The 57,306-nt window shown below is 72.4% G+C and carries 46 protein-coding genes and 9 tRNA genes (1 of these 55 cut by a window edge); 31 read left to right on the forward strand and 24 right to left on the reverse strand.

Annotated elements, in window-relative coordinates; all coding sequences use genetic code 11:
- The first annotated feature begins 351 nt into the window (after positions 1-351).
- The 3 genes from ACZ4VT_RS25705 (at position 352) to ACZ4VT_RS25715 (ending at position 4,905) form a co-directional block, all read left to right on the forward strand.
- Positions 352-2,118 (forward strand): M48 family metalloprotease, encoded by a 1,767-nt coding sequence (locus ACZ4VT_RS25705; RefSeq protein ID WP_467953108.1) that lies wholly within the window; start codon positions 352-354, stop codon positions 2,116-2,118.
- Positions 2,119-2,413: 295 nt separating this feature from the next.
- Positions 2,414-3,901: a N,N-dimethylformamidase beta subunit family domain-containing protein gene (locus tag ACZ4VT_RS25710; RefSeq protein WP_467953030.1), complete on the forward strand. Its 1,488-nt coding sequence runs from the start codon at positions 2,414-2,416 to the stop codon at positions 3,899-3,901.
- 98 nt (positions 3,902-3,999) lie between these two features.
- Positions 4,000-4,905 carry a phosphoribosylaminoimidazolesuccinocarboxamide synthase gene (locus ACZ4VT_RS25715; protein ID WP_467953031.1) on the forward strand — a complete coding sequence of 302 codons (906 nt, stop codon included), beginning with the start codon at positions 4,000-4,002 and terminating at the stop codon, positions 4,903-4,905.
- Between the two features lie 50 nt (positions 4,906-4,955).
- Here ACZ4VT_RS25715 and ACZ4VT_RS25720 read toward each other — a convergent pair.
- The 8 genes from ACZ4VT_RS25720 to ACZ4VT_RS25755 form a co-directional block, all read right to left on the reverse strand.
- Positions 4,956-5,028, reverse strand: a tRNA-Gly gene (locus ACZ4VT_RS25720).
- Positions 5,029-5,052: 24 nt separating this feature from the next.
- Entirely contained in the window at positions 5,053-5,664 is a 612-nt protein-coding gene (locus tag ACZ4VT_RS25725; protein WP_467953033.1) for a response regulator, read from the reverse strand.
- A complete protein-coding gene (locus ACZ4VT_RS25730) occupies positions 5,661-6,899 on the reverse strand; it encodes a sensor histidine kinase (RefSeq protein WP_467953034.1) in 1,239 nt (412 codons plus the stop codon). Before ACZ4VT_RS25730 ends, ACZ4VT_RS25725 begins: the two co-directional genes overlap by 4 nt.
- Positions 6,900-6,928: 29 nt before the next feature.
- Positions 6,929-7,693, reverse strand: a complete 765-nt coding sequence (locus ACZ4VT_RS25735) for an ABC transporter permease (protein ID WP_467953035.1) — start codon at positions 7,691-7,693, stop codon at positions 6,929-6,931.
- Positions 7,690-8,634 (reverse strand): ABC transporter ATP-binding protein, encoded by a 945-nt coding sequence (locus tag ACZ4VT_RS25740; RefSeq protein WP_467953036.1) that lies wholly within the window; start codon positions 8,632-8,634, stop codon positions 7,690-7,692. The genes ACZ4VT_RS25735 and ACZ4VT_RS25740 overlap by 4 nt, the downstream gene beginning before the upstream one ends.
- Before the next feature lie 186 nt (positions 8,635-8,820).
- Positions 8,821-8,893: transfer RNA gene (locus ACZ4VT_RS25745), tRNA-Gly, on the reverse strand.
- 72 nt (positions 8,894-8,965) lie between these two features.
- Positions 8,966-9,037: transfer RNA gene (locus tag ACZ4VT_RS25750), tRNA-Gly, on the reverse strand.
- Between the two features lie 88 nt (positions 9,038-9,125).
- A complete protein-coding gene (locus ACZ4VT_RS25755; protein ID WP_362802554.1) occupies positions 9,126-9,443 on the reverse strand; it encodes a histone-like nucleoid-structuring protein Lsr2 in 318 nt (105 codons plus the stop codon).
- 350 nt (positions 9,444-9,793) lie between these two features.
- On the opposite strand from ACZ4VT_RS25755, the gene purS reads away from it, so the two are divergent.
- The 5 genes from purS to ACZ4VT_RS25780 all read left to right on the forward strand — a co-directional run bounded on the left by purS (position 9,794) and on the right by ACZ4VT_RS25780 (position 14,772).
- On the forward strand, positions 9,794-10,054 hold the full coding sequence (purS, locus tag ACZ4VT_RS25760) for a phosphoribosylformylglycinamidine synthase subunit PurS (RefSeq protein ID WP_214942389.1): 261 nt from the start codon (positions 9,794-9,796) through the stop codon (positions 10,052-10,054).
- A 2-nt stretch (positions 10,055-10,056) separates the two neighbouring features.
- Positions 10,057-10,737, forward strand: coding sequence for a phosphoribosylformylglycinamidine synthase subunit PurQ (gene purQ / locus ACZ4VT_RS25765; RefSeq protein ID WP_467953038.1), 681 nt, complete (start codon positions 10,057-10,059; stop codon positions 10,735-10,737).
- Positions 10,734-13,007, forward strand: a complete 2,274-nt coding sequence (gene purL, locus ACZ4VT_RS25770; protein WP_467953039.1) for a phosphoribosylformylglycinamidine synthase subunit PurL — start codon at positions 10,734-10,736, stop codon at positions 13,005-13,007. Before purQ ends, purL begins: the two co-directional genes overlap by 4 nt.
- 113 nt (positions 13,008-13,120) lie before the next feature.
- Complete coding sequence (locus ACZ4VT_RS25775; protein ID WP_467953041.1) at positions 13,121-13,912, forward strand: maleylpyruvate isomerase family mycothiol-dependent enzyme; 792 nt, start codon at positions 13,121-13,123, stop codon at positions 13,910-13,912.
- Positions 13,913-13,920: 8 nt separating this feature from the next.
- On the forward strand, positions 13,921-14,772 hold the full coding sequence (locus ACZ4VT_RS25780) for an META domain-containing protein (RefSeq protein WP_467953042.1): 852 nt from the start codon (positions 13,921-13,923) through the stop codon (positions 14,770-14,772).
- Between the two features lie 157 nt (positions 14,773-14,929).
- Here ACZ4VT_RS25780 and ACZ4VT_RS25785 read toward each other — a convergent pair whose 3' ends face one another.
- Positions 14,930-15,058: a putative leader peptide gene (locus ACZ4VT_RS25785; protein ID WP_467953044.1), complete on the reverse strand. Its 129-nt coding sequence runs from the start codon at positions 15,056-15,058 to the stop codon at positions 14,930-14,932.
- A gap of 114 nt (positions 15,059-15,172) precedes the next feature.
- Between ACZ4VT_RS25785 and purF the strand changes: the two genes are divergently transcribed.
- Together purF and purM are read left to right on the forward strand one after the other, a co-directional pair.
- Positions 15,173-16,690, forward strand: a complete 1,518-nt coding sequence (gene purF, locus ACZ4VT_RS25790) for an amidophosphoribosyltransferase (RefSeq protein WP_467953046.1) — start codon at positions 15,173-15,175, stop codon at positions 16,688-16,690.
- 104 nt (positions 16,691-16,794) lie between these two features.
- Entirely contained in the window at positions 16,795-17,865 is a 1,071-nt protein-coding gene (gene purM, locus ACZ4VT_RS25795) for a phosphoribosylformylglycinamidine cyclo-ligase (RefSeq protein WP_467953047.1), read from the forward strand.
- Positions 17,866-17,956: 91 nt separating this feature from the next.
- Here the strand turns inward: purM and ACZ4VT_RS25800 are convergent, their stop codons facing one another.
- Together ACZ4VT_RS25800 and ACZ4VT_RS25805 are read right to left on the reverse strand one after the other, a co-directional pair.
- Positions 17,957-18,220 (reverse strand): DUF3073 domain-containing protein, encoded by a 264-nt coding sequence (locus ACZ4VT_RS25800; RefSeq protein WP_319723731.1) that lies wholly within the window; start codon positions 18,218-18,220, stop codon positions 17,957-17,959.
- Positions 18,221-18,510: 290 nt separating this feature from the next.
- Entirely contained in the window at positions 18,511-19,605 is a 1,095-nt protein-coding gene (locus ACZ4VT_RS25805; protein WP_467953049.1) for a Leu/Phe/Val dehydrogenase, read from the reverse strand.
- 209 nt (positions 19,606-19,814) lie between these two features.
- Between ACZ4VT_RS25805 and ACZ4VT_RS25810 the strand changes: the two genes are divergently transcribed.
- Positions 19,815-20,669 (forward strand): DUF8083 family protein, encoded by an 855-nt coding sequence (locus tag ACZ4VT_RS25810; protein ID WP_467953051.1) that lies wholly within the window; start codon positions 19,815-19,817, stop codon positions 20,667-20,669.
- A gap of 567 nt (positions 20,670-21,236) precedes the next feature.
- Positions 21,237-21,443 (forward strand): developmental transcriptional regulator BldC, encoded by a 207-nt coding sequence (bldC, locus tag ACZ4VT_RS25815; RefSeq protein ID WP_003949541.1) that lies wholly within the window; start codon positions 21,237-21,239, stop codon positions 21,441-21,443.
- Positions 21,444-22,055: 612 nt separating this feature from the next.
- Here the strand turns inward: bldC and ACZ4VT_RS25820 are convergent.
- Positions 22,056-22,129, reverse strand: a tRNA-Asp gene (locus ACZ4VT_RS25820).
- An 81-nt stretch (positions 22,130-22,210) separates the two neighbouring features.
- Entirely contained in the window at positions 22,211-26,161 is a 3,951-nt protein-coding gene (gene hrpA / locus ACZ4VT_RS25825) for an ATP-dependent RNA helicase HrpA (RefSeq protein WP_467953052.1), read from the reverse strand.
- A gap of 150 nt (positions 26,162-26,311) precedes the next feature.
- Between hrpA and ACZ4VT_RS25830 the strand changes: the two genes are divergently transcribed.
- Genes ACZ4VT_RS25830 through ACZ4VT_RS25840 form a run of 3 tightly spaced genes read left to right on the forward strand, consistent with a single transcriptional unit; the run spans position 26,312 to position 28,278 of the window.
- Positions 26,312-26,656: a hypothetical protein gene (locus tag ACZ4VT_RS25830; protein WP_467953053.1), complete on the forward strand. Its 345-nt coding sequence runs from the start codon at positions 26,312-26,314 to the stop codon at positions 26,654-26,656.
- 54 nt (positions 26,657-26,710) lie between these two features.
- Complete coding sequence (locus ACZ4VT_RS25835) at positions 26,711-27,439, forward strand: DsbA family protein (protein WP_467953054.1); 729 nt, start codon at positions 26,711-26,713, stop codon at positions 27,437-27,439.
- Positions 27,436-28,278: a cytochrome c biogenesis CcdA family protein gene (locus ACZ4VT_RS25840; protein WP_467953056.1), complete on the forward strand. Its 843-nt coding sequence runs from the start codon at positions 27,436-27,438 to the stop codon at positions 28,276-28,278. The genes ACZ4VT_RS25835 and ACZ4VT_RS25840 overlap by 4 nt, the downstream gene beginning before the upstream one ends.
- A gap of 38 nt (positions 28,279-28,316) precedes the next feature.
- Here the strand turns inward: ACZ4VT_RS25840 and ACZ4VT_RS25845 are convergent.
- The 3 genes from ACZ4VT_RS25845 to ACZ4VT_RS25855 all read right to left on the reverse strand — a co-directional run bounded on the left by ACZ4VT_RS25845 (position 28,317) and on the right by ACZ4VT_RS25855 (position 28,601).
- Positions 28,317-28,393, reverse strand: a tRNA-Phe gene (locus ACZ4VT_RS25845).
- Between the two features lie 22 nt (positions 28,394-28,415).
- Positions 28,416-28,489: transfer RNA gene (locus ACZ4VT_RS25850), tRNA-Asp, on the reverse strand.
- 39 nt (positions 28,490-28,528) lie between these two features.
- A tRNA-Glu gene (locus ACZ4VT_RS25855) sits at positions 28,529-28,601 on the reverse strand.
- A gap of 128 nt (positions 28,602-28,729) precedes the next feature.
- Between ACZ4VT_RS25855 and ACZ4VT_RS25860 the strand changes: the two genes are divergently transcribed.
- The 8 genes from ACZ4VT_RS25860 to ACZ4VT_RS25895 all read left to right on the forward strand — a co-directional run bounded on the left by ACZ4VT_RS25860 (position 28,730) and on the right by ACZ4VT_RS25895 (position 36,492).
- Positions 28,730-29,080: a metallopeptidase family protein gene (locus tag ACZ4VT_RS25860; protein ID WP_030012899.1), complete on the forward strand. Its 351-nt coding sequence runs from the start codon at positions 28,730-28,732 to the stop codon at positions 29,078-29,080.
- Positions 29,077-29,592, forward strand: a complete 516-nt coding sequence (locus ACZ4VT_RS25865; RefSeq protein WP_467953057.1) for a FluC/FEX family fluoride channel — start codon at positions 29,077-29,079, stop codon at positions 29,590-29,592. The genes ACZ4VT_RS25860 and ACZ4VT_RS25865 overlap by 4 nt, the downstream gene beginning before the upstream one ends.
- Complete coding sequence (crcB, locus tag ACZ4VT_RS25870; RefSeq protein WP_467953059.1) at positions 29,589-29,963, forward strand: fluoride efflux transporter CrcB; 375 nt, start codon at positions 29,589-29,591, stop codon at positions 29,961-29,963. The genes ACZ4VT_RS25865 and crcB overlap by 4 nt, the downstream gene beginning before the upstream one ends.
- A gap of 94 nt (positions 29,964-30,057) precedes the next feature.
- Positions 30,058-30,633, forward strand: coding sequence for a hypothetical protein (locus ACZ4VT_RS25875; RefSeq protein WP_467953061.1), 576 nt, complete (start codon positions 30,058-30,060; stop codon positions 30,631-30,633).
- 297 nt (positions 30,634-30,930) lie between these two features.
- A complete protein-coding gene (locus tag ACZ4VT_RS25880) occupies positions 30,931-33,156 on the forward strand; it encodes a DEAD/DEAH box helicase (protein ID WP_467953063.1) in 2,226 nt (741 codons plus the stop codon).
- Between the two features lie 153 nt (positions 33,157-33,309).
- Entirely contained in the window at positions 33,310-35,643 is a 2,334-nt protein-coding gene (locus tag ACZ4VT_RS25885; RefSeq protein WP_467953065.1) for a hypothetical protein, read from the forward strand.
- A gap of 81 nt (positions 35,644-35,724) precedes the next feature.
- Positions 35,725-35,797: transfer RNA gene (locus ACZ4VT_RS25890), tRNA-Lys, on the forward strand.
- Between the two features lie 179 nt (positions 35,798-35,976).
- Complete coding sequence (locus ACZ4VT_RS25895; protein WP_467953066.1) at positions 35,977-36,492, forward strand: GNAT family N-acetyltransferase; 516 nt, start codon at positions 35,977-35,979, stop codon at positions 36,490-36,492.
- A 71-nt stretch (positions 36,493-36,563) separates the two neighbouring features.
- On the opposite strand, the gene ACZ4VT_RS25900 is transcribed toward ACZ4VT_RS25895, so the two are convergent.
- The gene (locus ACZ4VT_RS25900) at positions 36,564-37,880 is read right to left on the reverse strand and encodes a hypothetical protein (protein ID WP_467953068.1); all 1,317 of its coding nucleotides are present in this window, start codon (positions 37,878-37,880) and stop codon (positions 36,564-36,566) included.
- Between the two features lie 301 nt (positions 37,881-38,181).
- On the opposite strand from ACZ4VT_RS25900, the gene ACZ4VT_RS25905 reads away from it, so the two are divergent.
- The 3 genes from ACZ4VT_RS25905 to ACZ4VT_RS25915 all read left to right on the forward strand — a co-directional run bounded on the left by ACZ4VT_RS25905 (position 38,182) and on the right by ACZ4VT_RS25915 (position 40,972).
- Positions 38,182-38,255: transfer RNA gene (locus ACZ4VT_RS25905), tRNA-Met, on the forward strand.
- A gap of 202 nt (positions 38,256-38,457) precedes the next feature.
- Entirely contained in the window at positions 38,458-39,645 is a 1,188-nt protein-coding gene (locus ACZ4VT_RS25910; RefSeq protein WP_467953070.1) for a PP2C family protein-serine/threonine phosphatase, read from the forward strand.
- 292 nt (positions 39,646-39,937) lie between these two features.
- Entirely contained in the window at positions 39,938-40,972 is a 1,035-nt protein-coding gene (locus ACZ4VT_RS25915; RefSeq protein WP_467953072.1) for a M23 family metallopeptidase, read from the forward strand.
- On the opposite strand, the gene ACZ4VT_RS25920 is transcribed toward ACZ4VT_RS25915, so the two are convergent.
- From ACZ4VT_RS25920 to ACZ4VT_RS25935, 4 genes are all read right to left on the reverse strand, one after another.
- Positions 40,881-42,248, reverse strand: coding sequence for a PrsW family intramembrane metalloprotease (locus tag ACZ4VT_RS25920; protein ID WP_467953074.1), 1,368 nt, complete (start codon positions 42,246-42,248; stop codon positions 40,881-40,883). The genes ACZ4VT_RS25915 and ACZ4VT_RS25920 overlap by 92 nt on opposite strands.
- A 43-nt stretch (positions 42,249-42,291) precedes the next feature.
- Positions 42,292-43,104 carry a tRNA (guanosine(46)-N7)-methyltransferase TrmB gene (gene trmB, locus ACZ4VT_RS25925; RefSeq protein ID WP_467953076.1) on the reverse strand — a complete coding sequence of 271 codons (813 nt, stop codon included), beginning with the start codon at positions 43,102-43,104 and terminating at the stop codon, positions 42,292-42,294.
- A gap of 117 nt (positions 43,105-43,221) precedes the next feature.
- Positions 43,222-44,460: an L-2-hydroxyglutarate oxidase gene (gene lhgO / locus ACZ4VT_RS25930; RefSeq protein ID WP_467953078.1), complete on the reverse strand. Its 1,239-nt coding sequence runs from the start codon at positions 44,458-44,460 to the stop codon at positions 43,222-43,224.
- A 55-nt stretch (positions 44,461-44,515) separates the two neighbouring features.
- Positions 44,516-46,177, reverse strand: a complete 1,662-nt coding sequence (locus ACZ4VT_RS25935; protein ID WP_467953080.1) for a sporulation protein — start codon at positions 46,175-46,177, stop codon at positions 44,516-44,518.
- A 630-nt stretch (positions 46,178-46,807) separates the two neighbouring features.
- Between ACZ4VT_RS25935 and ACZ4VT_RS25940 the strand changes: the two genes are divergently transcribed.
- Positions 46,808-49,072: an asparagine synthase-related protein gene (locus tag ACZ4VT_RS25940; protein ID WP_467953082.1), complete on the forward strand. Its 2,265-nt coding sequence runs from the start codon at positions 46,808-46,810 to the stop codon at positions 49,070-49,072.
- A gap of 51 nt (positions 49,073-49,123) precedes the next feature.
- Here the strand turns inward: ACZ4VT_RS25940 and ACZ4VT_RS25945 are convergent, their stop codons facing one another.
- On the reverse strand, positions 49,124-50,377 hold the full coding sequence (locus ACZ4VT_RS25945; RefSeq protein ID WP_467953084.1) for an MFS transporter: 1,254 nt from the start codon (positions 50,375-50,377) through the stop codon (positions 49,124-49,126).
- Positions 50,378-50,512: 135 nt separating this feature from the next.
- On the opposite strand from ACZ4VT_RS25945, the gene ACZ4VT_RS25950 reads away from it, so the two are divergent.
- Positions 50,513-51,019, forward strand: a complete 507-nt coding sequence (locus ACZ4VT_RS25950; RefSeq protein ID WP_467953086.1) for a MarR family winged helix-turn-helix transcriptional regulator — start codon at positions 50,513-50,515, stop codon at positions 51,017-51,019.
- A gap of 277 nt (positions 51,020-51,296) precedes the next feature.
- Complete coding sequence (locus ACZ4VT_RS25955; RefSeq protein WP_467953088.1) at positions 51,297-51,533, forward strand: hypothetical protein; 237 nt, start codon at positions 51,297-51,299, stop codon at positions 51,531-51,533.
- Here ACZ4VT_RS25955 and ACZ4VT_RS25960 read toward each other — a convergent pair.
- The gene (locus ACZ4VT_RS25960; RefSeq protein ID WP_467953090.1) at positions 51,520-53,517 is read right to left on the reverse strand and encodes a sigma-70 family RNA polymerase sigma factor; all 1,998 of its coding nucleotides are present in this window, start codon (positions 53,515-53,517) and stop codon (positions 51,520-51,522) included. The genes ACZ4VT_RS25955 and ACZ4VT_RS25960 overlap by 14 nt on opposite strands.
- Before the next feature lie 245 nt (positions 53,518-53,762).
- A complete protein-coding gene (locus tag ACZ4VT_RS25965) occupies positions 53,763-54,536 on the reverse strand; it encodes a TetR/AcrR family transcriptional regulator (RefSeq protein ID WP_467953092.1) in 774 nt (257 codons plus the stop codon).
- A 341-nt stretch (positions 54,537-54,877) separates the two neighbouring features.
- Here ACZ4VT_RS25965 and ACZ4VT_RS25970 point away from each other — a divergent pair, with 341 nt between their 5' ends.
- Both ACZ4VT_RS25970 and ACZ4VT_RS25975 read left to right on the forward strand, forming a co-directional pair.
- Entirely contained in the window at positions 54,878-56,296 is a 1,419-nt protein-coding gene (locus tag ACZ4VT_RS25970) for an NAD(P)/FAD-dependent oxidoreductase (RefSeq protein ID WP_467953094.1), read from the forward strand.
- 135 nt (positions 56,297-56,431) lie between these two features.
- A protein-coding gene (locus tag ACZ4VT_RS25975; protein ID WP_467953109.1) for an ATP-binding SpoIIE family protein phosphatase crosses the window boundary here: on the forward strand, positions 56,432-57,306 show its beginning. 985 nt of this gene lie beyond the right edge of the window; the window shows 875 of its 1,860 coding nt (coding positions 1-875); its start codon is at positions 56,432-56,434; its stop codon lies beyond the right edge, outside the window.

A 57,306-nucleotide genomic window follows, 5' to 3' on the forward strand; every position in this document is an offset into this window, starting at 1 on the left:
AACCACGAAGCGAGGAAAAAAAAAGCCCCAGGGCCCTGCCCCCCCACCCCCCCCAACACCCCCCCCCCCCCCCCCAAACCCCCCCCCCCCCCCCCCGCGGGCGTGTTCGCGTGCGAGTGCATCCGGCCGCGTTCGAACGCACCCACCTTTACCCAAAGCCATTCCATCGGGTGATCGTCACCCCGTCTGCCTGACGGCCGGGCGTGCCCCAACTAGGGTGCGGCGCAAGCATTCCGGCACTTGGCCCACCGGCATTGCGATGTCAGTGGCGGGTGTCACAGTGGGGGAATGAGCAACGTCGCCGCAGGGCAGAGGGGGTGAGGTCCGGCCGTGTCCGGAACCGGTTCGATCATGGAAGCGGGCGTGCCGTCCGCACGTTCCCGCGCTCTCGCCGTGCTGAGCGTTCGCAGCAGGGCCCTGGCCGTCGGGCTGCTGCCCGGCGCCCTCGCGGTGGTGCTGGTGGCCGCCCGGATGACGGGCCGGCTGGCCGGTGACCCCTGGCCCGTGGTGACCCTCGTCGTGTGCCTGGTGGCGGCGGTGGTGCTGCTCGTCGGCGGCGTCTTCGCGGCCGTGGTCCTGCGGGCGAGCCCGGCCGTCACGCCGACGGTGCCGCTGTCGGAGGCCGCCGCGCCCGATCTCTACCGGCTGGTGCGGGACCTGGCCGACCGCATGGACGTGCCGCGGCCCTCCGCGATAGCCCTGACGCCGGACTGCGACAGCTGGCTGGAGGACCGCACCCACGCGGCCCACCGCCGGAGCGCCATATCCGCCGGCGCGGAGTCGGAGCAGGGCGCCGCCCCCGTGCTGGTGATCGGTTCGCCGTTCCTGTGGTGGATGCGGGTCGCGGAGCTACGGGCCGTCCTCGCGCCTGTCGTCGCCGGTACGGGTCCTTCCGCGCACCCGGACATAGCCGACGCGCGCGGCTTCGTACGGGGCCTGGACGCGGCCGTGGACGTGGGCAACCGGCGCGGGCTCGGCTGGATCGGCGCCCCGGCCCGGCTGCTGCTGCGGCTGTGCCGGACGGACGCCACCGAGATGGAGCGCGGGGTGGCCGCGGCCGCCTCGGAGCGTGCACAGGGTGTGGACTACGGGCTGCGCATCGTCGCCCAGGAGCAGGTCGGCCTCGCCTACGCGGGCTGGGACCGGCTGCTGACCCGGGTCGCACTGCCCGCCTGGCGGATGGGCCGCTGGCCCGCCCACCTCGACGCCGGAGTGGTCTCCGCGCTGACCGAGCTCTCGCGGCGGGACCGGCTGGCCGAGGGGTTCACCTCGCGGCTCGGCGAGCGCCCCGCCTGTGACCTGCTGGAACAGCCCGGGGTGGTCGACGAGGCGACGTCGCTGCTGGCCGCGCGCCTCTTCCACGGCGGGCCGGCCGAGCCCGGGCCGGACTGGTCCCCGGTGGACTGGACGGCGTATCCGGAGGAGGTCGTGGACCGCAAATGGCGTGCGGAGGCGGCCCGGCTGCACGCGGCGCTGGACGCCCTGGCCGTCCCGGCGGGACGCCCCGCCGGCTCCGCCGGACCGGCCGCCGCTTCCACCGGGCCCGCCGGGTCCGCCGGACCCGGAGTCCTGCCCGGCACGTCGGCCTCATCGGCCTCATCGGCCTCACCGTCTCCGTCCGCGGCGGCGGGACCGGCCACGATCGAGGCCGCCGGCTCCGCCCGATCCGCCGTGGACGGCTTCGCGGGGCCCACGCTGGAGCGGGTGCTGGGCTACCTCACGGACCCCGCCGGCGCGGGCGCGGCCTCGGAGGCCCTGGCCGGCCGACTCAGCGGGGACCTGGCCCGCGAGGAGCGGGCCGCCGGTCCGGCCGCCGGCGCGGGGAAGGCGCGCGGCGCGGACGCCGTGCCGCTGTTCCCGCTCCAGCCGCCGCGCAGCGGCCGGGACCTGCTGGCCGACCACGTGACGGCGATGGTGTGCTGCGCGGCCGTGGACTCGGCCGGGGCGGCCCCCGGCCTGGACTGGCTCGACGGGCCGGTCCTGCTGGTCGGCGGCGCCCGCCGCCCCGACCTGGCCGCGCGGGTGCTGTGCCTGGTCGAGGACGGGAACCCGCAGCCGCTGCGGGACTGGCTCGCCGACCTCGGCGTCCGCCCGGAGAAGCCGGTCCGCCTGGTCTGAGCCGGGGTCCGGCATCGTCCGGCCTCGTCCGCGCCGGGCCCGGACCGGTCCGCGGCGGGCCCCGGACCGCGTCCCCGGAGGGGCTACGACTCGCACGAACAATCGGATGCGAATGTTCCGATCCCGTCAATTCGCGACGAACGGTGACGGACTGAGTGCGTTATGTGATGTGCTGGGACCGGTCGCGGCCCGATGTCCTGAACCGGGGTGTCCGAGAACTGCCGTCTCGGCAGGGAATCTGCCGCGCACCGACACGATGTAGGCCGGTTCGGGGGAGCGAGGGAGGGGAGCGGTCATGGGTGCGGACCAGATCCGGCGTTGGGAGTCAGGTGCGCTCGCGCACGCGGTGACCGACCCCTTCGGACAGGGCCCCCTGCCCTGGTTCCGGGGGAGCGAGCTCTACTTCGACGACACCGGCCACGTCGTCCCCTGGTACGTGGACCCGGCCGCCGCGGCCGCCGGCACCGGCCAGATTCCCCGCGCCCGCGGCAACGGCGGTCCCCGCACCGCCGACGACGTGCACCGCCAGGTCAAGGGCTTCGCCTCCACCGGCGCCGTCACCCCCGGCGAGGCCATCGACTTCCACATCACCGTCGATCCGCCCCAGCAGTTCTCCGTCGACGTCTACCGGATCGGCCACTACGGCGGCGACGGGGCCTCCAAGATCACCACGAGCCCGCGGCTGTCCGGCATCGTCCAGCCGGCTCCCCTGGCGGCCGACCGCACGGTCTCCTGCCACCACTGGTGGCTGTCCTGGCGCCTGCAGGTCCCCTCCTACTGGAGCGTCGGCGCGTACGTCGCCGTCCTGACCACCGTCGACGGCTACCGCTCCCACATCCCCTTCACGGTCCGCGACGACCACCCCGCCGACCTCCTGCTCCTGCTCCCGGACATCACCTGGCAGGCCTACAACCTCTATCCGGAGGACGGCCGCACCGGCGCCAGCCTCTACCACGCCTGGGACGAGGACGGCCGGCTGCTCGGCGAGCAGGACGCGGCCCACACCGTCTCCTTCGACCGCCCCTACGCGGGCGCCGGCCTGCCCCTGCACGTCGGTCACGCCTACGACTTCATCCGCTGGGCCGAGCGCTACGGCTACGACATCGCCTACGCCGACACCCGCGACCTGCACGCGGGCCGCGTCGACCCCACCCGCTACCGCGGCCTGGTCTTCCCCGGCCACGACGAGTACTGGTCGGCCCCCATGCGCCGCACCGTCGAGCGCGCCCGTCTGCACGGCACCTCGCTCGTCTTCCTCTCCGCCAACACCATGTACTGGCAGGTCGAGCTCTCCGCCTCCCCGTCCGGGGTCGAGAACCGACTCCTCACCTGCCGAAAACGGCGCGGTCCGGGCCGCCCCAGCCTGTGGCGCGAGGTCGACCGCCCGGAGCAGCAGCTGCTCGGCATCCAGTACGCCGGCCGCGTCCCCGAGCCCGCGCCGCTGATCGTGCGCAACGCCACGCACTGGCTCTGGGACTCCACCGGCGCCGGCGAGAACGACGAGCTGCCCGGCCTGGTCGCGGGTGAGGCCGACCGCTACTTCCCGCGCACCCAGCTCCCCGAGCACCAGGACCGGATCCTGCTGGCGCACTCCCCGTACCTCGACAGCGAGGGCCACCGGCGCCACCAGGAGACCTCCCTCTACCGGGCGTCCAGCGGGGCCCTGGTCTTCGCCTCCGGCACCTTCGCCTGGTCCCCGGCCCTCGACAGGCCGGGCCACGTCGACGAGCGCGTGCAGCGGGCCACCGCCAACCTCCTCGACCGGATCTGCAAGCGCGACTGACCGCGGAACCGACCCGCGGCGCGGACCCCTGTCCGCGGCGGGGGACGCGGGTGCGCGAGAATCGGGGTGCGCTTCATACAGAACCACAGGGAGACCCCGTGTCCGGATTCGTCGAAAAGCCCGAGCCGGTTCAGGTTCCGGGCCTCGTCCACCTCCACACCGGCAAGGTGCGCGACCTCTACCGCGACGAGGACGACCGCCTCGTCATGGTCGCCAGCGACCGCTTGTCCGCCTTCGACTGGGTCCTGCCCACCGAGATCCCGGACAAGGGCCGCGTCCTGACCCAGCTCTCCCTGTGGTGGTTCGACCAGCTCGCCGACCTCGTCCCGAACCACGTCATCTCCACCGACCTGCCCGCGGGCGCCCCCGCCGACTGGGCCGGCCGCACGCTGATCTGCCGCAACCTGGAGATGGTCCCGGTCGAGTGCGTGGCCCGCGGCTACCTCGCCGGGTCCGGCCTCGCCGAGTACAAGCAGACCCGTACGGTGTGCGGGCTCGGCCTCCCCGAGGGGCTCGTGGACGGGTCCGAGCTGCCTGGCCCGATCTTCACCCCGGCCGCCAAGGCCGAGGTCGGCGAGCACGACGAGAACGTCTCCTACGAGGAGGTGGCGCGCACCACCGGCGCCGAGACGGCGGCGCTGCTGCGCCAGACCACCCTGGCCGTGTACGGCCGCGCCCGGGACATCGCGCGCGAGCGCGGCATCATCCTGGCCGACACCAAGTTCGAGTTCGGTTTCGACCCGAAGGACGGCACCCTCGTCGCCGCCGACGAGGTGCTGACCCCCGACTCCTCCCGCTTCTGGCCGGCCGACCAGTGGGAGCCGGGCCGCTCGCAGCCCTCCTTCGACAAGCAGTACGTCCGCGACTGGCTGTCCTCCCCGGCCTCCGGCTGGGACCCCAAGAGCGAGCTCCCGCCGCCGGCCCTGCCCACGCAGGTCATCGCGCAGACCCGCGCCAAGTACATCGAGGCGTACGAGCGGCTCACCGGCCAGACCTGGTCCTGAGACACGAAGAAGCCCCCTGGTCCGAGGACCGGGGGGCTTCTTCACTACAGAGCGGACAACGCGACTCGAACGCGCGACATCCACCTTGGCAAGGTGGTGCTCTACCAACTGAGCTATGTCCGCAGGTGCGCCGTAGCGCGAGAACCACTATACCCAACCTCGCTCGCGTGCGAGACGCACTGCCGTGTGACGGTTCTCGGCGCCCAGTTTCGTCGCCGCCGAGGACAGGTAGTTCCGTACGGTCCCCTGCGACAGGGCCGCCCGCTCGGCGATCTCCGCGACCGGTGCCCCGTCCGCCGCCAGTTCGAGCACCTCGGCCTCCCGTGCGGTCAGCGGCGAGTCCCCCGCGCTGATGGCGTCGGCCGCCAATTCCGGGTCCACGTAACGCCCGCCCGTGTGCACGGTCCGGATCAGTTCGGCCAGCCGCTGCGCCGAGACCGTCTTCGGCGCGAAGGCCCGCACCCCCGCGGCCAGCGCCCGTTTCAGGTGCCCCGGGCGGCCGTGACTGGTCACGATCATGATCTTGCAGTCGGGGAGTTCGGTCCGCAGCGATGTGGCGACGCTCACACCGTCGGCTCCCGGCATCTGCAGGTCCAGCACCGCCACGTCCGGCCGGTGCGCCCGCGCCATCGCGAGCGCCTCGGGGCCCGAGGCCGCCTCCGCGACGACGAGCAGGTCGTCCTCCAGGGCGAGCAGGGCCGCCAGCGCCCCGCGGATCAGGTGCTCGTCGTCGGCGAGCAGTACGCGTACGGGGCTCACGCCCGCACCTCCAGTCGTTGCGTTTCCCGGTCCGGGATCTCCGCGAGCAGCCGGAACCGGCCGTCGCCCACCAAGCCCGCCTGCAGGGTCCCGTCCAGTGCCGCGAGCCGCTCCCGCAGCCCGGCCAGCCCCGAGCCCGGCGGCCCGGCCGGGGTGTCGGGCGCCCCGTCGTTCTCCACCACCAGCGTCACCGGGCCGGTCTCCGGGGCGGACAGCCGGATCAGGCAGCGGTGCGCGTCCCCGTGCCGCAGTACGTTCGTCGTCGCCTCGCGGACCACCCAGCCGAGCGCCGACTGGACCTCGGACGGCAGTTCCCGGCCGGCCCGGAAGTCGACCCGGCAGTCCATGCCGGCCGCGCTCAGCACGCCGCGCGCACCCTCCAGCTCCACCGCGAGATCCGCCTCCCGGTAGCCCCGCACCACGTCCCGTACCTCCCGCTGGGACTCCTGGGCGATCCGCTGCACCTCGATCATCTGCTCCACCGCCTCCGGCCGTTCGCGCCGCGCCAGCTGTACGGCCAGCTCGCTCTTGAGCGCGATCACCGCCAGGTTGCGGCCCATCACGTCGTGCAGATCGCGGCCGAAGCGCAGCCGCTCCTCCGCCACCGCGAGGCGCGCCTGGACCTCGCGCGAGCGGTCCAGCTCGTAGACCGTGTTCAGCAGCCACGCGGAGAACCCGCTGGTGAAGCAGAGGAACAGGCTGCCGAGCAGGACCCCGACGAGATACCCCAGAACCTCTCCGCCGGGCAGCCCCAGGGCGAGTGCGGCCAGGCTCGTCCCGGCCGCCGCGGCCGGGGGCACGTACCGCATCCTGCGCACCGACCGCAGGCACAGCACCAGCGAGCCGGAGCCGAAGGAGGTCAGCCCGGACACCAGGGCCGGAGCCACCGAGGGGTCCGTGAGCCTTCCGCCGGCCTCCAGGGCGAGGACGGCCAGGGTGGCGGCGCCCGTCGAGACGGGCATGAACACCGCCAGCCGGACCGGGCGTTCGCGCCGCCCCACCACCCAGTCCAGTGCCCTGGAGTTGAGCACACCGCACAGCGCCGCGTGGGCGCACAGCACCACGAAGAGCGTGCCGGGCACCAGGGGCGAGGACTTGCCCGCCGCGGCGCCCAGCGGAAGCAGCCCGAAGGACATGATCTCGAGGAGCACGAAGAGGTGGAACGACCACCGGGTGTAGAGCTCGAGCTTCCCCGCACTGCTGCGGTTCCTCCACCACCCCGTCAGCTTCGGCATCTCCGCGTCTCCCCGTCCCCCGGCTCGCCCTACCTGCGCGGTTCCCAGCGGAACCACCGCTGGACAGCAAACACGGTGATCACGATCCAGGCCAGCGCCCCCAGCCCGGCCCCCAGCAGGTCCCCGCTGTCGACGCCGCCGCTCCAGCCGGCCCGCACGAGGGTCATCACCCCGCTCAGCGGAAGCAGTTCGCACAGGGAGGCCGCCAGGTCCGGCAGCGAGTCCACGGGCATGAACAGCCCCGAGCCGAGCACGGTCATCAGGAACAGCGGCAGCGTGGTGAAGCCGGCGGTCTCCACGGTGCGGGTGAAGGCGCTGGTCAGCGCGGACAGCCCGGCCAGCAGCAGGACGCCGGCGAGCACGGCCGCCACGAGCAGCAGCGGGTTGCGGGGCATGCGCACGTCCAGCACGGCCGCGCCGGCCACCGCGAGCACCGCGATCTGGCCGAGCGCCAGGACGGCGGAGGGCAGCGCGGTCCCGGCGAGGATCTCCAGGTCGTTGGCCTCGCCGGTGCGCAGCCGCTTGAGGACGAGTTCCTCGCGCCGGGCGACGTAGGCGGAGACCAGGTTCATGTAGACGACGAGGATCAGCACCATGCCGATCCCGCCGGTCACGGTGGCCTCGCCGACGGCCTGCGCGCCCTCGACCCCGCTGAGGGAGGAGCGCAGGACGAACACCATCAGCAGGGGCATCAGGAAGGCCACGCCGAGCGCGGCCCGGTTGCGCACCAGCAGGGTGATCTCGGAGCGGCCGAGCGCGACGAGCCGGCCGGGGTTCAGGGTCAGTGTGTTCATCGGGTCCCCGCCATCGTGTCCTCGGTGCGGCCGGCGGCGCTGCGGCGGCTCTCCGCGATCTCCAGGAAGGCCTCCTCCAGGGAGGCGGACCGGGCGTCGAGCCCGTCCAGTACCACCGCGCTCTCCCGGGCCCAGCCCAGCAGTTCGGTCAGGTCCGCCTGGAGCCGTTCGGTACGGATCTCCACGCGCTGCCCGAAGGCCGCCGCGCGCAGCGCCAGCGGTAGCCGGGCCGCGGGCACCCCGTCCGGCAGGGTGAAGCGGATCCGGGCCGGCCGGGTGGCGGTGACCTCGGCCGGGGTGCCCGACAGGACGAGCTCGCCCTCGTGGAGGATCGCGAGGCGGTCCGCGAGCTCCTCGGCCTCCTCCAGGTAGTGCGTGGTCAGCAGCACCGTGGTGCCCTGCGCGCGCAGCTCCCGTACCAGCGCCCAGGTGTCCCGGCGGCCTTCGGGATCCATGCCGGTGGTCGGCTCGTCGAGGAACAGCACCTCGGGCCGGCCGAGCAGGGCCAGCGCCAGGTCGAGGCGCCGCCGCTCACCGCCGGACAGCTGCTTGACCCGTACGGAGGACCGTGCGCCCAGGCCGACCAGGTCCAGCACCTCCGCAGCCGGCCGGGCGCCCGTGGTGAGCCCGGCCCACATCCGGACGGTCTCGGCGACCGACAGGTCGGAGGGGAAACCGCCCTCCTGGAGCATGACGCCGGTGCGCGGGCGGACCTGGGCCCGGCGCGTGTACGGGTCGAGCCCGAAGACGCGCACGCGGCCCGCGCTCGGCGCGGCCAGCCCCTCCAGCAGCTCGACGGTGGAGGTCTTGCCCGCGCCGTTGGTCCCGAGGAGGGCGAAGACCTCGCCCCGCGCCACGGAGAAGGAGACGCCCCGGACGGCCTCGAAGCCGCCGGCGTAGCCGCGGCGCAGGCCCTGGGCTTCGATCACGGTGTCAGTCATGACTCAAGCCTCGGCCCGGCCGGACGGGGTCGGCAGTGCGCGCTGTCATGACCCGCGATGACATTTGTCAGGGGGTGTCCGCCCTCGCCCCTGGGCGCGAAGAGGAGAAAAGCCAGGAATGCGAAGAAGGTACGAAGAACGACGAAGAAGGCCCCGATCGCAATGATCGGGGCCTTCTTCATACAGAGCGGACGACGCGACTCGAACGCGCGACATCCACCTTGGCAAGGTGGTGCTCTACCAACTGAGCTACGTCCGCAAGCAGTGCACCGCCGAGGCGGTGCGTGCATCACTCTACCCGATCCACCGTGGTGATCGGAAAGTCATGCAGAGCGGGTGACAGGAATCGCACACTGCGCCTTCCCTCTGGAAGAGGGATGTTCTGCTACTGAACTACACCCGCACGACCTCGGAGGCTCTGACCTGCGGCCTGGCCCCTTGGCGTGATCCACACACTAGCCGACGGATGGGGGTGGATGGCAAATCGGCCCTCAGTGGGCCGCGTTGTAGGCCTCGTAGATCTTCTTCGGGATGCGGCCACGCGGGGGCACCTCGTACTGGTTGGAGCGGGCCCAGGCCCGGACGACCGCCGGGTCGGGGGCGACGGAGGTGTGCTTGAAGGCCTTCCCCGAGCGCGACTGGCGCCGGCCGGCGGCGACGAAGGGGGCGAGGCCCTTCCGCAGTTTCTTTGCGTTGGCCACATTGAGGTCGATCTCGTACGACTTACCGTCCAGAGCGAACACGACCGTTTCCGCCGCTTCTCCGCCATCGATGTCGTCGGAGAGCGTGACTACTACGCGCTGCGCCACGGATATCGGTCCCTTCGTGCGACGCCGCCCCTGCTGACGTGGGGCGATGTCGCCTGTGTGGATGTTTCGGGGCAATGCATCATTCATCCCCCGTTGCGAAGCGGCAAAAGTCACTCGCCCGGAGTGATTCCTTTGTACCTCGATTCCCATTGCATTGCGAAGCCCAGTTAATTCTCTCCGCGTGTCCCGCCGCAATGCCGGGTACGCGGTTTTCCGGCGGATTTTGCGAAGCGTTGGTGAAGCCGAAACGGCGCGATGATCGCGCCCTTCGCGTATCTACCCGCGTAGAAATTTTGGCCGGGTACGCTGATGGAACCGCCTTCGCACCAACCACCACACGGGAGTGCCCGATGGCACGCGTCGTAGTCGACGTCATGCTCAAGCCGGAGATCCTCGACCCCCAGGGCCAGGCGGTGCAGCGTGCACTGCCGCGCCTGGGCTTCGAAGGGATCGCCGACGTCCGCCAGGGGAAGCGCTTCGAACTGGAGGTGGAGGGACCGGTCGACCAGGCCGCCCTCGACCGCATCCACAAGATGGCCGAAACGTTCCTCGCCAACACCGTCATCGAAGACTTCACCGTGCGGGTCGAGACCGCGAAGGTCGAGGCCTGACGGTGACCACTCGCATCGGAGTCGTCACGTTCCCCGGAACGCTCGACGACCGTGACTCGCTGCGCGCCGTCCGCCTCGCCGGGGCCGAGCCCGTCTCGCTGTGGCACCGCGACAAGGACCTGCACCAGGTCGACGCGGTCGTCCTCGCGGGCGGTTTCTCCTACGGGGACTACCTGCGCGCCGGGGCCATCTCCCGCTTCTCGCCGGTGATGGAGACCATCATCGAGCAGGCCAGGGGCGGCATGCCCGTCCTGGGCATCTGCAACGGCTTCCAGGTCCTCACCGAGGCCCACCTGCTGCCGGGGGCGATGCTCCGGAACAACCACCTGCACTTCATCTGCCGCGACCAGAAGCTGCGGGTGGAGAACGCGGAGACCGCGTGGACCGGCGACTACACCGCCGGCCAGGAGATCTCCGTACCGCTGAAGAACATGGACGGCCAGTACGTCGCCGACGAGCGCGTCCTCGACGAGCTCGAGGCCGAGGGCCGCGTGGCCTTCCGGTACGTGGACGTGAACCCGAACGGGTCGCTGCGCGACATCGCCGGCATCACCAACGCCGCGGGCAACGTCGTCGGCCTCATGCCGCACCCCGAGCACGCGGTCGAGCCGCTGATCGGGACCGGCCGCACCGACGGCCTCCCGTTCTTCACCTCGGTCCTGAAGAAGCTGGTCAGCGCATGAGCCTCGACACCGTCAAGAACGCCACCGAAACCCCGGACGCCTCCCAGCCGTGGAAGGAACTCGGCCTCAAGGAGGACGAGTACGCCCGCATCCGGGAGATCCTCGGCCGCCGCCCCACCGGCGCCGAGCTCGCCATGTACTCGGTCATGTGGTCCGAGCACTGCTCGTACAAGAGCAGCAAGGTCCACCTGAAGCAGTTCGGCGAGAAGGCCCCCGAGAACACGGCCATGCTCGTCGGCATCGGCGAGAACGCCGGCGTCGTCGACGTGGGCCAGGGCTACGCGGTCACCTTCAAGGTCGAGTCGCACAACCACCCCTCGTACATCGAGCCGTACCAGGGCGCGGCCACCGGCATCGGCGGCATCGTCCGCGACATCCTCGCCATGGGCGCCCGCCCGGTCGCCGTCGTGGACCCGCTGCGCTTCGGCGCGGCCGACCACCCCGACACCAAGCGCGTCCTGCCGGGCGTGGTCGCGGGCATCGGCGGCTACGGCAACTGCCTCGGCCTGCCGAACATCGGCGGCGAGGTCGTCTTCGACGCCTGCTACCAGGGCAACCCGCTCGTCAACGCCGGCTGCATCGGCGTGATGAAGCACGAGGACATCCACCTCGCCAAGGCCTCCGGCCCCGGCAACAAGGTCATCCTCTACGGCGCACGCACCGGCGGCGACGGCATCGGCGGCGTCTCGGTCCTCGCGTCCGAGACCTTCGACGCTGCGTCCGACAGTGCCTCCGGCACGGGCAAGCCCAAGAAGCGCCCCGCCGTCCAGGTCGGCGACCCCTTCCAGGAGAAGCTCCTCATCGAGTGCACCCTGGAGATCTTCAAGGAGAAGCTGGTCGCGGGCATCCAGGACCTCGGCGGCGCCGGGCTCTCCTGCGCCACCTCCGAGCTGGCCTCCGCCGGTTCCGGCGGCATGCGCGTCGAGCTGGACACCGTCCCGCTGCGCGACGCGACGCTCTCGCCCGAGGAAATCCTCATGAGCGAGTCGCAAGAGCGCATGTGCGCGATCGTCGAGCCGCAGTACGTCGACCGCTTCATGGAGATCTGCGAGAAGTGGGACGTCATCGCCACCGTCATCGGTGAGGTGACCGACGGCGAGCGCCTGGAGATCTTCTGGCACGGCGAGCAGATCGTGGACGTGCCCCCGGGCACGGTCGCCCACGAGGGCCCGGTCTACCACCGCCCGTACGCCCGCCCCGAGTGGCAGGACGCGCTCCAGGCGGACGACGCGGGCAAGCTGCCCCGCCCGCAGACCTCCGAGGAGCTCCGCGCGCAGGTCCTGGCGCTGGTCTCGTCCCCGAACCAGGCCTCCAAGTCCTGGGTCACGGACCAGTACGACCGCTTCGTCCAGGGCAACACGGTGCTCTCGCAGCCCGAGGACGCGGGCATGGTCCGCATCGACGAGGAGTCGAACCTCGGCGTGGCCATGGCCACCGACGGCAACGGCCGCTTCGCGAAGCTCGACCCGTACACGGGTGCGCAGCTCGCGCTGGCGGAGGCGTACCGCAACGTCGCCGCGACCGGTGCCAAGCCGCTCGCCATCTCCGACTGCCTGAACTTCGGCTCCCCCGAGGACCCGGGCGTCATGTGGCAGTTCGCCGAGGCCTGCCGCGGCCTGGCGGACGGCTGCCTGGAGCTGGGCACCCCGGTGACCGGCGGCAACGTCTCCCTCTACAACCAGACGGGCGACACCGCGATCCACCCGACCCCGGTCGTTGCTGTCCTCGGCGTGATCGACGACGTCAACCGCCGTACGCCGATGGCGTTCGCGGAGGCCGGCCAGCTGCTGTACCTGCTGGGCGACACGGCCGAGGAGTTCGGCGGCTCGGCCTGGTCCCAGGTCGTCCACGACCACCTCGGCGGCATGCCGCCCAAGGTGGACCTGGGCCGCGAGAAGCTGCTCGGCGAGATCCTGATCTCGGCGTCCCGCGACGGCATGATCGACGCCGCGCACGACCTGTCCGACGGCGGCGTGATCCAGGCGCTCACCGAGTCCTGCCTGCGCGGCGGCAACGGTGCGCGGATCGTGGTGCCCGAGGGCCTGGACGCCTTCACCTTCCTGTTCTCCGAGTCCGCGGGCCGCGCCATCGTGGCCGTCCCGCGCAGCGAGGAGCTCCGCTTCACCGACATGTGCGGTGCGCGGGGTCTGCCGGTCGCCCGCATCGGCGTGGTGGACGGCGAGGAGATCGAGGTCCAGGGCGAGTTCACCCTCCCGCTGGCCGAGCTCCGCGAGGCCCACGAGGCGACGATCCCGGCCCTGCTGGCCTGATCCGGCCCCAGCTCGTACGAGGCCCCGCCCACCCCCGTGGGCGGGGCCTCGGCGTTGCTCCCGCCGCGCGGCGCGGTCGTACGGAGCCGGCGCCGCCCGGATAGGGTCACCGCATGCCGCCCGCCAGGAAGAAGCCGCGCACCTTCGATCCCGCGAGGATCCGTCCGGCCGTCAGCGCGCAGTTCGCGCATGTCGGCGAAGCCGTGGCGGAGTTGGGACCCGAACAGCTGGCACGGCCCAGCGGGCTCGGGGACTGGACCGTCGCCGACCTCGCCGCGCACATCGCCTGGATCGCGGACTCGCTGGCCGCCGGCCTCGCCCGGCCGCCCGCCGCCATCGCCGAACTGTCCGCCGTCGAGTGGCCCTTCGCCACCGCCTCCCTCGCCGGGAAGATCTCCGAAGCGGCCCGGGAGACCCTCGCCGGCGCCCCGCTGCCCGAGCTGTACGAGCGGGCGGGCGCCCGCATGGCCGAGGCGCTCGCGGCGAACCCGGACACCCGCGTACTGGACCTGTGGGTCGGGGACATGACCCTGGCCGACTTCCTGGTCACCCGGACCGTCGAGCTGGTGGTCCACACCGACGACCTGAACCGGGCCGCCGGACTGGACATCCCGATCGAGCGGCAGGCGCTGGCCGCCTGCACCCGGCTGCTCGCCGATGCCCTCGCGCTCAAGGCCCCGGGCGGTGCGGTCGAGGTACGGATCCCGCCCTTCGCGGTGGTCCAGTGCGTCGAGGGGCCGCGCCACACCCGCGGCACCCCGCCGAACGTGGTGGAGACCGACCCGCTGACCTGGATCCGGCTCGCGACCGGCCGTACGGATTGGGCCGGGGCGCTCGACGGGGCGCGGGTCAGCGCCAGCGGCGAGCGGGCCGACCTGTCCGCGCTGCTGCCGCTGATGAGCTGAGCGCGGCCATGACGGAACCGTCCCGCCGCCCCTTCCGTCCCAGGGTCATGCGTACCTTCCGGCACGTCCACATCCCCGCGGGGCCGGCCCTCGTACTCGTACTCGCCCTCGGCCTGGCCGGCTGCGGCGGGGCCGAGGAGAGCGGGGGCGCCCCGCTGCCCGCCGTCGTGGGCTCCTGGGCCGTCGAGTCCCTGACCACCGGCGGCCGCACCCTGCACGCTCCCGAGGCCGCCCGCGTCGACTTCGCGCAGGACAAGGCCAAGGGCAGCTACGGCTGCAACGGCTTCCAGGCGGCGGTCGTCCTCGACGGCACCTCCGCCATGACCGTCACCCCCGGCATGTCGACCACCATGGCCTGCCCGGACATGGAGTTCGAGACGGCCTTCGCCAAGCTGTTCTCGGGCCGGCTGACGATCGACAGGGGGCCCGATCGGCTCACCCTGAAGACCGCCGACGGGAGCACCATCGCCATGACCTCGCAGCCCCGTGACCCGGACGCCCCGCTCATCGTCACCGATTGGACCGTCGACGCGCTGATCAGCGGGGAGACCGTGTCCTCCGTACCCGCCGAGGCCGCCGGCAAGGCCCGGTTCTCGCTCGCCGCGGACGGCACGGCGGGTGGCACCCTCGGCTGCAACCGGTTCAGCGCCAAGGCGACCGTGGACGGCTCCACGGTCACCTTCGGCCCGCTCACCACGACCCGGATGGCCTGCGAGGGCCCGGCGGGCGAGGTCGAGCGGACGCTGACCGCGCTGTTCGGCAGCGGGCCGCTCACCTCGAAGATCGACGGCCGGACCCTCACCCTCACCGCCGCCGACGGCAAGGGCCTGACCGCGAAGGCGGCCTCCGCCGCCGAGTGACCCGCACGGGCGCCGCCGAGCTTGTTCTCGTACGAAGACACAGGTACTCCACGGCGCGGTCCGCCGGCCGGCTCCGGGCGGGGCGCGGGACGGCGCGCGGCACGGCGGAGCAGGGCGGGGCGGAGCGGAAACGAGAAAAGGAGAGGACGAGTTGTGGCTACGCGGAACAGCGACAGACGGCGCTCGCGACACGGACGAGGTCCACGTGCCGGCGCTCGACGAGGGTGACGGTGCGGTCACCGAGAGGCTGCGCGAAGCGAGAGCCTGTACGAATGCCTTCGTACATGTCAACAAAGTGATCCCACACCGAGACGGAGGCGTCCGGTCACCCTCTGTGCTGTGACATTTCCCGGCCATCCCCAATTCGGACCAGTGGTCGATCTCGCCTACACTCGGAAGCGTGCCTCGTGGTGATGGACGACTCAACCACGACCTGCTCCCCGGCGAAAAGGGCCCCCAGGACGCTTGCGGCGTCTTCGGTGTCTGGGCTCCGGGTGAAGAGGTCGCCAAGCTCACCTACTTCGGACTGTATGCACTGCAGCACCGCGGACAAGAGTCCGCGGGAATCGCTGTGAGCAACGGTTCCCAGATCCTCGTCTTCAAGGACATGGGCCTCGTTTCCCAAGTCTTCGACGAAACCTCTCTCGGCTCGCTCCAAGGTCATATCGCGGTCGGTCACGCCCGCTATTCGACCACCGGGGCCTCCGTCTGGGAGAACGCGCAGCCCACTTTCCGCGCGACCGCCCACGGCTCGATCGCCCTGGGTCACAACGGCAACCTGGTGAACACCGCCGAGCTCGCCGAGATGGTCGCCGACCTCCCCCGTCAGGACGGGCGTGCCACCCAGGTGGCCGCCACCAATGACACCGACCTGGTCACCGCCCTGCTCGCGGGGCAGACCGACGAGGACGGCAAGCCCCTGACGATCGAGGAGTCGGCCACCAAGGTCCTCCCGAAGGTCAAGGGCGCCTTCTCCCTCGTCTTCATGGACGAGGGGACCCTCTACACCGCCCGTGACCCGCAGGGCATCCGCCCGCTGGTCCTCGGCCGCCTGGAGCGCGGCTGGGTGGTCGCGAGTGAGACCGCCGCCCTCGACATCTGCGGCGCCAGCTTCGTCCGCGAGGTCGAGCCGGGCGAGCTCATCGCGATCGACGAGAACGGCCTGCGCACCTCTCGATTCGCGGAAGCGAAGCCCAAGGGCTGTGTCTTCGAGTACGTCTACCTGGCGCGCCCGGACACCGACATCGCCGGCCGCAACGTCTACCTCTCGCGTGTCGAGATGGGCCGGCGCCTGGCCAAGGAAGCCCCGGTCGACGCCGATCTGGTGATACCGACGCCGGAGTCCGGTACGCCGGCCGCCGTCGGATACGCCGAGGCCAGCGGGATCCCGTACGGCTCCGGCCTGGTCAAGAACGCCTATGTGGGCCGGACCTTCATCCAGCCCTCGCAGACGATCCGCCAGCTCGGCATCCGCCTGAAGCTCAATCCGCTCAAGGAAGTCATCCGCGGCAAGCGCCTCGTGGTCGTCGACGACTCGATCGTCCGCGGCAACACCCAGCGCGCCCTGGTCAAGATGCTCCGCGAGGCCGGCGCGGCGGAGGTCCACATCCGGATCTCCTCGCCGCCGGTGAAGTGGCCGTGCTTCTTCGGCATCGACTTCGCCACGCGGGCCGAGCTGATCGCCAACGGCATGTCGGTCGACGAGATCGCCACGTCGCTCGGCGCGGACTCGCTCTCGTACATCTCGCTCGACGCGATGATCGAGGCGACCACCATCCAGAAGCCCAACCTCTGCCGTGCCTGCTTCGACGGCGAGTACCCGATGGATCTGCCCGACCCGCAGCTCCTCGGCAAGCAGCTTCTGGAGAGCGAGCTCGCGGGCGGCACCGACGCCGCCGACGCGCTCCGCCGTCCGTAGGCGGTCTCGGTTCGCCCTGCTCAACCTGCGCTGGGCCCTCTCTTTGAGGCTTCTCCGGGGGCCCAGCACCACACGCAGTAACGACACGAAAGCTCTCTCCTGTCATGACAGAGAAGACCACCGGTGCCAGCTACGCAGCCGCAGGCGTGGACATCGAAGCGGGCGACCGCGCCGTCGAACTGATGAAGGAGTGGGTGAAGAAGACGCAGCGCCCCGAGGTCCTCGGTGGCCTCGGCGGCTTCGCCGGCCTCTTCGACGCCTCCGCCCTCAAGCGCTACGAGCGCCCCCTGCTCGCCTCGGCCACCGACGGCGTCGGCACCAAGGTGGACATCGCCCGTCAGCTCGGCGTGTACGACACCATCGGCCACGACCTCGTCGCGATGGTCATGGACGACATCGTCGTGTGCGGAGCCGAGCCGCTCTTCATGACCGACTACATCTGCGTGGGCAAGGTCCACCCCGAGCGGGTCGCGGCCATCGTCAAGGGCATCGCCGAGGGCTGCGTCCTCGCCGGCTGCGCCCTGGTGGGCGGCGAGACCGCCGAGCACCCCGGCCTGCTGGGCCCGGACGACTTCGACGTGGCGGGCGCCGGCACCGGTGTCGTCGAGTACGACCGCCTGCTCGGCGCGGATCGCATCCGTACGGGTGACGCCGTCATCGCGATGGCATCCTCCGGCCTTCACTCGAACGGGTACTCGCTCGTCCGGCACGTCCTCTTCGACCGGGCGGGGATGTCCCTGGAGCAGCACGTCGAGGAGCTCGGCCGCACCCTGGGCGAGGAGCTCCTGGAGCCCACCAAGATCTACTCGCTGGACTGCATGGCGCTCACCCGTACGGCCGAGGTGCACGCCTACTCGCACATCACCGGCGGCGGCCTCGCGGCCAACCTGGCCCGCGTCATCCCGGACCACCTGCACGCCACGGTCGACCGCTCGACCTGGACCCCCGGCGCGATCTTCGACCTGGTCGGCAAGGCCGGGCAGGTGGAGCAGCTGGAGCTGGAGAAGACCCTGAACATGGGCGTCGGCATGATGGCCGTCGTCCCGCAGGAGTCGGTGGACGTGGCCCTGACCGCGCTGGCCGACCGGGGCGTCGACGCCTGGGTCGCCGGCGAGATCCTGGACCGCGGCGACCACGCCGAGGGCGCGACCCTCACCGGGTCCTACGGCGCCTGAGCAGCACGGAAACCCGGTCCGGGGCGAGGCCCTGGACCGGGTTTCGATGTGTTGTCAGACGCAGATGCTGCCGTGCTGAAGGATCCGCGCGTCAAGCCCCACGGCGGTGAGCCGACGGACCGGACTCTTCGTCCTCGTCGTCGTCATCGCGGTTGTAGAGCTCCGCGTACCGAGCGTACGGGTCGTCCTCGTCCAGCTCGTCGTCGTCTACCTCGACCGGCTCGCTGACAGGCAGCGGTTCCGCGGTCGATGCGCCCAGCTCGTTGGCCAGACGCGACAAGTCAGTCCCGCCGCTGCTGTACTTCAGCTGGCGGGCGACCTTCGTCTGCTTGGCCTTTGCCCGGCCGCGCCCCATGGCTCGACCCCCTCGGTGACGGGGCTCGACGGCCCCAGAGTCTGACACGCGTTCATGGTTCGGAGCGGGCTCTCCGTGGAGAGACCGTCCGTAGGGGTTTAACGGTACCTGCTTCCGCGGCCATACGGTACGCCGCCCGCATGACGCGCCCCGGTGCAGAACCAACGAGGCGCCCCGTCCTCGCTGGTCAGCTGCGATTTTAACCTTTTCCTGGCGGGCGACCCGCCGAAGTGCAGTGAGTTCCGTCTCGCCGCACCCCGGCGGGCGCACCCGGGGGTCCCGGCAGGGGCCTAGAGCACGCGGGCGGCGCGGGCGTCCGCCATCCGCTGCTCGGCGATCCGGTCGGCCGCGGCGGCCGGCGGGATGCCATCCACCTTCGCGCGAGCAAAGATCTCCAGGGTGGTGTCGAAGATCTTCGTGGCCTTGGCCTTGCAGCGGTCGAAGTCGAAGCCGTGCAGCTCGTCGGCGACCTGGATGACGCCGCCGGCGTTGACCACGTAGTCGGGCGCGTAGAGGATGCCGCGGTCCGCGAGGTCCTTCTCGATGCCCGGGTGCGCGAGCTGGTTGTTCGCCGCACCGCAGACGATCTTGGCGGTGAGGGCGGGGACCGTTTCGTCGTCCAGGGCGCCGCCGAGCGCGCAGGGGGCGTAGATGTCCAGGCCCTCGACGCGGATCAGCGCGTCCGTGTCGGCGACCGCGGTGACCTTGCCCGGGTGCTTGTCGAGGATCCGGCGCACCGACTCCTCGCGCACGTCCGTGATCACGACCTGGGCGCCGTCCTCCAGCAGGTGCTCGACCAGGTAGTGGCCGACCTTGCCGACGCCGGCCACGGCGACCTTGCGGTCGCGCAGCGTCGGGTCGCCCCATTGGTGCTGGGCGCTGGCGCGCATGCCCTGGAAGACGCCGAAGGCGGTGAGGACCGAGGAGTCACCCGCGCCGCCGTTCTCGGGGGAGCGGCCGGTCGCCCAGCGGGTCTCGCGGGCCACGACGTCCATGTCGGCCACGTAGGTGCCGACGTCGCAGGCGGTCACGTAGCGGCCGCCGAGGGACTCCACGAACCGGCCGTAGGCCTGGAGCAGTTCCTCGCTCTTGATGACGTCCGGGTCGCCGATGATGACGGCCTTGCCGCCGCCGAGGTCGAGACCGGCGAGGGCGTTCTTGTACGACATGCCGCGCGAGAGGTTCAGCGCGTCGAGGACGGCCTCCTCGTCCGAGGCGTACGCGTGGAAGCGCGTACCGCCGAGGGCCGGGCCCAGGGCGGTGGAGTGGATCGCGATGACGGCCTTCAGGCCGGAGGCTCGGTCCTGGCACAGCACGACTTGCTCGTGGCCGCCCTGTTCCGTGCGGAACAGGGTGTGCAGGACGCCGTCGGTCATTTCGGTCACGGTGGTGACTCCCATGGAAGAGATGCGGCGGAAAGACGCCCGCCCTGCGGGTGGGGGAGGGCGTGCTGGGAGCAGAGTAAGACCTGCGGGCCCCGCGTAGGCGTCCTGTCCGGGGATCGGAACACACTCGGAGTACGAGGCCCCCGGGGCGGGGCGGGCGGGAGCGGCCCGGAGGTGAACCGGGCCCTCAAAAGGGGGAGTACGAGAGCGTGAGCGAATCCCCCGAACCCCTGCTGCCGTCCGCGCGCTCGGCGCCGACCGTCCCGTACGCCTCCTACCTGCGCGTCTACGAGCCCCTGGTCGCCTTCGCGGAGCCGGAGCGCACGCACTGGGCCGCGTACGCCCGGCGGGGGGTGACCCCGACCGCCCAGGACGAACTGCGCAAGTCGCTCGCGGACTTGGTTCGGGTCCCCGTGGTGGGCGTGCCGGCGCACGAGAGCGCGGACGCCTTCACGGCGCAGGTGGACGGGGTGCTGCTGGTCTGCCCGTGGCGGACCCGGCTCCGGGGCTGGCTGGCGCTGGAGGAGCTGGTCGCGTCGTTCCCGCTTCCCGTGCTGGACGCCGCGCTCCCGCCGGGGACGCGCCGGCGGGCGGCCGAGGAGTACGAGCGCTGGCGCGAGCGGAACCCGGACGCGCGCCCCTGGATCCGGACGGGCGTGTGGCAGATCCCGCTGCGCTGGTTCGTCCTGGTGGCCGACGAGGAGCGGGAGTACGTGCCGGGCGAGCGGCTGCGCTACCGGACGCCGATGGTGCAGGCCCGCCGGCGGCTCGCCCGGGCCCTGCGGACCCTGCGCGACGCGGAGGGGTACGGGATGCTCGCCGAGGGGCTGGTGGAGGTCGGGAGCTGGCTGGAGGAGTTCCACCCGCGGTCGATGGTCGAGCTGGACTACGGGGGGCTGCTGCACGCACTGCCGGCGGACCGGCTGGCGGCCGACCGCTCGGCCGGGGACCTGGCGGCGGGGATCGCGGCGCTGCGGGCCGGGGACCGGGAGGGGGCGTCCGAGGTCTACGGGGAGCTGGCGGAGCGGTGGCGGGCGGTCCGGGAGCGACTTTTCGCGAATTAGGCCAAAAGTGGCCTGTGTGGCTTTTTTCTCCCCCATGGCCCGCGTACGTACTGTGGCGTATCGGTCGATCGGCCAATAATGGCTGATCAGAGCCCTGATCGTAAGATTTGGGACGTAGTACCAGGACCTACGTCCCGATACGGGCCATTGGCCCAAGCGTGACGGACCGCACTAACCACACCCTTGCGCCCTTCCCCTACCCTCGTGCCAAAATAGGACAAGGAGTCCGGGGAGGGTTCCTTCCGCCCAACTAAGGGCGGAATGCTCGGCATTGCGCTCTACGGGGGGTCTGACGACTCCTGATCGCTCTGTGACTGATCGTCACAGTGGGGTGACTGTCCGTTATGGGACGGTCCATCGGCTTCCGCCGCTGATGAACACCTCGGAGGGCAATTCCGTCGGTTTGGCCGTCGAGGCTGGACGGATGGTGTAGTTGTAGTGCCGAGGACAAGCCGTTCGTCCTATAACCGACTCGGCCCGCGTATGTCCATTTCGGGCAACGCGGGCCAAGGTGCAGAATTTAGAGGAAAGAACCGAGATGGTTCGGTTCTCCCGAGGAGGCCGCTCATGACCGCTCGCACCCCTGATGCCGAGCCGCTGCTGACCCCGGCTGAGGTTGCCACGATGTTCCGCGTGGACCCGAAGACGGTCACCCGCTGGGCCAAGGCTGGCAAGCTCACGTCCATCCGCACCCTGGGTGGACACCGCCGATACCGCGAGGCCGAGGTTCGCGCACTGCTCGCGGGAATTCCGCAGCAGCGCAGCGAGGCCTGAGGTCGCGTAAACACCCCGCTTTAACGGGTCTATATCGGGTCCCCCAATCCGATGAAACCCACATGGCTTCATACGACGGAGCCTGCCCCAACAGGTCTCTGTCGTTCGATCGCGCTGGACTCCGCCGGGTCCAGCGCGATCTTTTTTATGCCCAGGTCAGGGCGGTGCGGATCGCTGCGCGGGGCTCGACGGGGGTGGGTGCCATTGCACATATTAAATCGAGCGGGCGTAGGGATGCGATAAAAGTAGGAGTCTCAAAAACTCGTGCGGTGACACCCGTCACAGATGATCACTCTTGTATATCCGGTAATGCACCCCGTAAAGGGGATGTGCCCGGCGGGGCGCATCACGCGAACGGGGGATTCTCTCCCGGAGCCGTCACAGGGGGTGCCCCACGGCTCCGCGGCCCTCACCGACTCCCACGGGTGGCTCCGGCGCCGGCACCGGCCCGTGGCCTCGTGGCGCGTACGGACCGCGTACAGACCGCGTGCGGACCGCGTACCGGCTCCGTGCGGGCCTCCGGCGGCCCCGGAGCCCCCAGGCGCCCGTGTGTTGGCCCGGCAACGCGTCAGGGCCCGCATCCCCTGGGGGATGCGGGCCCTGACGTTTCTGCGAACCTGACGGGACTTGAACCCGCGACCTCCACCTTGACAGGGTGGCGAGCTAACCAACTGCTCCACAGGTCCTTGATTTGCGGCCGCTCGGCGGCTGCGAATCAGACTGTACCGCAGCTCAGGGGGTGCAGTCGAACCGGAGCACGGAGCAGGTCATCGGGCCGACGGCGGGGCCGCCGCGTCCACCGCCTTCACGATGCGCTTGTCGGAGATCGGATACGCCGTGCCGAGCGCGTGCGCGAAGTAACTGACCCGCAGTTCCTCGATCATCCAGCGGATGTCGGTGACCGTCGCCGGCACCGGCCGCCCCTTCGGGAGCTGCTCCAGCAGCCAGGCGTACTCGTCCTGCATCTCGTGGACCTTCTCCATGCGCGTGGTGTCGCGCTGGACGCCCGTGGGCATCTGCTGGAGCCGCCGGTCCACCGCCACCAGATAGCGCATCAGGTCCGGCAGCCGGCGCAGTCCGGTGAGCGTGACGAACCCGGCCGGCATGAGGGCCGCCAGCTGCGTCTTGACGTCCTGGAGGTTGGCGACCAGGGCGAGGCTGCCGGTGGCCTTCAGGCGGCGCTCACAGGCCTGCCAGGCGGCCAGCACCTGCTGGACCTGGCTCACCGTCCGCACGGTCGTGTCGACGAGGTCGGCGCGGACGGCCTCGTAGAGCCCGCGGAAGCCCGCCTCGTCCCACGCGGGGCCGCCGTGGTCCGCGATCAGCCTGTCGGTCGCCGCGGTCGCGCAGTCGTCGAACAGCGCCTGGATGGAGCCGTGCGGGTTCCTGGACAGGGCCAGCTTCTGCTGGTTGGTCAGGTGGTCCGAGGCGAACTTCGCCGGGTTCACCGGGATGTTCAGCAGGATGAGGCGCCGGGTGCCCAGCCACATCGCCTGCTGTTGCTCGGCCTCGGTGTCGAAGAGCCGTACGGACACGCTCGCGCCCTCGTCCACCAGCGCCGGGTAAGCCTTCACCGGCTGCCCGGCCCGCCGTGTCTCGAAGACCTTGGTCAGCGCGCCGATCGTCCAGTCCGTCAGACCGGTCCGCTCCACCGACTCCCCGCCCGCCCGCTCGGCGGTGGCCGCGGCGGCCTTGGAGAGGGCCTGGCGGGCCTTGGGCTTCAGAGCGAGCCTCAGGGTCTCCAGGTCCTTGTCCTCGGCGAGGTTCTTGCGGCGCTCGTCGATGATCCGGAAGGTGATCTTCAGGTGGTCCGGGACCCGGCCGAGGTCGAAGTCCTCGGCCGAGACCGGGACGCCCACCATCCGCTGGAGCTCACGCGCCAGCGTCACGGGCAGCGGCTCCTGCAGGGGCACCGCCGTGTCGAGGAAGCGCGTCGCGAAGTTCGGCGCGGGCACGTAGTGCCGGCGGATCGGTTTCGGCAGCGAGCGGATCAGCTCGGTGACGACCTCCTCGCGCAGGCCCGGGATCTGCCAGTCGAAGCCCTCGTCGGTGACCTGGTTCAGCACCTGGAGCGGGATGTGGACGGTCACGCCGTCCGCGTCCGCGCCCGGCTCGAACTGGTAGGTCACGCGGAACTTCAGCTGCCCCTGCCGCCAGGTGTCCGGGTAGTCGGCCTTGGTGACCCCGGCCGCCTTCTCGGTGAGCAGCATCTCCCGCTCGAAGTCGAGGAGTTCCGGCTCCTCGCGCTTCTTGTGCTTCCACCAGGAGTCGAAGTGCGCCCCGGAGACCACGTGGGCGGGGACCTTCTGGTCGTAGAAGTCGAACAGGGTCTCGTCGTCCACGACGATGTCGCGGCGCCGGGCCCGGTTCTCCAGCTCCTCCACCTCGGTGAGGAGCTTGCGGTTGTCGGCGTAGAACTTGTGGTGCGTGCGCCAGTCGCCCTCGACCAGCGCGTTGCGGATGAACAGCTCGCGCGATACCTCCGGGTCGATCCGGCCGTAGTTGATCTTCCGCTGGGCGACGATCGGGACGCCGTACAGCGTGACCTTCTCGTACGCCATCACGGCCGCCTGGTCCTTCTCCCAGTGCGGCTCGCTGTACGTGCGCTTGATCAGGTGCTGGGCCAGCGGCTCGACCCACTCGGGCTCCACCTTGGCGTTCACCCGGGCCCACAGCCGCGAGGTCTCCACGAGCTCGGCCGACATCACGAACTTCGGCTGCTTCTTGAAGAGCGAGGAGCCGGGGAAGATCGCGAACTTCGCCGAGCGGGCTCCCAGGTACTCGTTCTTGTCGGTGTCCTTGAGCCCGATGTGGGACAGCAGACCGGCCAGCAGCGAGACGTGGATGACCTGCTCGGGGGCATCGGCCTCGTTGACGTGGATGCCCATGCTCTTGGCGACCGTGCGCAGCTGCGAGTAGATGTCCTGCCACTCGCGGATCCGCAGGAAGTTCAGGTACTCCTGCTTGCACATCCGGCGGAAGGAGGAGGAGCCGCGCTCCTTCTGCTGCTCGCGGACGTAACGCCACATGTTCAGGTACGAGAGGAAGTCGCTGGTCTCGTCCTTGAAGCGGGCGTGGTTCTGATCGGCCTGGGTCTGCTTGTCCGAGGGCCGCTCGCGCGGGTCCTGGATGGACAGGGCCGCCGCGATGACCATGACCTCGCGGACGCAGTTGTTCTTGTCGGCCTCGATGACCATGCGGGCGAGCCGCGGGTCCACCGGGAGCTGGGACAGCTGGCGGCCCATCTGCGTGAGCCGCTTCTTGGGGTCCTTCTCCGCCGGGTCGAGCGCCCCGAGCTCCTGGAGGAGCTGTACGCCGTCGCGGATGTTGCGGTGGTCCGGCGGGTCGATGAAGGGGAACTTCTCGATCTCGCCGAGGCCGGCCGCGGTCATCTGCAGGATGACGGAGGCCAGGTTGGTGCGCAGGATCTCGGCGTCGGTGAACTCGGGACGGGCGTTGAAGTCGTCCTCGGAGTACAGCCGGATGCAGATGCCGTCGGAGGTACGGCCGCAGCGGCCCTTGCGCTGGTTGGCGCTGGCCTGCGAGATCCGCTCGATCGGCAGCCGCTGGACCTTGGTGCGGTGGCTGTAGCGGGAGATCCGGGCGGTGCCCGGGTCGATCACGTACTTGATGCCCGGGACGGTCAGGGAGGTCTCGGCGACGTTGGTGGCGAGGACGATCCGGCGGACCGTTCCCGCAGCGGGCCTCTGGAACACACGGTGCTGCTCGGCGTGCGAGAGGCGCGCGTAGAGGGGGAGCACCTCGGTGAAGCGGAGCTTGCGCTTCTCCAGCGCGTCCGCCGTGTCGCGGATCTCGCGCTCGCCGGAGAGGAAGACCAGGATGTCGCCCCCGCCCCCGCCCTCGGACTGGAGCTCGTCCACGGCCTCGCAGATCGCGGTGATCTGGTCGCGGTCGCTGTCCTCGGAATCGTCCTCCAGGAGGGGCCGGTAGCGGACCTCCACCGGGTACGTCCGCCCGCTGACCTCGACGATCGGCGCGTCGCCGAAGTGCCGGGAGAAGCGCTCGGGGTCGATCGTCGCCGAGGTGATGATCACCTTCAGGTCGGGGCGCTTGGGCAGCAGCGTGGCCAGGTAGCCGAGCAGGAAGTCGATGTTCAGCGACCGCTCGTGGGCCTCGTCGATGATGATCGTGTCGTACGCGCGCAGCTCGCGGTCCGTCTGGATCTCGGCGAGCAGGATGCCGTCCGTCATCAGCTTCACGAAGGTCGCGTCCTGGTCCACCTGGTCGGTGAACCGGACCTTCCAGCCGACGGTCTGGCCGATCTCGGACTTCAGCTCCTCCGCGATGCGCTCCGCGACGGTGCGCGCCGCGAGCCGGCGGGGCTGGGTGTGTCCGATCATGCCCCGGACGCCGCGCCCCAGCTCCATGCAGATCTTGGGGATCTGCGTGGTCTTGCCGGAACCGGTCTCACCGGCGACGATCACGACCTGGTGGTCGCGTATCGCCTCGGCGATCTCGTCCTTCTTCTGGCTGACGGGAAGGTTCTCGGGATACGTGACCTCCGGCATCCGCGAGGCGCGCCCGGCCAGTCGCGCGGCGGCCTTTTCGGCCTCCGCGGCGATCTCGTCGAGCACGGCCTGCCTGGCCTCGGGCTTGCGGATGCGGCGGGCGCCTTCGAGGCGGCGGCCGAGGCGGTGCGCGTCACGGAGGGAGATCTCACCGAGAAGCGTCTGCAGGGCGGCGAAGGAAGTAGACATACCTGATCGAGGATCTCACCTGGGCCCTCCGGGTGGCGAACGCATTTGTCGGGCGGACCCGTACCATTTCGGGACGACTCAGTCAGCCGTACGTATGAGAGGCAGCCCACCTTGTCCCGCCCCCGCCGTTTGGCCCGCGCCGCTCTGACGGTGTGGGTAGGCCTGGCGGCAACGGTGGCGGTCCTGGCGGTGCTGCTCCCGGCCGCGTCCGCTCCCGCCTCTCCGGAGCCGACGGCGGGCCCGGCGGTCGCCGCCGCCTCCGGATTCCTCGCGGCCTCCGACGACGGTGGTCCGGCCTGTGCCCCCGGGGCCCCCGATCACGGCGGGCTCCCCGCCGGGCCGGCCCGGGCCGGGGGCGAGCACGCGCACGTACCGCCGGCGCGGCCGGTGCCCGAGGGGGCGCGGCCGTACGCGGCGATGCCCGTACGGGTCCTCGTACGCGGTCCGGACCGGCCGGCGCCCGGCCCGGTGGAGCTGTCCGTGATGCGGGTCTAGGAGGGCCGCTCCCCCACCGGTCCGCCTCACCACCCGCAGCACTGGAGCACTCGCGTGTCCTCTCCTTCCTCCCGTTCCTCCTCCCGCAAGCCCCTCCTGTACGCCGCCGGGGTCGCCGTCGCCGCGATCACCCTCGGCCTCGTCTCCTGGCAGGCCACCGCCCCCGCCGAGAAGCGCTCCGCGGGCTCCTCCGCCGCGGCCGCGCCCCGGACGGACCCCGCCGCCGGACTCAGGGCCCTGGCCCGCCGCGAGTCCGGCGACAAGCTCGCCGTGGGCCGCGCCGACGCGCCCGTGGTGCTGATCGAGTACTCCGACTTCAAGTGCGGCTACTGCGGCAAGTTCGCCCGGGACACCGAACCCGAACTGGTGAAGAAGTACGTCGAGGAGGGCACCCTGCGCATCGAGTGGCGCAACTTCCCGATCTTCGGCGCCGACTCCGAGGCCGCCGCCAAGGCCGCCTGGGCGGCCGGGCAGCAGGACCGGTTCACCGCCTTCCACGCGGCCGCGTACGCCGACGGCTCCAAGGAGAAGGGCTTCGCCGAGCCGCGGCTCGTGGAGCTGGCCCGGGAGGCCGGGGTCCCCGACCTGGAGCGCTTCAAGAAGGACATGGCCGGCGAACAGGCCGCGGCGGCGCTGCGCAAGGACCAGGAGGAGGCCTACCGCATCGGCGTCACCTCCACCCCGTCCTTCCTGCTGGGCGGCAAGCCCATCGCCGGCGCCCAGCCGCTCGGCACCTTCACGGCCGCCATCGCCGAGGCCAAGGCCGCGGCGGCGAAGCAGTGACCGACATCGGATACCTGGCCGCCCTGCTGGGCGGCCTCCTCGCGCTGCTCAGCCCGTGCAGCGCGCTGCTCCTGCCGGCCTTCTTCGCGTACTCGATCGACTCCGCCTCCCGGCTGCTGGCGCGCACCGGGATCTTCTACGCGGGCCTCGCGAGCACCCTCGTACCGCTGGGGGCGGCCGGCTCGTACGCCGGGCGGTTCTTCCACGGCAACCGCGACCAGCTCGTCCTCGCCGGCGGCTGGCTGATCATCGCGCTCGGGCTCGCGCAGATCCTGGGCCTGGGCTTCGCCTCGAAGCGGATCTCGGAGCTGTCGGGCCGGATCCGGCCGACCACCGCCCTGTCGGTGTACGCGCTCGGCGCGGTCTACGGGCTGGCCGGCTTCTGCGCCGGGCCGATCCTGGGCAGTGTCCTGACGGTCGCCGCGGTCAGCGGCAGCCCCGTCTACGGCGGCCTGCTGCTGGCGGTCTACGCACTGGGCATGGCCGTGCCGCTCTTCCTGATGGCCCTGCTGTGGGAGCGGTTCGAGCTGGGCAGGCGGCGCTGGCTGCGCGGGCGGGTCTTCACGGTGGGCCGCTTCGAGTTGCACACCACCTCGCTGCTGTCCGGGCTGTTCTTCATCGCCCTGGGCACGCTGTTCCTCGTCTACGACGGGGCGAGCGCGCTGCCGGGGCTGCTGGACGTGGACGACTCGTTCGCGGTGGAGCAGTGGGTCGGCTCCGTGGCGGACGCGGTCCCGGACCGGACGCTGCTCGGGCTGGTCGCGGCGGGCGCGCTCGCCGCCGGCCTGGTGCAGTGGCGCCGCAGGGCGCGGACGGCGGCGGAGGCCGAGGGGGAGTAACCACAGAAGGCCCCGTCCGATGGACGGGGCCTTCTTGATGGTGGCTGGGGCCGGGGTCGAACCGGCGACCTATCGCTTTTCAGGCGATCGCTCGTACCAACTGAGCTACCCAGCCACGAAACCGTTTCCGGCTTCAGCGATCCTGACGGGACTTGAACCCGCGACCTCCACCTTGACAGGGTGGCGAGCTAACCAACTGCTCCACAGGACCTTGCAGTGTGCGAGAACAAGTCTTGCACACGGTAATGCGTACCCCCAACGGGATTCGAACCCGTGCTACCGCCTTGAAAGGGCGGCGTCCTGGGCCACTAGACGATGAGGGCTAAAGGCCCGCCGGGCACTTCTTCAGCGCGTCGGGGACGTGAGAAGCATATGGGATCCGGGGAGCTATCGCCAAAACGGTTTCTCCCCCGCAAGCGGGAGGCGCCCCCACCGGAGGGACAATGACCGGGTGCTGGAGATGACGCGCGAGGAGTTCGAAGAGCTCGTCGCAGAGGCGCTGGACCGGATCCCGCCGGAGCTGACGCGGCTGATGGACAACGTGGCGGTGTTCGTCGAGGACGAACCACCCGCCGACGACCCCGAGCTGCTCGGGCTGTACGAGGGGACTCCGCTGACGGACCGCGGCGAGTGGTACGCCGGGGTGCTGCCGGACCGGATCACGATCTACCGCAACCCCACGTTGCGGATGTGTGAGGACCGGGAGAGCGTGGTCGCGGAGACGGAGGTCACCGTGGTGCACGAGATCGCCCACCACTTCGGGATCGACGACGAACGGCTGCACGCGCTGGGGTACGGGTGACCGGGCCGGTCCCCGGCGCCGAGGCGATCGACCCGGACGTCGACCTGCACGTCCCCGCGCAGCGCGCCGAGCCGCAGGGCCGGGTGCTCGCGGCGGTGGCGGCGGGCGGGGCCGTCGGGGCCGTGGCACGGTACGGGATCGCCCTGTTGTGGCCGGCCGGGGCCGGGGCCTTCCCGTGGGCGACCCTCTGGATCAACACGTCCGGGTGCGCGCTGATCGGCGTACTGATGGTGCTGATCAGCGAGGGCGGCCGGACCGCGCCGCATCCGCTCCTGCGGCCCTTCGCCGGGGTCGGGGTGCTGGGCGGCTTCACCACCTTCTCCACGTACGCGGCGGACTTCTCGCGGCTCCTCGACGAGGGGGAGGCGGGGACCGCGCTGGCCTATGCCGGACTCACGGTGGTGGCGGCGCTGGGCGCGGTGTGGGCGGCGGCCGCCGTGACCCGGCTCGCGGTCGGGGACGGGGACGGGGGCGGGGACGGGCGCCGGCGGCCGGGCCGGGCCGCCCGGTGAACTGGCTGCTCGTGGTGGTGGGCGCGGTCGTCGGAGCGCCGTTGCGCTATCTGACGGACCGTGCGGTGCAGGCGCGGCACGAGTCCGTCTTCCCGTGGGGCACCTTGGTGGTCAACGCGGCCGCCTGCCTGCTGCTCGGGGTGCTGACCGGCGCGCTGCTGGCGGGGGCCGCCTCCTCGCGGCTGCACCTGCTGCTGGGAACCGGGCTGTGCGGGGCGCTGAGCACGTACTCGACGTTCTCGTACGAGACGCTGCGGCTGGCCGAGCGCGGCCGGCGGTTCCTGGCGGGCGCGAACGTGGTGATGTCGGTGCTCGTGGGGCTCGGCGCGGTGCACCTCGGGTCGCGGGTGGCGGAGCGACTGTTCGGCTGAGGGCGCCGAGGGCGTGTCCCTTGCGGGTCAAAGGGAGTTGGGCACATTGACCCGCTCATGCGGACTCTCACCCTCAGGCTCCGGAGGTGCCCCCGTGCGCCAGTTGTCCGCTTCCCTCCGACTGGCCGTCACCGCGCTCGCGGTCGCGGCGACGGCCGGCTGCATGAGCATCGGCGAGGACGCGGCGAAGCCCGGTCCCTCCTCCTCGGCGGACCGCCGGGGTGGCGCCGAGGCGGGCGCGTCCGTCTCCGGGCGGGGCTCCGGGGTCCACGGCAACGGGCACGGAACGAAGGACGGTACGGGGAACCAGGACGGCAAGCCCAAGGAGGACGGCAAGGCCTCCGGCGCGACCGGGGCCTCGCCCAGTCCGGGCGCGCCGAGCGGCCAGCCGGGCGTGCCCGCGCCGTCGGCGGGCGCGGGCGGCGGCGCGGGCGGGCAGGGCCCGCAGGAGCCCCCGGCGGGTGCTTCGGGCGGCGCGGGCGGCGCGGGCGGTAGTGGCGGGCCGGGCGGCTCCGGGGGCTCCGGCGGATCGGGTGGTTCCGGTGGTGGGCAGCAGCCGGCCAGCCCGACCCCGCAGCCCCCGGCCACGACGCCCCCTGTGACGGAACCCACGCCGGAGCCGCCGAGTCCGCAGCCCGAGCCCACGACCCAGCCGGTGCCCCAGCCCTAGGGCCAGTAGCGGCCCCCGGGGTCCGGTGGAGTGGCCCGGCATGAGGCGTTCTCGCAGGTCAGAGACGTTTCGGTCGGATTGACTTGCCAGACCCCGGGGAGGGTGCGTATGGTTATAGATCGTTTGATCCCATTGCCCGGCGCCGAATCCGAAGAGCGCCGTGTGGCGCGTACTCTCCCTAGCCGTGGCTGACCGCATTGAGGCGGTCGATTTGCGATTCACGGAGTTTGGGCGCGTGCCGAGACTCCGGAAGGTTTCGCATTTCGCATGTCCATTTCCAGTTCTGACCGTTCCGTCATGCCCGAGAACGACTCCAACGAGATCGTCGACGCCGAGGCCCTTGTGGTCACCGAGGCCATCGAGGCCGCTGAGGCCGACGAGATCATCGAGGCCCTTGAGGCCGACGTGACGAACGGTGAGTCCGTCGAGGACTCCATCGACGACGACACCGACTTCGACGACGACGCCGCCGACGCCGAGCCCTCGATCACCTTCGGAGACCTCGGTCTGCCCGAGGGCATCGTGCGCAAGCTCGCCCAGAACGGCGTCACCGCCCCCTTCCCGATCCAGGCCGCGACCATCCCGGACGCCCTGGCCGGCAAGGACATCCTCGGCCGTGGCCGTACCGGCTCCGGCAAGACCCTCTCCTTCGGTCTGCCGACCCTGGCCTCCCTGGCCGGCGGTCACACCGAGAAGAAGAAGCCCCGCGCGATCATCCTCACGCCGACCCGTGAGCTCGCGATGCAGGTCGCGGACGCGCTCCAGCCCTACGGCGACGTGCTCGGCCTGAAGATGAAGGTCGTCTGCGGCGGTACCTCCATGAGCAACCAGATCTACGCCCTGGAGCGCGGTGTCGACGTCCTCGTCGCCACCCCGGGCCGTCTGCGCGACATCATCAACCGCGGCGCCTGCTCCCTGGAGAACGTCAAGATCGCCGTCCTCGACGAGGCCGACCAGATGGCCGACCTGGGCTTCCTGCCCGAGGTCACCGAGCTGCTCGACCAGATCCCCGGCGGCGGCCAGCGCATGCTCTTCTCCGCCACCATGGAGAACGAGATCGGCACCCTGGTCAAGCGCTACCTGTCCAACCCCGTCACGCACGAGGTCGACAGCGCCCAGGGCAACGTCACGACCATGACCCACCACGTCCTCGTCGTGAAGCCGAAGGACAAGGCGCCGGTCACGGCCGCCATCGCCGCCCGCAAGGGCCGCACCATCATCTTCGTCCGCACCCAGCTGGGCGCCGACCGCATCGCCGAGCAGCTCGTCGAGGCCGGCGTGAAGGCCGACGCGCTGCACGGCGGCATGACGCAGGGTGCCCGTACCCGCGTCCTCGCCGACTTCAAGGACGGCTACGTCAACGCGCTCGTCGCCACCGACGTCGCCGCTCGCGGCATCCACGTCGACGGCATCGACCTGGTCCTGAACGTGGACCCGGCCGGCGACCACAAGGACTACCTGCACCGCTCGGGCCGCACCGCCCGTGCCGGCAAGTCGGGCGTCGTGGTCTCCCTCGCCCTGCCGCACCAGCGCCGCCAGATCTTCCGCCTGATGGAGGACGCGGGCGTCGACGCCTCGCGCCACATCGTCCAGGGCGCCGGCGCCTTCGAGCCCGAGGTCGCCGAGATCACCGGTGCCCGTTCGCTGACCGAGGTCCAGGCCGACTCCGCGAACAACGCCGCCAAGCAGGCCGAGCGCGAGGTCGCCGAGCTCACCAAGCAGCTGGAGCGCCTGTCGCGCCGTGCCGTGGAGCTCCGCGAGGAGGCCGACCGCCTGGTCGCCCGCTCCGCCCGTGAGCGCGGCGAGGACCCGGAGGCCGCTGTCGCCGAGGTGGCCGAGGCCGCCGAGGCCGAGGTCGCGGCTGCTGCCGCCGCCGCTGCCGCCGAGATCGCCGCCCAGGAGCGCCGCGAGGAGCAGCGCGCCCAGCGCGACGACCGCGGCAACTTCGAGCGTCGCGACAACCGCGGTGGCGACCGCGGTGGCGACCGCGGCGGTGACCGTGGCGGCTTCCGCGGCGGCGACCGTGGCGGCGACCGTGGTGGCCGTCCGTCCGGTGGCTTCAACCGTGACGACCGTGGTGGCGAGCGTGGCGGTTTCCGTCGCGATGACCGTCCGTCCGGTGGTTTCCGTTCCGGTGGTGACCGTCCGGCCGGTGGTGGCTTCCGTCGCGACGACCGTCCCTCGGGTGGCTTCAACCGCGATGACCGTGGTGGCGACCGTGGTGGCTTCCGTCGCGACGACCGTCCGTCCGGTGGTTTCCGCTCCGGCGGCGACCGTCCGGCCACGGGCAACGGCACCTACAACCGTGACGACCGCCCCTCCGGCGGCTTCCGCTCCGGTGGCGGCGACCGTCCGTTCAACCGCGACCGTCGTGACGACCGTCCCTCCGGCGGCTTCCGCGCCGGCGGCGCCGGCGACCGTCCGTACGGCCGCCGCGACGACCACCGTCCGTCCGGCTCCGGTTCCGCCGGCGGCTTCGGCGGCCGCCGCGACGACAAGCCGCGCTGGAAGCGCAACGGCTGACCACAGCTGAGCTGAACCCCTGACAGGGCCCCCACGACTCCGGTCGCGGGGGCCCTTTCACGTGTTGCTACGATCCACACACTTTTTGCGGTGGGGGCACGGCAACGCGGAACCCGCGACCGCCCCTTCGCACTTCCTGGGGGTGGGACTTCTTTGAGACGGTCACGCGTGCTGGGCGCCGCCGCGCTCGCCTTGGCCATCGGACTCGGCGGCCTGGCCACCGTGCCGGCCACGGCCGGGCCGACGGCCACCGGAGACCTGACGATCGCACCGCCGCCGCACCAGGACCCGGCCCACGAGTACGTCTCAGGCGTCGGCACCGGTCTGACGATGTGGCGGGACAAGAGCCATCTCTGGCGCAGCCTGCAAGACGGCCGCGAGGCCTCGTACACGGGCTGCCAGGTCGTGTACGGCACGGACGTCTGGTCCGCGGCTTCCGGCGACACCGTCGCATGCGAGAAGGCCGGCAGCGGCGGGGCGGCCGGGCCGATGGTCCTGCACGACTTCGCCTCGGGCAAGGGCGAAACGCTGGCCGCCCCCGCGGGCCGGGCCTGGACGAAGGCGTTCTCGCCGTCCCAGGTGCTCGCCACCGAGGTGGACCAGGTCGGCTGGGTCACGCTGCACCTGATCGGCCGGGAGAACGAGCCGCGCAAGGACGTGGTCGTCACCTCGCCGGACCGGTTCGGGATGTACGCCTTCCGCGTGCAGGCCTTCGACCAGAAGGGCGCGCTGGTCTCGTACTTGAACGGCAAGGGCGGCGAAACCCTCGCACTGGTCGACTTCGCCACGGCGACCCTGCGTCCCGTGCCGCTGCCGGACGGTGTCACGGAGACGACCCACACCAAGTTCGGGCTCGGCTCGCAGTGGATCGCGATGGAGAAGTCGGGCCAGGTGACGCTGCGTTCGCGCGCCGACGGCAAGGTGACCCGCACCGTCGACCTGTTCCCGGCGGCGGTCGAGTCCGTCCAGCCCGTGGGGGACTGGCTGCTGGCCCGGGTCCCGCAGGGCCTGGTCGCGGCACCGGTCGCGGGCGGAGCGACGCGCACCCTGCTGCCGCGCACCGGGACCGACCCGATCACACCCGGAGCCGACGGGTCCGCCTACATCGCCGGCGGCACCGACTCCAGCCACTGGGGAATCCACCGCATCGCGACGGGCCCCGACGGTGCCCCCGTGGTGAAGAAGGTCGTGGACCTTCCGCCGAACCCCGCGAACCGCGTGGGGCTCACCCTCGCCCAGGGCCAGCTCGCCGTGAGCCAGGAAGACCCGCAGAAGAGCGTCCTGGGATACACGGCCTCGGTGTCCGGCACCCCGTCGGTGTCCCAGACCCCCACCTGGAAGTGCGACGCGACCGTCAACCTGCAGCTGTGCGGGTTGCAGGACGCCCCCGCCGCCCGGAGCGTCGCCACCGGCGACGGCCGGTTCGTCTCGGTGTCGGCCGTGGACACGGGTGACCCCATGTGCCTCGGCTGCGGGATCGCGCTGAACGTGATCGACGCGGGCGCCGGAGGCTCGATCCGGCAGGTGAAGCTGCCCCACAAGACGCAGCTGCAGCCCGTCCAGGTGGAGCAGGCCTCGGGCCGCTACGTGCTCTTCGCGGCGACCGAGAACTCCGCCCTGCGCTACTTCGTGGCCGACATCGACGCCGGACGGATCCTGGACGCCAAGGCCGTGGCGCAGTCCGTGCTGTGGGGCTCCACCCTGTGGGCTCCCGAGGGGGACAAGGGAGTCGTGGCCGGGACCGATCTGCGGACCGGTCAGGTCACGCAGCGGGTCGACCTCGGTTCCGGCTGCCGTCCCTTCGAGCTCAAGGCCAACGGCGACTGGTTCTACTCCACCTGCTCCTACTACGGGGACAACCCGGCCGCCTACCACGTGCCCACCAAGAAGCGGATCCCGCTGCCCTTCACCCCGCAGCCCTTCAAGGTGCGGCTCGGCGACGGCTACCTCGTGCACGAGGCGGGCGCCGGCCTGGAGATCACCAACCTGCGCTCCGGCGCGCCGGTCCGCGAGCCCGACATCGCCGCGTACGTCGGCTCGTTCGGCACCGGCTGGACCATCGACCGGTTCGGCGGCCGCCTGGCCTACACGGACGAGCGCGAGACCGTCCACCTGGTCGGCGTCGCCGGCAAGACCTCCCCGCTCGCGGTGATCGACCAGGACCTCGCCGCCACCGTGGACTTCAGGCAGGCGAAGACCTGGCAGGCCCGCTGGTGGGTGTCCAAGCCGGTCGCGTCCTGGAAGCTGATGGTGCGCAACAGGACGTCCGGCGTCACCACGGTCGTGCGCACCGGCGGCGAGGCGCGCGGCGTGATCGCCCCCTCGTGGGAGGGCAAGTCCCCGACGGGCACGTACCTCTTCACCGGCGAGTACGAATGGACGCTCGTGATCCGGCCGGCCGACGGCCAGGGCGCCGAGGTCAGGACCTCCGGGCCGGTCCGGGTGGCCGGTGTCCCGTCCGCCGCCCGCCCCCCCGTGCGCCGGTGAACTGACGGCGACAGGCCGGTCAGTCGATACCCGATCGGCTGACCGGCGCTGTCCGGCTATGCTCTGGGGTGAGCACCTGGAGGGCCATTAGCTCAATTGGCAGAGCAGCGGACTTTTAATCCGTTGGTTGTCGGTTCGAGTCCGACATGGCCTACCGCTCGCGGGCGGGGGCGAAGCCTCCTGCCCGGCGCCCAGCGCCCCTTCCGGTTCCGGCCGGAGGGGGCGCTCGGTCGTTTCCGGCCGGCCCGCGCGAGCGGACGTCCCGTCATTCCCCCGGGGATGGGTCGGAAAACCCGGTGAACCTCCCGACCGGTGCGGGTAGCGTCGCCGCCCGTGACTCCAGTTCTGCGCACCAAACACCTCCTCCTCGATCCGTACGTCCCCGAGGACGAGGAACGCTTCGTGGCCCTCTTCCAGGACACCCGCGTGTCCCGGTGGATGGGGGACGGCCCCACCACGGAGGCCGAGGACCGGGCCCTCTTCGGGCGGGTCTTCACCAAGGTCTACGCCGAGGACCTCTTCGACGTCTGGGCCGTGCGGCGGGACGGCGAGCTCATCGGGCACGCCGAGATCAAGCGGACCGACGAGGTCGACGGCCACGAGATCATCTACGCCCTGGCCCCCGGGGCCTGGGGATCGGGCCTCGGCACCGAGATCGCGGAGGCGATCGTCGCGTACGCCTTCGCCGCCCTGGGCCTGACCGAGGTGCACGCCACGGTGGCCGCCGCCAACACGGCCTCCCTGAGCCTGCTGAACCGCATCGGCTTCACGCACGTCCGGGACGTCCGGGAGGACGACGGCTCCACCACCCGTGTCCTGACCCGCCGGCGCACGCCCACGGACGGCTGATCCACCCCCCGTACGCACGAGCGCCCCACCCGGTCCGGCCGGGTGGGGCGCTGCTGCGTACGGGGTGTGGATCAGGCGGAGAGGCCGCGGCGGCGGCGCCCGAGCCAGGCGGCGGCCGCGCCGAGCACGACCAGGGCGGCGGCGAGGCCGGCGTACAGACCGGTGGAGGAGCCGGCGCCGGTGTGGGCGAGGGAGCCGGTGGCCGCGGTCGTGGTGGTCGTCGTGGTCGTACCGGTGGTCGTCACGTTGCCTTTGCCGTTCCCGGTGGAGGTGGAGGTGGCGACGGCCGGCTGCACCGAGGGGGCGGTGGAGGGAGCGGTGGACGGGGTGGTGGAGGGGGTGTCGGTGGGCACCGTCTCCGCGAACGGGACGAGCGGGAACTGCACGGAGCCCGTCTTGAGCGGGTAGGAGTTGCCCTCGGCGTGACGGACCTCGGCCTCCATCGTGATCGTGGTCTTCTTCGTCAGCTTGGTGTGGTTGCCCAGGCTGACCCGCAGCGGCAGGGTGTGGACGCCGTCGGCGGCGCCGAAGCCCTTGCGGATCCGCGGCAGCTCGTAGCGGCTGTCCTCGGCCTTCAAGTCCTGCCAGCGGCCGTCGAACAGGGCCTGCACACGGAAGTCCGCCTCCTGCTCGCCCGGGTGGGACAGGCTCAGGCTGGTCGCGAGGGCGGTGCCGAAGGTGCCGTCGCCGGTGGCCTGGTAGTTCAGGTCCAGGTACGCGCGCTGCTCCTGGCCGTCCTTGCCGGAGCTGATCTGCTTGAACCAGGTCTTCAGCTCGCCCGTCTTGATCTGCGGGTCGACCTTGAAGGTGTGCGAATCCGCGCCGCCGGGGGCCACGGAGTTGTTGTAGCTGGAGGCGCTGAGGCTGAAGTCCCCGTTGTTGGTCGGGTAGTTCGCGCCGAGGCCGATGGTGACCTTCCAGGTCATCTTGCCGTTGGCGGGGATGTCGAAGCCGCCCTTGTCGCCGCCCGGCTCGCCGGCCGCGGGGAAGAAGGTGCCCTGCCACCCGCCGTCCTGCTGGCCGATCGAGGACTTGGTCGCCGGGGCGTCCACCGCCTCGACCTTGAAGACGACGTCGTCCTTCTTCAGCCGGCTCGGGCCGGTCGGGTCCACGAGCATCCACGGGTTGTACGTGACGGCCTTGCCGGTCGGGTTCTTCACCGTCAGGTCGAAGGACTCGGTGGCGCCGCCCCGGGTCAGCGGGCCGTTCGGGACGGGAGCGCCCATCTCCGTACGCAGCACGGCGTGGTCGTCGGCGGCGGGTGCGGCGGACGCGGCGGGTGCGGCGGACGCGGCGGGTGCGGCGGACGCGGCGGTGGCCGAGAGCGGCAGCAGAGTGGTGACAACGCCGGCGACGACTGCGATGGCGGCTGCGGTGCGAACGGACATGGTGGACTCCCCCCGGGAATCACAGGGGCATCGGCAGAGGGCCGAGCCGGTTGGTGTGGTGGTCGTCGCCCGCCGGTTCGTGTTCCCCCTGGCCCTGGCGACAGGTGAATCATCGCCCGCGCCCGATCCCGGAACGATCCCCGCAGTGTCACCGGCGTGCAACAGAGATGATCTTCGTTCGCAGGGTGCCCGTCCTGGACCGGTTTTAGGGCTTTGACCTGCGGAGATGTCGGATCTGGGGCGGGCCGGCGGTTAATTGGCGGAGGGGTCCCCCCGGATGGCGTAGAGTTGTGTTTACCGACGCGGGGTGGAGCAGCTCGGTAGCTCGCTGGGCTCATAACCCAGAGGTCGTAGGTTCAAATCCTGCCCCCGCTACTCAGTACGAAGGCCCGGTTCCCCTTGGGGAGCCGGGCCTTCGTCGTGTTCCCGCCCCCCCGCCCCCGTTCCCGGTCTCACGCGCCGTCACCCGTCCGGCCGCCGCCGGGTCGCCGTCCGGCCGCTCCTGCCGCCAGCCTTGAGGGGCGAGGCGGCGGCGGGCCCGCATCCGTACGAGGGATCCGGGCGGCAGGAGAGCAGCGTGGCGGGGCTGGGCCGGCAGGGCAACGGTGGGCGCGGGGGCGGTGGCGGGCGTGGCGGCGGGAGCGGTCCGGCCCGGCAGGTGGTCCGGGTGCTGCCGAGTGCGCTGATCGTGCTCGGAACGGTCTTCGGCCTGCTGACCCCGCCCAGCTTCACCGGATCCCCCTTCTTCTCCGCGGCTCCGCTGGTCGCCGCCCCGCTGTACACGTTCCGGGCCACGGTGCTGACCGGCCTGCTGGCCTCGCTCGCGGTGTTCCTGTTGCAGCTCCACAACGGCACCGGCGGGAAGGTCGAGGCGCTGACCGAGCTGGCCACCGTGGTGACCGTGTCCGGGCTGGCGCTCCTCATCAACCGGGTCGTGCGGCGCAGCGGCGAGCGGCTCGCCTCCGCGCGCGGGATCGCCGAGGCCGCGCAGCGGGCGGTGCTGCCGAAGCCAGCCGAGCGCATCGGGGGGCTGCACGTCTGCGCCTGGTACGAGGCCGCGCAGGCCGACGCCTTCATCGGCGGGGACCTCTACGCCGTCCAGGACACCCCGTACGGAGTGCGGCTGGCGGTGGGCGACGTACGGGGCAAGGGGCTGGGGGCGGTGGAGGCCGTGGCGGTGGTCCTCGGGGCGTTCCGGGAGGCGGCGGAGACCGAGCCCACGCTGGAGGCGCTGGCGCAGCGGCTGGAGCGGGCCCTGGCCCGGGAGGGCACCCGGCGCGACGGACTGGACGCGGTCGAGGGGTTCACGACGTGCGTGCTCGGGGAGATCCCGCCGGGCGCGGGGGTGCTGCGGCTGCTCAACCGGGGGCATCCGGAGCCGCTGCTGCTGCACGGGAACGGGGAGCTGGCGGTCCTCGCCCCGGCGGAGCACGCCCTGCCGCTCGGCATGGGGGAACTGGGAGGCCGGCCGGACCGGGCGCAGGAGTGGGCCTTCCCCGCGGGCACCACCCTGCTGCTGTACACGGACGGGCTGAGCGAGGCCCGGGACCGGGCGGGCGACTTCTACGATCCGGCGGCCCGGCTGCGCGGACGGATCTTCCCCGGGCCGCACGCCCTGCTCAGCGCGCTCAGCAGCGATGTGCGCCGGCACACGGGCGGCGGGGCCACGGACGACATGGCGCTGCTCGCGGTGGGCCGGCCGGCGCTGCGGCAGCCGGAGCGGCGGAGGACCGTGCCGGTGGTGCGCCGGGGCGACGAAAGGTAACGCAGCGTGTGGGAAGTGGTGCTCTCCGCAAGCTTATTGACAAAACGTCATGTTCCGGGTGTGGCCGAAGAGATGGGGCAGTCGCTTGATTTTTACCCGGTTTGGTAGTTGTTTATGGCGAAAAGTCCTGGCCAGAGCCAGCCATTGAGTGGCCGATTGGTGCGAACGATCAAGCGCAACAGCTTGGAATCACTCCCCTGCGTCTATTACCTTTCGATAACGCAGAGCGGTCGTCCCAGCCGTCGCAAGAGACGGCGCCGTGTGCGTGCGCGTCAATGAGGAGTGTGCCCCGGTGGCCTCCAACTTGCCTGCCCCTGAAGGCACCGAGATCCAGGAGCCGCCCACCGCGGGTGCCTGGGGCGAGTGGAACCCCACCGAGGACTCGGTCCGTCCGGTCCGCGGCAAGCACCGGATCGCCAAGCAGCGCGGGGGGCTCGCGCGCAGCTCCACCGTGCTCGGCGTCGGCGTCATCGCGGCGGTCGGCGCCGGCGGCATCGCCCACGCGCAGGACCGGCCCCAGGTCGCGATATCCCTGCCGTCAATGTCCGACCTGCCCGATCTGCCCGAACTGATGTCCGGCGACAACTCCTCGCGATCGGACGGCGGTTCCGGGTCGGCGGCCCAGGCGGCCGCACGGACGGGGATCATCGCGCAGCAGAACGACAGCGGCGCCGACGCCGGCGAGGTGCTGCGCAACCGGATCCTCCAGCAGGCCGAGTCCCAGCAGGGCGCCGCCGAGGCGAAGGCCCGGGCGGACGCCGAACGGGCCGCGCAGGAGGCCGCCGCCCAGGAGGCCAAGGACAAGCTGGAAGCGGCCCGCAAGGCGGCCGAGGAAGCCAAGGCCCAGGCCGAGGCGAAGGCCGCGGAAGAGGCCGAGGCCGCGAAGCAGGCCGCCGAGGCCAAGGCCGAGCAGGAGCGCGCCAGATCGGCCGGCGGCTACTCCCTGCCGACCTCCGCCTACACCCTCACCTCGCACTACGGCGACTCCGGCTCCATGTGGTCCTCCGGCCACCACACCGGCCTCGACTTCGCGGCCCCGACCGGCACCCCGGCCAAGGCGGTGGCCGCCGGAAAGATCACCTCGGCCGGCTGGTCCGGCGCGTACGGCTACCGGATCGTGCTGCAGCTCGAGGACGGCACGGAGGTCTGGTACTGCCACCTGTCCTCGATGTCCGTGACCTCGGGCGCCGTCGGCGCCGGCGAGACCATCGGCCGCGTCGGCGCCACCGGCAACGTCACCGGACCCCATCTCCACCTGGAAGTACGCAAGGGCGGCTCGACGATCGACCCGCTGGCGTGGCTGGAGTCCAAGGGCCTGAACGTCTGAGCTCCGGCTCCGCCCGCCGCGGCACGGGTACGGCGGGCAGCGCGGCCGCGGGCGCGGGGACGGCCAGGGGAGCCCGCAAGGGGTCGAACGACGGCGGCAGCAGTTCCTCCATGACCGCCGCCCGGGCCAGCGCCGGGCCCGCCGTCGCACGGCGCTGCCAGAGCCGGTGCAGCAACTCCCGTTCCCGGCCGGCGAAGTCCGGCTCCCCCAGCGGGCCGCCGCGGCGCGCCCGGTTCCGCAGCAGGGCCAGGGCGGCCGCGTCCGCCTCGTACCGGGCGACCGCGCGTCCGGCGGCCCGGCCGCCGCTGCGCCGGGCCAGGGCGCGCGCCAGAGACCGGGCCGGCATCGAAGCCAGCGCCGGCACCTCGGCGTAGCCGATCCAGCCGGCGGCCGCGTACACCGCCAGCTCCCCGGACACGACCCGCAGCCGGCCGCGCCGTATCCGCACCGCCAGCCACACGAGCAGCCCGAACGCCGGGACCATCACGAAGGCGTAGACCGTGTAGAAGCCGTGGTCCCCGAACCGCGAGGAGCCGTTCCACAGCGCGTGCATGCCCATGGCCGGCGCCAGGCCGAGCAACGGCAGGCAGATCCTGCGGGAACGGCGCGCGCTGAGCGCGGCCGCCCCGAAACCGAGCCCGGTGAGCACCGTGAACAGCGGGTGCGCGAACGGCGACAGGACTATCCGGACGAAGAAGGTCGCCGCCGTCACCGACTCCAGCACGCCGGAGCCCTCGGCGAGGTCCTCGCCGTAGGCGTTGCCGAGGTAGAGGATGTTCTCCGTGAAGGCGAAGCCGGTGGCGGTGAATCCGGCCACGACGAAACCGTCGGCCGGACCGGTGAAATGGCGTCTGCGGAACACGAACACCAGCAGCAGGGCCGCCGCCTTGGCGCTCTCCTCCACCACCGGGGCGACGGCCACCGAGCCCAGGTGATCGGCGTCGGAGGGGTCGGCGGTGGCCGCGGCTATCCACTCGGTGGCGAAGTTGTTGGCCAGTATCGCGATCAGCGCCGCGGCGCAGGCACCCCAGGCGAAGCAGAACAGCAGCTGGGGCCAGGGCGCGGGCGCGGCCCGGCCGAGCCACCGGAAGGCCGCCATGAGCGGCGCCACCGGCAGCACGGCCAGGCCGAGACCGACGAGGAAGCCCGGGGTGCCGGTCTGCTCCCGCACGAGTTCGAGGATCGAGATGCCGGTGACGGCGAGCAGGGCGAGGAGCACGCACGTGCGGACCGTGCCCGACGGACGTGCGAGCACAGCGAGGAGCGCTCGGAACACACCATGACCCTAGCGATCCGGTCTGACACGCGCCGTGACGTTGTCAGTTCTCCGTGCGACGGAAGAGCAAGTCGTGTACGACATGGCCCTTGTCGAGGCCCTGTCCCTCGAAGCGGGTGAGCGGCCGGAACGCGGGGCGCGGCGCGTAGCCGCCGTCGGCCTGCGTGTTCTCGAAGTCCGGGTGCGCGGTGAGGACTTCGAGCATCTGCTCGGCGTACGGCTCCCAGTCGGTCGCGCAGTGCAGCACGGCCCCGGGGGCCAGGCGGGTGGCGGCCAGCGTGAGGAACTCGGGCTGGATCAGCCGGCGCTTGTGGTGGCGGGCCTTGGGCCAGGGGTCCGGGAAGTAGACGCGCATCCCGGCCAGGGAGTCGGCCGGCAGCATCTCGCGGAGCAGGATGATCGCGTCGCCGTTGGCCACGCGGACGTTGGTCATCCCGCCCCGCTCGGCGAGGGCGAGGAGGTTGCCCTGCCCGGGGGTGTGCACGTCGGCGGCGAGGATCCCGGTGCCGGGGTCTTCGGCGGCCATCTGCGCGGTGGCCTCGCCCATGCCGAAGCCGATCTCCAGGACGACGGGGAGGCCGTCGAACATCGCCTTCAGGTCGATGACCTCGTGGCCGTCGATGTCCAGGCCCCAGGTGCCCCAGAGCCGCTTCAGGGCCTCGCCCTGACCGGTGGTGACCCGGCTGCGCCGGGGCTGGAAGCTCCGGATCCGCCGCTCGTGGTGCGAGCCGGCCGGATCCGGCGAGGGCCCGTCGGGGAAGCGGGGCTCGGTCCGCCACTTGGGCGGCACGTACGAACTCGCCTCCGGCGCGGCGTCCGGGAGGCTGGGCGGCTGGGGATTCAGGGACTCAGACACAATGCCGTGATTCTACGACTTCCAGCCTGCCCGGCGTTTGAGGGCACGGGTGCGCAGGCACGTACGGGGTCCGGTGCGGAGCCCCGGGAAGCGGCGCGGCCCCGGCCCTGGGACCGCTCAGGTCGAGCCGAGGGTTCGAAGGGCTCGGGAGGCGATCTCGCGGCCGATCGGGAGCGAAGCGGTGGCGGCGGGCGAGGGGGCGTTCAGGACGTGGACCGTGCGCGGGGCGTCGCGGATCAGGAAGTCGTCCACCAGCGTCCCGTCCCGCAGGACGGCCTGCGCGCGGACCCCGGCCGCCGCCGGCCGCAGGTCCGCCGAGGTGACGGCCGGCAGCAGCCGCCGTACCGCCCGGGTGAAGGCCTGCTTCGACAGCGAGCGGTGGATCTCGCCCGTCCCGTACCGCCAGTGCCGTGCGGCCATCCGCCAGGATCCCGGCCAGGCGAGCTCGTCCACGAGGTCCCGCGGCCGCACCGTCGACCAGGCGTAGCCCTCGCGGGCCAGCGCCGGCACCGCGTTGGGTCCGACGTGGACCCCGCCGCCGATGCCCCGGGTGAGGTGGACCCCGAGGAAGGGGAACGCCGGGTCGGGCACCGGATAGACCAGCCCGCGGACCAGGTCCGGACGGGTCAGGTCGTAGTACTCACCCCGGAAGGGGATGATCCGCATCCCCGGGTCGTCCCCGGCCAGCCGGGCGATCCGGTCGCACTGCAGGCCCGCGCAGTTCACCAGCACCCGCGCCCGGACCACCAGCCCGGACGTGGTGCGGACCGCCACCGCCGACGCGCGGCGGGAGATCAGGTCCACCGCGCCGCCGTAGACGATCTCCGCGCCCGAGGACTCCGCCAGCTGCGCGCTGACCCGGCCGTAGTCCACGATCCCGGTGCTGCCGACGTGGATCGCGGCCAGCCCCCGGACCTCCGGCTCGTACTCGCTGATCTGCGCCGGGCCCAGCTCGCGCACCGGGATGCCGTTCTCCCGGCCGCGCTGGACCAGGGCGTGCAGCCGCGGCAGCTCCTCCCGCTCCGTGGCGACGATCAGCTTGCCCGTCACCTCGTGCGGAATCCCGTGCTCCGCGCAGAACTTGACCATCTCGGCGGCGCCGCTCACCGCGAAGCGCGCCTTCAGCGATCCCGGGCGGTAGTAGATCCCGCTGTGGATCACGCCGCTGTTGCGGCCGGTCTGGTGCCGGGCCGGGCCCGGTTCCTTCTCCAGGACGACCACCTTGGTCCCCGGAGCCAGGCTCGACAAGGCGTGCGCCGTCGACAGGCCGACGATCCCGCCGCCGATCACCAGCACATCGCAGTCCACGCCCACGCCGCCGCCCACGCTGACACCTCCCACCCCTGCATACTGCACCCCGGCACCGACAACGAGGCCACGCGGGTCCCGGGGCCCGCCTTCCGATCAGGTCCTACGCCGGCGCGACCAGCAGCGGCCGGGCCCGTTCGCGCAGCTCCGCGACGCGCGGCTCGTCCCCGTACGGTTCCAGCCGGTGCAGCAGGTCCCGTACGTATTCGGTCGTCCGCGCCGAGGAGATCCTGCCCGCCACCTCCACCGCCCGGGTGCCCGCCGCGCACGCCGCGTCGAGATTTCCCGACTCCAGCTCGGCGACCGCGCTCACCACCAGCCGCAGCCCGTGCGAGCGTACGTACTCCTCGGTGGGCCGGGACAGCGCCTGCTCGGTGAAGCGCCGTACCTGCCGGGGCAGTTTCAGATCCCGGTAGCATTCTGCAGCATCCGCCGCGAAACGGTCGTACGAGTAGAAACCCAGCCAGGTCGGATCCGGATCGCCTTCCCGGGACCGCTCCAGCCAGCCCTCCGCGGCCCGCAGCGCCGCTCCGGCGGCCGCCGAATCGCCCGCCTTCGCGTGCGCCCGCGCCTCGACCAGCCGGAAGAAGCTCATCGTGCGGGCGGTGGCCAGGCCGCGGTTGCGCTCGACGGCCGCCTGCGCGAGGTCCACGCCCTCGTCCGGGAAGTCCCGGTAGGTCGCCTGCAAGGACATCGAGGCCAGCACGTACCCGCCGAGCGGTACGTCCGCGGCCGCGCGGGAGAGCCGCAGCGCCTGGATGTAGTAGCGCTGGGCGGCCTCCTGCTGGCCGGTGTCGAAGGCCATCCACCCGGCGAGCCGGGTCAGTTCGGCGGTCGCGCCGAACAGGGCGCGGCCCACCTCGTCCGTGTAGGAGCCGAGCAGCAGCGGCGCCGCGTCCACCCGCAGGCACTCGGGGACCATCGACGAACGCCAGTCCCCGCCGCCGTACTTGGAGTCCCAGCGGCGCGCGTCCTCGGCGGCCTCGCGCAGCTTCGTCACATCGCTGTGGCCCACGCGCTGCCCGTGGTCGCGCGGCGTTTCGGCGCAGGGCTGCGCGGGCACAACGGTGGACGGCGGGCCCGGCGCCGGACCTGCCATCGGGCCTGTCGCCGGCCCGGTCGTGCGGCCTTCCGGGGCGGGCCGCGCACCTGGAGCCGTCGCCTCGTGCGCCGGCGCCGAGGCCGGCGTCTCGTGCGTCGCCGCGTCGTGAGCCGAGGGGGTGGCAACAGGTACGGGGCTCTGCGCCGCGGGTCCGTGGACCGCCTGGCCGCGCGCGCCGGGGCCATGGGCTTCCCGCGCCACCGAGCCGTCGGCGGGAGATATCAGCCAACGCGAGGCGGGCGTCGCGTACGCCGCCACGGAGAAGGAGCCCGCGAGCGACTGCCAGATCCCGCCACCGCCGCGCCGCCCGGCGAGGTCGAGCCGGTAGAGGTCGGTGGCCGAGCGCACCGCCCCGCCGACGTCGCGCGGGAAGGCGAGGCCGACCTCGGGCGCGGGGTCCGCGTCCGCCAGTCCGATCTCGTGCAGCGGCACCGGCCGCCCCAGCTTCGCGCCGATGGCGGCGGCGATCAGGTGCGGGGCGGCGCCCTGCGGCACCATCCCCTTCGACACCCACCGGGCCACCGACGTCTTGTCGTACCGAAGCGTCAGGCCGCGCTGTGCGCCGAGGTCGTTGACCCGCCGGGCCAGCCCGGCGTTGCTGATGCCCGCGAGGGCGAGGACGGCGCCGAGCTTCTCATTGGGCTCGCGGAGCTCCCTGGACATGCGCCACCCCTCGTCACACGCGGAACGCATACGCCGCCGGGGCATAGGCGCCCGGCATTTCGTAAACCCAGCGTAGTTCCCCGCCTCCCAAGCGTTAAGGCCCTTACTTCCGTATGGCGGGATTGTTGTCCGTTTGCACAGTCCGCCCCGGGCCCGGCGCCGGGGCGCACGTGTCATCGCGTGCTCCGCCCGTGTGGCCGTGCGCCCGCCCGTGCGCTCTGGCCGGTCCGGGTGCCCGGCGATTCGATGTGCGGTGCGTGGGTCGGCCCGCTGCGCGGATCGGGCGGGCCGGGGGATGCCGCTACCTCAATCCCCGCGGGTGGCGGAACGGTCCGGGGGGCGGATTCCGCCTCCCGGACCGCGCCCGCGCACCGGGCTCCGGCGGCCCGGCAGGACTCTTCCGGCAGCCGAAGAATGGCTGAAAGCGACCTATGGGGCGGTGGGAACGGAACGCCAAATACTGCGTGACCGGGGCGTGTTCGTTTGCATGTGCGCCCCCTTTAACCACTCTCGCACGCCTGTCCCGTGGCAGCATGGACCCGAGCCACCCGGGGTCCCGCCGGCCGCGCCCTCAGCGCTGACCGCAGTGCCCGTGCCCCGGTCATGTGCCCACAGGCTGGGGAGGCGGCGGTGCGCTGGTTGGTGGGTTGGAGCAGTATCGCCGCGAGCTTCGGCACGGCCGGCCGTGTCAACGGCCACGGCTCGGGCCACGCCTCCGGTCACGGCTCCGGTCACGGCTCCGGCCAGGGCGGATACGGCCCGGGCGGATACGGCGACTCAGGCCCGGGCGGATACGCCGAGGGCGGCGCCCCGCTGCACGGCGGCCTCGCCGACGCGGCCCACGCGGACGACCCCGGCGCGGACGCCGAACGCACCGTCCACCCCGTCGGCGCCCAGCTCCTCTGGGGCGACCCCGACCCCCTCTGGGCCGTCGGCGACTGGCGCCCCGACGAGATCCGCACGGTCACCGCCGACCCCGCCGACCCCTTCACCCGGCTCGCCGTCCTCGGCTGCTGCGGCGCGACCGACGCCGAGCTGAGGCGGGCCCTCTACGCCGCCCGCGGCGGAGCCCTGCGCCACCTCACCCAGTGGTCCGGCAGCTACACCGCCGTCGTGCAGGCCGGCCGCCGGATCACCATCGTCGGCGACCTCGCGGGCGCGCGCCCCGTCTTCTACACCCCCTGGGCGAGCGGCACGGCGTACGCCACCGCGGCCCTCCCCCTCGCGGACCTCATCGAGGCGCAGCTCGACATCGGCCATCTCGCCGCCCTCCTGGCCTGCCCCGACAGCCCGGAGGCACTGGGCGACGGCACACCGTACGCCGGGGTGCGCCGCATCCCGCCCGGGCACGCGCTCATCCTGCGCGAGGGCTCCCGCGAGATCACCGGCTACGAGCAGGTCGCCTCGCTCGCGGTGGCCGCCCCCGAGGCCGATCCCGAGCGCGCGGTGGAGGGCGTACGGGAAGCGTTGGTGGACGCGGTGCGCGCCCGGCTCACGGCACCGCGGCATGCTCCCGACACGCTGCCGCCGTACGATCCCGGCCCCGTGCCCGGAATGGGGCCCGCCGACCGGCGCGCGGCCCGCGGCGCCCCGGCCCCCGGGGTGGGCGCCGACCTCTCCGGCGGCAGCGCCTCCACGACCCTCGCCCTGCTCGCGGCCGGTCTGCCGGGAGCCCCGGGCACCCTGCTGAGCCCCGCCGGGGCACGGCTGCTCGCGGTCACCTTCAACGACCTGGCCACCCCGCAGGGGCGCGAGGCCGAACTGGAACGGGCCCGGGCCATCGCCGCCGACCCCCGCCTGCACCACGTCGTGGTGGCGGCCGCCGAGGAAGCCCTCCCGTACGCCGATCTCGACGGCCCGCTCACCGACGAACCCGGCCCCTCGCTCGTCTCCGCCGCCCGCGAGCGGCGCAGACTGGCCGCCGGCTCGGCCGACCACTTCACCGGCCACGGCGCCCGGCAGGTCCTCGACGCCCACCCGGCGCGCATGGCCGACCTCCTGATGGACCGCCGCCGACGCCACCTGCTGCGCCCGGTGGCGGCGCTGGCCCGCTCGGCCTCCGCCTCCGGAGCCTCCGGGGAGTCGCTGCTGGTGCCGCTCACCGTGTACTCCGCGGCCCGCAGACTCGCCCGTACGACCTACCGCGCGGGCATGGAAGCCGCCGCGGCCCGGCTCCGCGAGGGCGGGGTCACCGAGCGCGCCTCCGGTCCGGTGGACGCCTCCCTCGCCGCCCTGACCTGGTCACGGCCGGGACCTGCGGCCGGCTGGCTCACGGGCGAGGCCCTGGCGGAAGTATCGATCCGGCTCACGGTCGCGGCCGGCCGGCCGCCGCTGTCGCTGCGGCCCGGGGAGGCCCGGGCCCGTTCGCTGCTGGCCCGGCACGCCGCCGACCACCGGGTGTTCGAACAGGCCGTGGAGGTACGCAGCCAGCGCCTGCACGCCCCCTTCCTGGACAACCAGGTCGTCCGCGCCGCCCGCGCCCTCCCCGAGTCCCTGCGCGTCCAGCCCGGGGCCCGGGCGGAGATCCTGCGCAGCGTCCTGGCCTCGGCCGGAGTGCGCGAACTCCCGCCGGGCTGGGGCGCCACGGCCCACACCCCGAACGAGACGGCGACCCGGCTGGGGCTGCGCGCGGCCCTGGACGAGCTGCTGTCGCTCTTCGCCTCGCCGCTGCTCGCGGACGCCGGCCTGATCGAGGCCCGGGTGGTGCGCCAGGCCCTGCTCGACGCGGCGGACGGTCGGCCGGTCCCGCTGGACGGGCTGGCGGAACTGGTCTCGATGGAGCTGTGGCTGCGCCGGCTGCTGGCCCGTCGCGGCACGTGCTGGACGGGGACCTCGACGGCGCGCCGGCGGGCGGTGCCGGAGGGGGTCCCGGTGCACCGCCCGGCGCTGTCCTGAGGCCGCGGGCCCGGGGCCGCGGGCCCGGGGCCCCGGCCCGGCCGTCGTGGTTCAGGAGCCGAGCACCAGGGCCGTCGCGATCGCCGGGCCGAAGGCGCCGCCGAGCTGGTAGCAAAGGGTGAACAGGCCGATGGCCGTGGGGCGCTGGGCGTCGGGGACGCTCGACGCGGCGTGCGTGGACAGCACGGCGTTGGCTCCGGTCGCGCCGAACACGCCGCCCATGGTGGCCAGGAGCAGCAGGGGGCCGTGGCTCGCGAAGACCGCGGCCAGGGCCGCCAGGGTGCCGATCCCGATCAGCACCGTCCGTACGGCCACCCGCCCCATGCGCGCCGAGCCGGCCGCCAGCAGCCAGGAGAGCGCGGATCCGGTGAGCAGCGCGACGAGCTGACCGGCGCCGGCCGCGCCGGTGTCCCAGCCCGCGCGGTCCGAGATCAGCCGGGGCACGGCGAACAGCAGCGTGAAGTACGAGCTCGACAGCGCGAGCGCCAGCAGCGCGGAGCCGAGGAAGAGGGGCCTGCGGATCAGTGCGGCCGGGACGAAGCCCTCGGGGCGCCGGCGGATGTGGAGCGCGAGCAGCGCGGCGGCGAGGACAGCGGAGCCGAGGGCGACGGCCGGTGCGTGGGGCAGCAGGACCAGGGCCGTGGCCAGGAGCGTCAGCAGTGCGGCGCCGCGTGCGTCGAACCTGCCCTGCGGGGCGGCCGCCGGGGCCTTCGCGTACGTGCTCACCGCGGGCACCGCCAGCAGCGAGACCAGGGACACCGAGAGCGAGAGCCGCCACGAGACGGTGTGCGAGAGCTGGGCGCCGAGGAGGGGGCCGGTCGCGCCGAGCATGCCGAAGCCCGCGCTGATGACGCCCATGCGGCGGGCCGAACCGGCCAGGCTCATCGCGGCCGCCACCAGTCCGGCGCCGCCGGCGGCCTGCGCGGACCGCCCGAGGAGGGTCAGCGGAAGCCAGGGGGACGCGGCGACGAGGAGCGTGCCGCCGAGGAGGAGGGCGCTGGACAGCCGGAGCACCGGGGCCAGGCCGCGGCGGCGCAGCAGTCCGGCGAGCAGCGGGATGGCGACGGCCATGGCCCAGGCGAAGGCGGCGACGAGCCAGGCGGCGGTGGACGTGGCCACCCCGAGGGAGCCGGCCATGTCCGGAAGGATCAGCACGGGCGCGTTGGCCGCGGCGGCGACGGGCGTGGCCAGCAGCGCCAGCCAGAGGACGGGGACGAGGCGGGGCCGCCCGGTGCCGCCGCCGGCGGTGGTCGTACGTGCGGTAGCGGCACTCGTATCGGCGCTCGTGCTCGTACTGGTGGTCATCGTGGCTCCAGCTCCGATCCATCTCAAGGCTCAGAATCTCAACGTTGAGATAAAATCAGGCAGTCCTCTCAACGTCAAGTGTCTCAACGTTGAGATACTCTGGGATCTGAAGACGCAAAAGGATGAGGACGCGACATGAGTGACGCAGTGGACGCGATCGTCGGCCAGTGGGCGGCCGAGCGCCCCGAGCTGGCGGCCGGCCTGTGGTCCGTCGAGGTGATGGCCCGCATCCAGCGGATGAACCGCATCATCGACCGGCACCTCAAGACCTTCGCGGCCGAACGGGACCTGGAGGTGGGCGAGCTCGACATCCTCTTCACCCTCCGCCGCTCCGGCCCCCCGTACGCGCTGACCGCCGGCGCCCTCATCCCGGCCGCCATGGTGACCTCGGGCGCGATCACCAACCGCATCGACCGCATGGAGGCCAAGGGCCTGGTCGAGCGGGTCCGGGACGGGCAGGACCGCCGCTCGGTCCGCATCCGCCTCACGGATCAGAGCCTCGCGCTCACCGAGACGCTGATCACCGACCACCTCAGCCACTACGCCGAGCTCCTCGCCCCCCTCGACGCCGCCACCTGCGCCACGGTCGCCGGGGCCCTGCGCACCCTGCTGGAGGCCAACGGAGACGTCTCGATCACCTGAGCCCGGCCGCGGGGACAGAATTGGCGGGTGCGGTATCTCATCCTGGGCGTCACCGATGCGCGCGACGAGACCGGCGCCCCTCGCCGATAGGCGGCGCCCGCCTGCGCGCGCTCCTCGCCGCCCTCGCCCGGCGCGCGGGCCGCCGGGCCTCCGTCGCCGACCGCGTCGACGACGTCTGGGGCGACGATCCGCCCCAGGACGCGCCCGCGGCCCTCCAGGCCCTCATCGCCCGGCTGCTCCGAGCGTTTCCTGGCCGGCATGGCCGAGGCGGCCCGCCGTGCTGCCGGCCGACGACGGCCGGCCCGCCGAGGCCGTACGGGCCTGCGCGTCGGCCACCGCCTGGCGCGCGGGCCATCCGCGCCCGGTCCCCGAGCGCGGCGCCGTGGACGGGCTCCCGGAACGGACCCGCGCCCTGCTCGGCCCGGCCCGCTACGCCCGGACGGTGTCCGCCGGGGCCGCACTGACCCCATCCGAGCTCGCCGCGGCCCTCACCGCCACGCTCACCGGCAGCTGATCACTGCGTCGGCCCAGCTCGCCGGCGTCGGCAGGCTGCCCGGACCGGCCTTCTCCACCACCAGCCGCAGCGTCTTGCGGCCGGCGAGGGACACCTGCACGCCCACCGGCGGGTCCCCGTGGCCGAGGGCGGCGGACTGCCACAGCCGCTGCCCGTCGGCGTAGACGGAGAACCGCACCGAGCCGTCGGTGTGGAGCGACAGCCCGTCCACCCCGGCCTGCGCCGAGAAGCTCGTGCACTGCCGGTTGAGGGCGATCTCCACCGAGGAACGCCCGTTCACGGTGATGCCCTGCGCGAAGCGGCGGCCGCCGACCTCCAGTCCCCAGCGCTGCCACACCCAGCTGCTGCGCCAGGTCTGCACCTCGGGCCCGCTGTGGTCCCCGAAGGCCGACTGGTCGAGCCGGGCCAGCTGGAACCCCTGCGGCGGCTTCGACGGCGGCGGGGTCGGCTTCGGGGAGGGCGGGCTCGGGGACGGCCTGGGCGCAGGCTTCTCCCGGCTGGGCGAGGGCGAGGGCGGCGAGGGCGGCGGGGGCGAGGACGGCGAAGAGACCGGGGGAGCCGCGGAGGCCAGAGCCGGAGGCGTCGGCGACGGTACCCGCGCCGGCGGTACGGAGCCCCGCGCGCTCGGCGGCTCCCCCCGCGGGCTCGGCTCCGCCGAGGGCGAGGCGGGGGCATCCGGCACCACCGGCGCCGCCACACCGGGCGCGGGCTTCGCCCGGGCCTGCGGCTCGGGATCGTCCCCGGCGAGCGCGAACACCACCCCGGCGGCCGCGGCCACCGCGATCCCGGCGGCGATGGCGGCCTTGGCCGGCAGCCCGAGCCCCTCGGAAGCCAGCGCACCCCCGGCCCCGCCCGCGCCCCCGCCACCCGCCCCGCCCCCGGCACCTGCCCCCGCGGCACCCACACTCGCCCCGGCCCCCGCGGTCGACCCGCCGGAGGCGGCGGCCGCGGCCCCGGCCCCGCCCGCGGCGACGGCTCCACCGGCCACCACCCCGGCGGCCTTGGCCGCGTACCCTGCGGCGAACCACCCGATGACCGCGACGGGAAGCAGCGCGGGGATCCCCGCATTGACGTCCTTGAGCTCCCCGGCGGCCAGCCGGCACTTCGCGCACTCCTCCAGGTGCTTGCGCAGCCCCCGCTCCGCCCGCATCCGCAGCCCGCCCCGCGCATACGCGCCCAGCCGGTCCGAGTACCGCGCGCAGTCGCCGCCCTCGCTCAGCGCCGCACTCACATGGGCCTGCAGGTAGGCCTGCTTGAGCCCTTCCCGGGCGCGACTGGCCAGCACCGCCGTCGCGTTGGCGCTGAGCCCGAACAGCGGGGCGATCGCGCTCGGCGACGCCTCCTCGACGGTGGTGTGCCACAGCACGGCCTGCCACCGCTCGGGCAGGCTGCGGAAGGCCTGCATGGCCAGCGACTGCTCGGCCTCGTGCATCGCCCGTACGTCCGCGCCGAGTTCGAGCGTGTCGTCCCCGGACAATCCCGAGATCCCGGCTCCGCTCTCCGCGCCCGTGGACGCCTGCTCCGCGAACACCGCGAAGTCCTCGACGAGATGCTCCCGCTTGGCCGTCTTGGCCCAGGCCGCGGCAACCCTGCGCACGGTCGTCAGCAGGTAGGCCCGCACCGACTGGTCCGGGCCCGCTCCGCCCCGTACCGCCTGCAGGGTCCGCGCGAACACCTCGGCGGTCAGGTCGTCGGCCGTGTGCCCGTCCCGGCAGCAGGTCCGCGCGTAGCGCCGTACGGCATCGGCATGACGACGGAACAGCTCCTCGTACGCACCGTCGTCCCCGCCCCGCATCCGGGCGATCAAGTCACCATCGGACGGAGGGATTTCACTCCCCATGCCGCCGGGTCGGGAAGAGCCCGAGGGGCGTGCGTGCCGCCCGCCCGGTTCGCGCTGGGCCGGCACCTGCCGTGCGGGCAGGCTGCCCGCCTCGACCTCGCTGCCGCCGCCACCGAGTGGCTCTTTCCGCCCGTCAACGCTCATCGCGGAAGCCCCCGCACGACACACTCAACCGGTACACCAATCAAGCGTGTCACACGGCGGACGCGCGTCGAGCCCCTCTGCGCGCCATCCACTCGTCCGGGCACAATTCGGCGAATCGCCCTATGGTCGCCCCGACGTGCGAACGGCCGGACGGTAGGGGAGCCCGCCGATTCGAGGTGGGCGGCCATCCGCCCGGCGCCGAAGGGGCGCCGAGCCGATGGCGAGCCGATTCCGACCCGCGGCGGTCACGCCGTCCGGGACCGCAGCCCTTCGAGCAGGATGTCGAGCAGCCGCGTCGAAGCCGCCGCCTGCTGCGCCGGGTCGGGCAGCGCGGGCGCCGCCGTCGCTATCACCAGCAGTACATCGGCCACCGTGACGTCGGCACGCAGCTCACCGGCCTCCCGCGCACGGTGCACCAGCCGGCCGACGACCTCGAGCAGCGCACCCGCACCCGCGTCGTCCGAGGGCTCGTCCTCCACCGCGCTCCGCGTGCCCACGACCCGCAGATCGGGGGAGCCGACGGCCGCGACGGCCTGGCGCTGCTGCGGAACCCGCGCCTCCTCGGCCTCCTCGACCCCGTCCTCGCTCGCCGAACCGACCCGCAGCACCTGCGGCGGCAGCAGCCGCCCGGCGCCCGAGGCCACGGAGGTGCGCAGGAAGCGCGACAGCGCCTGCCACGGCTCCTCCTCCTGGCCCAGTGCGGTCCTGGCCTGCTCGGTCAGTCGCGCGGTCTCCTCCTCGGCTATCCGCCGGACGAGGACGTCCTTGCTCGGAAAGCGCCGGTACACGGTGCCGACACCGACCCGGGCGCGGCGCGCCACGTCCTCCATCGGAGCCCCGTAGCCCAGCTCGCCGAAGACCTCACGGGCCGCTCGCAGCACGTGTTCCAGGTTGCGCTGGGCGTCGACGCGCAGCGGCGTGGACCGGCCTACGCCGTGCGTGGTGCCGCCCGCGAGCGCGCGACCGTTGCTCTCGACCGAGAGCGCGGTCGCAGAGCCATGGAAATCGGAAATGTTCATATGTTTCCCCCGGTAATCATTTGTCTCCCCCCGGAGACACTCCCCGCCTTCACGTCGAGGGGGCCACGGTCTCGGGCCCGGTCCTACTACTCCTCGACGAGATACGAACATAGTTGAGCCAGAGTCAATTCAGAAGAGGCAGCCCCGGACGGACCACCGCCCGATCGGAGCATTCACCCCCACTTTTCCGTTCCATACCCCCGGAATCTCTCACTCCGCACGCCCTGACCTGCGGATTTACGCCCACACCGAACGCTCTCTTCCACCCCGCCCCAGCACCACCTCCGGTCACACAATTTGTCGGGCCTGTGGACAAACTCCCGGCCACGTTGCGTCATGGGATGGTGAAGGCTGCTAACTCCCGGGGCACGGCCCCCGGTACCCCGCCCCGTACGCGCATCCTGATCGTCGGCGGCGGCTACGTCGGCATGTATACGGCGCTCCGGCTCCAGCGAAAGCTGAGAACCGGCGAAGCCGAGGTCACGGTGGTCACCGCCGAGCCCTACATGACGTACCAGCCCTTCCTCCCCGAAGCGGCCGCCGGCGCGATCTCCCCCCGCCACGTCGTGGTCCCCCTGCGCCGCGTCCTCGGCAAGTGCCGCATCGTCATCGGCGAGGCCCAGCACATCGACCACTCCAAACGGACCGTGACCGTCGCCACCCTCGCCACCGCCGACGAGGGCACCGGCCCCGTCGAGATGGAGTACGACGAACTCGTCCTCGCCCCGGGCTCGATCTCCCGTACCCTCCCGGTCCCCGGACTCGCCGACTACGGCATCGGGTTCAAGACCGTCGAAGAGGCCATCGGCCTGCGCAACCACGTCATCGAGCAGATGGACATCGCCTCCTCCACCCGCGATCCCGCCCTCCGCGACGCCGCCCTCACCTTCGTCTTCGTCGGCGGCGGATTCGCCGGCGTCGAAGCCCTCGGCGAGCTGGAGGACATGGCCCGCTATGCGGCGCGGTACTACCACAACATCAAGCCCGAGGACATGAAATGGGTCCTCGTCGAGGCCAGCGACCGGATCCTCCCCGAGGTCGGCCCCGAGATGGGCGTCTACACGGTCCGCGAACTGCGCCGCCGCAACATCGACGTCCGCCTGGAGACCCGCCTCGAATCCTGCGAGAACCGCGTCGCCGTCCTCAGCGACGGCGCCCGCTTCCCCACCCGCACCATCGTGTGGACCGCCGGAGTCAAACCGCACCCCATCCTGGCCGCCTCCGACCTCCCCAAGAACGAGCGCGGCCGGCTGGCCTGCACCTCCTTCCTCACCGTCGAAGGAGTCGAGCACGCCTGGGCCGCGGGCGACGCCGCCGCCGTCCCCGACATCACCGCGGCCGAGAAGGGCACCGAATGCGCCCCCAACGCGCAGCACGCCGTGCGCCAGGCCAAGGTCCTCGCCGACAACCTCCTCGCCGCCCTGCGCGGCGAGGTCCTGACCGAGTACGCCCACAAGTACGTGGGCTCCGTCGCCTCCCTCGGCCTCCACAAGGGCGTCGCCCACGTCTACGGCCGCAAGCTCAAGGCCTACCCGGCCTGGTTCATGCACCGCGCCTACCACCTCAGCCGCGTCCCCAGCTTCAACCGGAAAATGCGCGTGCTCTCCGAATGGACCCTCTCCGGCCTCTTCAAGCGTGAGATCGTCTCCCTGGGATCCCTCGAACACCCCAGGGCAGAATTCGAACTGGCCGCAGGTGGCGGCCCGAAGCCCCCTCCCCCGCCCCCCGCCCCCAACCCCCCGAAGAACGGCCAGGGCTGACGTTGTCAGTGCGGTCGGCCACACTGGACGTGTGACCATAGGTGGGCTCACCCCTGCACAGAGTGACATCGTCCAGTCAGCGACCGCCCACGAGCGACACAGCGACCACTCGCGACACCACGAGGCTTGAACGCAGTGAACTTCACGCGCTGGAGCGCCCGGTTTCCCGGAACGCAGCGCCGCGCCGCCGCCCGGACCGAACATGCCGCCGCCCAGGCCAAGCGGGGTGAAGGCGCGGTCCCGGCAGCCCGCGGCGGCCGCGCCGACCCCGGAACCGAGCGGGCCGCGCCCGCCGCCGACGGCAAGCCCGCCGACCCCACGGTCTCCGGAACCGGCACGGGCACCGGCGGCGGATCAGGCACCGGTTCCGGTCCCGGCATCGGCAGCGGCAGCGGCAGCGGCAGCGGCACGACCACGGCCCAGCGGACCGGCGTCCTCGCCGCCGTACCCTCCCTCGACGAGCTCTCCGTACGCGAGGTCCTGGGCCGGCTCCCGGCCCTCGTCGCCCTCGTCCACGGCCCCGAGCACCGCGTCGCCTACGTCAACGACGCCTACACCGCGGGCTTCGGCACCCGCACCCCCGGCGCCCCCGCCCACGAGGCCCTCCCCGAACTCGGCGAGCTCGGCCTGCTCCCGCTCCTCGATCAGGTCCAGCGCAGCGGCAAGTCCCGTACCGCCAAGAACCGCACCGCACCCGGCGGCGCCCACTCGTACACGGTCACGTGTACCCCCGTCGAGTTCCCCAAGGCCAAGCCCCCCGCGAACACGGCGGCCGAAGCCGGGAGCGAGGCGGAGGCCCACCACACCGGCGTCCTCATCCACCTCGCCGACGTCACCGACCACGCCGAAGCCGTCGAACGGCTCCGCGCCAGCGAACGCCGCCAGCGCGAGGCCGCCGTCACCCTCCAGCGCTCCCTGCTCCCGCAGGAACTGGAACAGCCCGACGACCTGCGCGTCGCCGCCACCTACCAGCCCGGCGGCACCGAGGCCGCCGTCGGCGGCGACTGGTA

The organism is Streptomyces sp. NPDC029164 (assembly GCF_055563995.1).

What these genes read in the sequence shown, in the direction of transcription:
- ACZ4VT_RS25705 (WP_467953108.1), top strand. Translation starts at nt 352, where the DNA reads ATGGAAGCGGGCGTGCCGTCCGCACGTTCCCGCGCTCTCGCCGTGCTG.
- ACZ4VT_RS25710 (WP_467953030.1), top strand. Translation starts at nt 2,414, where the DNA reads ATGGGTGCGGACCAGATCCGGCGTTGGGAGTCAGGTGCGCTCGCGCAC.
- ACZ4VT_RS25730 (WP_467953034.1), bottom strand. Translation starts at nt 6,899, where the DNA reads ATGCCGAAGCTGACGGGGTGGTGGAGGAACCGCAGCAGTGCGGGGAAG.
- ACZ4VT_RS25735 (WP_467953035.1), bottom strand. Translation starts at nt 7,693, where the DNA reads ATGAACACACTGACCCTGAACCCCGGCCGGCTCGTCGCGCTCGGCCGC.
- ACZ4VT_RS25740 (WP_467953036.1), bottom strand. Translation starts at nt 8,634, where the DNA reads ATGACTGACACCGTGATCGAAGCCCAGGGCCTGCGCCGCGGCTACGCC.
- purS (WP_214942389.1), top strand. Translation starts at nt 9,794, where the DNA reads ATGGCACGCGTCGTAGTCGACGTCATGCTCAAGCCGGAGATCCTCGAC.
- purL (WP_467953039.1), top strand. Translation starts at nt 10,734, where the DNA reads ATGAGCCTCGACACCGTCAAGAACGCCACCGAAACCCCGGACGCCTCC.
- ACZ4VT_RS25775 (WP_467953041.1), top strand. Translation starts at nt 13,121, where the DNA reads ATGCCGCCCGCCAGGAAGAAGCCGCGCACCTTCGATCCCGCGAGGATC.
- ACZ4VT_RS25780 (WP_467953042.1), top strand. Translation starts at nt 13,921, where the DNA reads ATGACGGAACCGTCCCGCCGCCCCTTCCGTCCCAGGGTCATGCGTACC.
- ACZ4VT_RS25785 (WP_467953044.1), bottom strand. Translation starts at nt 15,058, where the DNA reads ATGTACGAAGGCATTCGTACAGGCTCTCGCTTCGCGCAGCCTCTCGGT.
- purM (WP_467953047.1), top strand. Translation starts at nt 16,795, where the DNA reads ATGACAGAGAAGACCACCGGTGCCAGCTACGCAGCCGCAGGCGTGGAC.
- ACZ4VT_RS25800 (WP_319723731.1), bottom strand. Translation starts at nt 18,220, where the DNA reads ATGGGGCGCGGCCGGGCAAAGGCCAAGCAGACGAAGGTCGCCCGCCAG.
- bldC (WP_003949541.1), top strand. Translation starts at nt 21,237, where the DNA reads ATGACCGCTCGCACCCCTGATGCCGAGCCGCTGCTGACCCCGGCTGAG.
- hrpA (WP_467953052.1), bottom strand. Translation starts at nt 26,161, where the DNA reads ATGTCTACTTCCTTCGCCGCCCTGCAGACGCTTCTCGGTGAGATCTCC.
- ACZ4VT_RS25880 (WP_467953063.1), top strand. Translation starts at nt 30,931, where the DNA reads ATGCCCGAGAACGACTCCAACGAGATCGTCGACGCCGAGGCCCTTGTG.
- ACZ4VT_RS25900 (WP_467953068.1), bottom strand. Translation starts at nt 37,880, where the DNA reads ATGTCCGTTCGCACCGCAGCCGCCATCGCAGTCGTCGCCGGCGTTGTC.
- ACZ4VT_RS25935 (WP_467953080.1), bottom strand. Translation starts at nt 46,177, where the DNA reads ATGTCCAGGGAGCTCCGCGAGCCCAATGAGAAGCTCGGCGCCGTCCTC.
- ACZ4VT_RS25945 (WP_467953084.1), bottom strand. Translation starts at nt 50,377, where the DNA reads ATGACCACCAGTACGAGCACGAGCGCCGATACGAGTGCCGCTACCGCA.
- ACZ4VT_RS25950 (WP_467953086.1), top strand. Translation starts at nt 50,513, where the DNA reads ATGAGTGACGCAGTGGACGCGATCGTCGGCCAGTGGGCGGCCGAGCGC.
- ACZ4VT_RS25960 (WP_467953090.1), bottom strand. Translation starts at nt 53,517, where the DNA reads ATGAGCGTTGACGGGCGGAAAGAGCCACTCGGTGGCGGCGGCAGCGAG.
- ACZ4VT_RS25965 (WP_467953092.1), bottom strand. Translation starts at nt 54,536, where the DNA reads ATGAACATTTCCGATTTCCATGGCTCTGCGACCGCGCTCTCGGTCGAG.
- ACZ4VT_RS25970 (WP_467953094.1), top strand. Translation starts at nt 54,878, where the DNA reads ATGGTGAAGGCTGCTAACTCCCGGGGCACGGCCCCCGGTACCCCGCCC.